The organism is Stenotrophomonas sp. C-A (assembly GCF_054030835.1).
This window is the reverse complement of record NZ_CM132916.1, coordinates 113,468-166,850: the sequence shown is the minus strand read 5'-3', so window position 1 is coordinate 166,850 and position 53,383 is coordinate 113,468. Positions and strand designations below refer to the sequence as shown.

Below are 53,383 nucleotides of genomic sequence, written 5' to 3'. Positions count from 1 at the left end.
GGCATGATCCGCCGCCGCCATCCCGACCTGCCGGTACTGATGCTCAGTGTCTCCAACAACCTGGCGATCCTGCGCATGGTGCTCGACAGCGGCGTGCTCGGCCTGGTCGACAAGAGTTCGTCGATGGACGAACTGCCGCAGGCCATCCAGTCGGTCTACCGGGGCCAGCCCTACATCAGCCGAAGCCTGCGCGAGCGGGTCGAGGCCGCCGGCAGCTGGCGCATGCGCGAGGGCGACGGCAAGCCGCTGTCGCCACGCGAAGTGGAGGTGCTGCGGCTGCTGGGCACCGGCATGACCGTGAAGGAAATCTCGCTGCAGCTGCACAAGAGCGTCAGCACCATCAGCCGGCAGAAGGGTGACGCCATGCTCAAATTGGGCCTGAAGGGCGACGCCGAGCTGTTCGATTACCTGCGCGACGGCAATATCTGAGAGCCAGATCACACAAGAAGGGCATCTGCCACCGCCCTCTTTGACCCGCCGCCGATCTGTGCCAAGATGGCCCGGCATGAGTTCTCAATGCGAGGTCGAAGGAATCGACCGGCTCATGTCCTCGCTCCCGTCCCTGGTGGATGGGGTGCGGTTTCCTGCCGACCTTCTGGCCCGGCAACGCTGACCATGGAGAGGCGCATGCATCATCCCCCCAAGCTACGTTGGACCCTGCCGGTGCGGCCCCTGCGCGCATTCGCGGCGTGCCTGCTCGTCTCTCTTTCCGCTGCCGCCTGCAGCGCCGCCGATCCGGCCCCCTCGTCCTCCCAGCCCGGCGCTCCTGCGCAGGCTGCCAATGCGCCCCGACAGGATGTTGCCCCGATGCAGACCCCCACCCCCGATGCCGCCGTCACCCCGCCCGACGCGCCGACCGTCATGTATTTCACCTACCAGGTGGATGGCGATGGCGCGACCTCCTATGAGGTCCAGAACGGCAGCGTGGCGACCTTCTGGTTCGGCCACACCTTCACCCTCGATGGCACCACGTACTACACGGGTTTCTCCTGGGATACCCGCGAGCACTACGGCAAGCCGGGCGAGCAGACGCCGGCCGGTCCGGATGACCGCGCCAACCTCGCCGAGGCCACCTTCGTGCTGGCCGGCACCGACGCCAGGAAGCCATGGAAGTTCCGTGGCCAGGAATGGACCATCGGCGCACTGGGCGCGTACGACAAGGCCGACGATGTCGATACCCGGCGCAAGCCGCTTGAGCATCGCACCGCCGACGGCCGCCTGCTGCTGGCGGTGCCGACCCGCAGCTTCGACCGCGGCATCAGCAGCACCGGCTATGCGCTGCTGCTGTTCAACCCCAAGCGCAGCGAAGACGACGTGGACAGCAAGGTCTGGCGCTATGTCGGCTCGGTGCGCACCGGTGAGGACAACAGTGCCGCCTGCGACGAAGGCAACGTAATGCCCTGCACCGGCAGCGACGGCGAACTGGCCTTCGCTGCCGACGGCAACGGCCTGCCGCGCCTGACCGTGACCTTCAAGGGCACCACCATCGAAGGCCCCGGCAAGACCCGCGCACTGGGTGCCAGCGACGCCGTGCACTACACCTTCGACAGCGCGACCCAGCAGTACGTCGCGCCCTGATAGCACCCGCCACGCGCGGGTTCCCTGTTGACCGACATGTTCTTGACTCACGGATGAGTCCGGTTGGCGATTCGCGGCATGCGCCGCTCCATCAACCCCGAGGAAAACGTCATGGCACAGCATGACTACAGCAGAAAGGAAGTCCTGGACATCGTCGAGCAGGTTGCCCGGCACAAGGGCATCCCGGTCGATGACTTCATGCGCTTCGCGCACATCGAGACCGGTGGCAGCTTCAACGAGCGTGCCCACAACACCTCGTCGGGTGCCAAGGGCCTGTTCCAGTTCGTGCCCGGCTCCGCGCGCCAGTACCACCTGACCGGCCACGAGTTCGACCCCACCCGCAACACCGAAGCGGCCGCGCAGATGTACCAGGACAACCTGGACTCGATGGCGCGCCGCAACGAGCGCACCGGCAACCCGTATCTGTCCGGGGGCAACACGCCCACCGGATTGGACCTGTACCTGGCCCACCAGCAGGGCAGCGCCGGCTATGGCTCGGTGCAGACCGCCATTGCCACCGGCACCTTCGGCGTGGTGCGCAACAGCCACGGCGAAGAGATCAACATGCGCCGCAACGTGCTGAACCAGATCGGTTCCGACGCGAAGGCGCTGACCGGCCACACCCTGGCCGAGATGCGCGGCATGAACGATGGCGACCTGGCGCGGACGTTCTCCAGCTACTACATCCACAAGTACGCGGCGATCAGCATTCCGGAAAAGAACATCGCGCCGCAGACGATAGCGTCGGGCCAGACCCAGACCCCGGCAGCGGCCAGCGCCGCCGTGGCGGCCGGTGCTGCCACGCTGGCGGCGACCGCAACGGCTGCTGCCGCGCCGAAGCCGGGCATCGAACTGCAGGCCGCCTACGACGCAGGCCTGAAGTACGACCACGTCAAGTACGCCATCAACATCCCGGGTCACGCGCTGTACGTGCCGGGCAAGACCGGCAAGAACGTGGAGCAGGGTTACATCGACTGTTCCGGTTGGGTCGGCACGCTGCAGAACCGGACCATGGACGAGATCAACCAGAAGGCCGGGCATGCGGTGTTCAGCAAGGCCGATCGCATCGACCTGGGCAACCTGGGTTCCGGTGGCATCGTGCGCAAGGCGTTTGACCAGTCCGGCGTGCTGCTGGACCGCGACGCGATCCTGAAGCCCGATGCGCTGAAGGAAGGCATGATCATCGGCCTGGATACGGCCAAGACCCGCCATGAGCACTGGAACGGCATCGACCACATCGTGATGGTGGTGCGCGACCCCAACACCGACAAGCTGCTGATCAGCCAGTCCACCGGCAGCAAGGGCGTGCACACCATGCCGGTCGAGGACTACCTCAAGCAGGTGAAGGAGCACCCGAACTGGAAGCTGTACGCCACCGATCCGCTGTCCAAGGCGCGCGACCTGCTGGAAAACCGCACCCAGTCGCATGAGCAGCCCCAGGGCAAGCCTGCCGCCGAGCACAAGGCCGCTGCCACCCCGCACGCCGAACTGTACAAGCAGGGCGCGCACAGCGAGGGCGTGCGCAAGGTGCAGGAGCAGCTGGGCCACCTCGGCTACGTCGGTGCCGACGGCAAGCCGCTGGTCGAGGATGGCCGCTTCGGGCGCAACACCGACGCGGCGGTGCGCCAGCTGCAGAAGGACAACGGGCTGGTGGCCGACGGCATTGTCGGGGTGAAGACGCTGGAGGCCATCAAGGAAGCCCGCGAACGGCCGTTGCTGAACGACGAGCGGCACCCGCGCAATCCATTGTTCATCCAGGCCAGCAAGGGTCTGGAACTGATGCCGGCAGGCACCTTCAAGGATCGCCACGCGCTGGAAAGCGCCGCTGCGGCCCTGACCAAGGAGGCGCATGCCGCCGGCCTGCAGCGCATCGACACGGTGGTGCCGAGCCCGAACGGTGAGCGCCTGTTTGCCGTGCAGGGCACGATCGGTGACCCCGCCGCCAGCCGCGTGGCGGTGGATACCCGTGCCGCCAGCGAGCAGAGCCTGGCACTCAGCAGCGGTGCCGTGCAGGGCGCGCCGAACGTGCTGCACCAGCAGCAGGATGCCCAGCAGGAGCAGGCCCGGCAGGCACAGAAGGCGATGGGCGTCTAAGCCCGCAGCGCCTTGGGAGAGAAGGGAGGGCCACGTCCGCGTGGCCTTTTCCCTTTCTGCCAGCTGAGCGGCCGAGGCCGCTTTCAGCCTTGCTTCATGCCGCCTGCCGCTAGATGAATGCGCAAGCCGCACGGTGGACCAGGCAATGTTCCGGCAATGTTGGAACGCCAGCGTGGACACCACGGCAGCCGGGGCGCCCCACGCCCTCCCTGCCCAGCGTGGCATGCACCTCACAGGAGAACGAACATGCTCAGTACTTCCGCACTCAGCTTCCGTGGTCTGGCGATGGCTCTGGCACTGGTGGCCGGTGTGGCCGTGGTCAGCGATGCCAGCGCGATGTCGAGGAAGGACAAGCGCACCCTGGTCGGCGCCGCGGTCGGTGGCGTGGCCGGCAACCTGCTCTCCAACGGCGATCCTGCGGCCACCGTGGGCGGCGCCGTGGCCGGCGGGGCGATCGGCAACCTGACCACCTCCGACCGCCGCGACCGCCGTTACTACGATAATCGTCGTTACGACGACCGCTACGATCGCCGTTACGACCGTGGCTACTACCGCAGCGGCTACTACGACCGCGGTGACGACCGTCGCTGGCAGCGCGAGCGCTACTACGACAACCGCTACTACCACGACCGCGGTCGCCATCGCGGCTGGTAAGCAGCGCGGCATCTCCCATGCCGATGCACGGACGGGCGGGTCGATGACCCGCCCGTTTGCGTTGGCCGCGTGCATGGCGTTGAATGCGCAGCCTTGGATGTGACTTTCCCCACCGGGGCTGCGGCATGACTTCTTCTTCCCACCGCGTGCAGGGCCTCAACAACGACGAGGTCGCTGCCGACTGGCCACCGATCAGCGCGGCGGACATCGCGTGGCTGCGCCGGCGTTACCCGCAGCTGGGCGAGCACAGCCAACCGCGCTGGCACAGCCCCCGACCGCTGTCGGCCGCCGCGATCGTCGACGGTGTGGACGGCGCGGTGTTCATCAAGCGCCACCACCACAACGTGCGCAGTGCGGCCTGCCTGGAAGAAGAACACCACTTCATCGCCCATCTCGCCGCCGCCGGCGTGCCGGTGGTACAGGTGCTGCCGGCCACCGATGGCCACAGCGCCGTCGAGCATGGCGAATGGACCTTCGAGCTGCATGCGGTTGGCGTCGGTGAGGACCTGTACCGCGACGCCGTGTCGTGGTCGCTGCTGACCGATGTCGCACAGGCCCGCGAAGCCGGGCGCGCACTCGCGCAGCTGCACCGCGCTGCGGCCAGCTATCACTCGGCGCAGCGCAGCACCCATGTGCTGGTCGCGCGCGACGATCTGATCCGCGCCGACGATCCGATCGCGGCCATCAAGGCAGGGCTGCACGAGCGCCCCGGGCTGGCCCGCTATCTCGCGCGCATTCCGTGGGAAGCGCAGCTGCAGCGTGACGTGTTGCCGTGGCATGCCGGCCTGGCCAAGCGCCTGCGCGACGAGCCGCGGCTGTGGGCCCACAACGACTGGCATGTTTCCAACCTGCTGTGGCGCGATGGGCAGATCAGTACCGTGCTGGATTTCGGCCTGGCCTCGCCCACCAGCGCACTGTTCGACCTCGCCACCGCGATCGAGCGCAACGCGGTGGCGTGGCTGGAGCTGGAGCGCGGCATGGAGGCGGTGCGCATCGATACCGCGCTGGCCCTGCTCGACGGCTACCGCCAGGTACTGCCGCTGTCGGCGGCACGCGTGCACCTGCTGGCCGACCTGCTGCCGATGGTCCATTTCGACTTCGCACTGTCCGAAGTGGAGTACTTCGAAGGTGTCACCGGCTCGACCGCGAATGCCGACGTGGCGTGGCAGCCCTTCATGCTGGGGCACCCGGCGTGGTTCCACAGCGCGCCGGGACAGGCACTGCTGCAGGCCCTGCACGCGGCAGCCTGAAGGGCGCCGGCTCGCAAATCCGTACCATTTGTAGTGAAATGGTCACCTGAAGCGGGGGTGCCTGGATCTGCCAGGCTGAGAGAGTCCCTTGGAACCTGATCCGGTTTGCACCGGCGTAGGGAGCTTTGAGCCGCAGCCACACCCCCATCATGGGCCGGTGCACCTGCGCGCCGTCGCTTCGTCTCCCTTGTTGTCCGAAGACGAATCGAATGAACCGCTGCCTGCGCCCCACCCTGCTCTCCCTCGCCCTCTGCGCCGCGCTGCCGCTGCACGCCAGCGAGGCCGAAGCGTCCCCCGATGCGGCTGCCACCGGCGCCGAGCGCTCGCCGACCGAACTGGCAGCGGTGCGCGTGCAGGCCGGCAAACCGAAGGCCGATACCTCGCGCGTGAACGCCTTCGGTGGCGGCAGCTGGAAGGACACGCCGGCCTCGGTGAACGTGCTCGAGCGCGATTACCTCGATCGCCGCCAGGTGCGTTCGCTGTCCGAGCTGGCCAGCAACGATGCCTCGCTGGGTGATGCGTATGCGCCGGTGGGCTACTACCAGAACATCGCGATCCGTGGCTTCGCCCTGGACGCCGCCACCGGCTATCGCTTCAACGGCCTGTCCATCGCCGGCGAACAGCGCCTGGCGCTGGAGAACGTGCAGTCGGTTGAGATCCTCAAGGGTGAAGCCGGTCTGGCCGCAGGCGTGATGGCGCCCGGCGGCATCATCAACTACATCGGCAAGCGCCCGGCCGAAGTGCGCACCGCCACGCTCGGTACCGACTCGGAAGGCTCGCGCTACGTCGCCGTCGATGTCGGCCACTGGATCACCCCGCGTTTCGGCCTGCGCCTGAATGCCGCATGGGATTCCAGCAATTCCTATGTCGAGCACGCCGATGGCCGCCGCAACTTCTACTCGCTGGCCGCCGACTGGCTGATCGGCGAACGCGGCAAGCTGGAAGTGGATGCCAACTACCAGACCAGCTCGCAGCGTTCGGTGTCCGGCTACCAGCTGCTGGGCGCACGCGACCTGCCGCGCGGCGTCGACCGCGAGCATCTGCTCGGCTACCAGCCGTGGCAGCGTCCGGTGGATATCGCCAGCACCAACATCACCGCCCTGCACACCTACGATTTCAACGACGCCTGGCAGTCGCGCGTCTCGGTCGGCCACAGCCGCTCGGTGATCGACGACAACGTCGCCTTCGCCTACGGCTGCTACTACGCCGTGCAATGCGCCGATGGCAGTGTGCCAGGCAACTACTTCGCACCCAACGGCGACTACGACATCTACGACTACCGCAGCCCGGACGACACCCGCCGCAACCAGCAGGCCCGTGCCGAGCTGCGCGGCCGTTTCGAGACCGGCAGCGTCGGCCATGAGCTGACCATCGGTGCCGACTACTTCCGCCGCACCGTGGACAAGCGCCCGAGCGTCAACGAATACGTTGGCACCACCAACATCCACGATGCGCAGGTGCCGGTGTTCGCACCGTCGCCGAAGATGCCGGGCCCGTCCGCACGTCGCCTGGACAGCCGCCAGACCGCGTTCTTCGCGCTGGACCGGATCAGCTTCGGCGATGACTGGCAATGGCTGGCCGGTGGTCGCTTCGTGCGCCTGGACGAGCGTGCCTACGACAAGCGTGGCGTCCCGCAGCGGCACAGCCGCCTGTCGCGCTTCCTGCCGCAGACCGCAGTGGTGTGGAAGGCCACCGACCAGCTCAACGCCTACGCCAGCTACGTGCGCGGCATATCGCTGGGCCAGGAAGCGCCGTTCTGGACCAGCAACGCCGACACCTTCCTGCCGTCGGTGCAGTCGCGGCAGCTGGAAGTGGGCGTGAAGTACGTGCCGGTCGAGGCGCTGACCCTCGGTGCGGCCGTGTTCCGCATTTCGCAGCCGTACCAGTACGCCAAGCCGGACAACAGCGACGTGGGCTACACCTTCGTCGAGGAAGGCACCCAGACCCACACCGGCCTGGAGCTGACCGCCAACGGCCGGCTGACCGATACATTGCAGATCGTGGCCAGTGCCAGCGTGCTGCAGGCGCGCGCGCGCGACACCGGTACCCCGGCCTATGAAGGTCATCAGCTGGTGAACGTGCCGAAGGTGCGCGCCAGCGTGCACGTGGCCTACGCGCTGCCGTTCGTGCCGGGCCTGGACGTGACCGGTGGCTGGCGCTATGCCGGTGCCAACGTGGCCCGTGCCGACGGCGGCGTGCGCGCCCCCGACTATTCGGTATTCGACGCCGGCCTGCGTTTCCAGCATCGCCTGCACGAACGTGCAGTGACCTGGAACCTGTCGGTGGACAACGTGTTCAACCGCTTCTACTGGCGCGATACCGGCAGCAGCGGTGGTGACTACTACCTGTTCCCCGGCGCACCGCGACAGGCCCGCCTGTCGGTGACGTTCGCGCTGTGAGCGGCGTGATGCTCGAGTGGACCGCCGCGCTGTGCAGCATCCTCGGCGTCTGGCTGATGGCCCGGCGCCGGCTGGCGGCGTGGCCGGTGGGCCTGCTGTCGGTGACGCTGTACGGGCTGGTGTTCGCCGAGGCCAAGCTGTATTCGGACACCCTGCTGCAGGTTGCCTTCGGCGGTTTCCTGATCTATGGCTGGCTCAACTGGCGCCAGCACGCCGCCGATGAGGGCAGCATCCGCATCGTGCCGCTGGCGCGCGGCAAGCTGTTGCGCGACCTGGCCATCGGCCTGTGCGGTGGCGTGGCGCTGGGTGCAGCCATGCACACCTTCACCGATGCCGCGTTGCCGTGGTTGGACGCGCTGCTGACCGGCCTGAGCCTGGTCGGGCAGTGGTGGCAGGCGCGGCGGCATGTGGCGTGCTGGTGGGTGTGGATTGCGGTGGACGTGGTCTACGTGGGCACGTATCTGTTCAAGTCACTACACGTGACCGCCGCGCTGTACGTGTTCTTCCTCGGCCTGGCCGTGTTCGGCCTGCGCGCATGGAGCGCGGCCGCGCGTGAACCACAGGTGGCAACGCAGTAGAGCCACGCCATGCGTGGCTGGGGGCCACCGGTAGTCGCCAACCTTGGTTGGCGTGCGTGCCGACCAAGGTCGGCATCTACCAGGCACATCCACACATGGCGTGGATCTACTGGGTTAGCACCAGGCCCAGCCGCAGCGGCTGGCGCATGTCCGCCGGCGGGGCTGCCTGCAACGGCGCGGCCTGCAGCGTCGCGCGCAGGTCGACGTCGACCTGGGCGTCACCCAGGCTGTCGAATTCCAGCTTCGAGATGCGACCATCCGCCGCGATCCACACGCTCACCGGCAGCGGCGTCGGTGCGTCCGGATGTGCCTGCAGCCATTCCAGCACGCGCTGCGCCTGCGGGTCCTGCTCCTGCTGCAGGCGCTGCTGCAGCTGGCCCCCCACGGCGGCGGCATAGGCCATCCAGTGTGCAGGAGCTTCCTGCGCAGACACCGCGGCGCTCCCCAGTGCCAGCGCACCGAACAACGCGGCCAGCGGCCGCCACCAGCGGCGTGCGCCGCTCCTGTTCCCTGCCATGGTCATCGCCCGTCTCCTGCGCTTCCATCCAGCGGACCATGGTCAGCGCCACAGATGACAGGCAGATGGCGGCACAGTAGAGCCACGCCATGCGTGGCTGCTGCGGGCAACGTGCGCACCATCCACGCATGGCGTGGATCTACTGGAACAGAGCGGCCAGCAGCCTGCGCAAGGACGAGAGGCGCGATCAATCGCCCAGATCGGCCAGCACTTTGCGCGAGGGCGCGAAGAAGGTCACGCCGGTGGTTGCGGTGGAGAAATCGAGGATGCGGTCGTGCAGCGGCGCGGGATTGCCGATGAACATACGCTCCAGCATCTTCTCGATCACCCACAGGCGGCGGGTGTAGCCAATGAAGTAGGTGCCGTACTCGCCACGGCCCGGGTTGGCGAACGGCATGTTGTCGCGCAGGATCTCGTGCTCGCCGTCGGCGTCTTCGATGGTGCACAGCGTCTTGTGCGACTTCTGCGCATCGGCCGGCGCATCGTCCAGCTCGATGTTGTCGTGCTTGGTGCGGCCGATGATCGCTTCCTGCGCTTCAGTCTTCTGCGCGCGCCAGGCATCAAGATTGTGCAGGTACTTCTGCACCACCACGTAACTGCCACCAGCATGCTCCGGGTCTTCCTCGCCCACGATCGTGGCTTCCGGCAGCGACAGCCCTTCCGGATTGGCGGTGCCGTCGACGAAATCGAGCAGGTCGCGGCCATCGAAGTAGCGGAAGCCGGCCACGTCATCGACCGTCTCTACCGCATCGCCAAAGGCCATCAGCAGGTTGCGCTCGAACGCCACGATCAGATCCATGGTGCGTGCGCGGATGTGATACAGCAGGTCGCCGGGCGTGGACACCGCCGTGTGGGTAGCGCCCTTGATCTCGCGGAACGGCTGCAGCTCACGCGGCGGCGTGGTGCCGACCAGCGGCTGCCACACGCGGTGGCCGATGGCCACGTTGCAGGTGAAGGTGCGCTCGATCTCGCGGATGGCGGTGTTCTTGATCAGGTCATCGGTGCTGGCCAGTACCTCGCGCGCCTTTGCGATCGACGCCTCATCATCCTTCACCTTCAGCACCAGGAATGCCGCCGAATGGGTCAGTGGCGCGGTGATCTGCTGCGGCTCGTTGTCGAGCGTGTGGTTGAGGGCGGTGATCGGTGCGGGCTGGGAGTTCACGGCGGTTCCTGCTGGCTTGAGGCGGGCGCATCGCGTGTGGCGATGTGCGGGCGATCATAGCCGAAGCCCCTGATCGGCGACGGAGCGGTTCTCAGGTCGCGGCGGATGCCGCGTGCGTTTGAGACAGCGCCATGACACTGCTAGCCTGCGCCATGAGGCCGGCAACACGTGGCCATCCCTGCACTTCACGGAGGAAGACGCTGATGTCCCATACATCGATGCAGTGGCTGCGCGCATCCGCCACAACCGTGGCCCTCGCTCTGGCGTTGGGCACACCGCTTGGCGCGCACGCCGCTGCCGAGGATCCCTTCTTCACCGCCCTAGATCGCTACGGCGCCGATGACTTCAGCGGATGCGCGCGACTGCTCGGCGAGCTGTTGCAGCGTGGTGGCCGCTTCGCCGACGGCGGCGAGCTGCTGCTGGTTGAATGCACGGCCGCTGCCGGCGACCGCAGCCAGGCAATGGACTACGTGAACCAACTGCTGCCCCGCGGGCGCCTGTCATTCGATGATCTGCTGCACAAGGATCGGCCGGGGCTGAACGCCCTGCGCGCCGATCCGGCGTGGCCGGACATGCAGCGGCGCGTGGAAGCCGCCGAGCAGCAACGCCTCGCGCAGCTGGACGCACCGTTGCGCAAAGAGCTGCTGGAACGCGCCGGACGTGACCAGGCCGCCCAGCATGTGGCCATCGACGCGGGGGGTGGCGATGCGTTCAAGGGCGTAGCACCGGTGGCCCAGGCCAATGCCGATTGGTTGAAGACCGTGATTGCCGACAAGGGCTGGCCGACCTATTCGCGGGTCGGCCATGACGGAGCCAAGGCGGCTTGGCTGATCGTCCAGCACGCCGATCACGATCCCGCGTTCCAGGCACAGGTACTGCCGCTGATCGAACATGCGGCGAAGGCCGGCGAGGCCGATCTTCCCGATCTGGCGTTGCTGACCGATCGCGTACTGCTCGCGCAGGGCAAGCCGCAGCGTTACGGCAGCCAGTTCACCACCGCCGGCGACGGCACGATGGAGCTGCGGCCCACCGAAGACATGGACGGACTGGAAGCACGGCGCCAGGCCATGGGGCTGCAACCGCTGGCGCAGTACAAGGCCACGCTGTCGGAGGCGTATCGCAAGCCGGTCCGCTAGGGCCGTATCAGCCTGGACGCATCACGGCTCGATGCAGACAGCGTACTGCTGTGGGTCGTTCCAGGCGATGCGCAGATACGGACCTTCGAGCAGACCGCGGTCGCGAAGCCAGGCAAAGACCTCGGCCGGGCTCCATTCGCGACCGGCCAAGAACGCTACGCCCCGGTCACGCAGGGCAGCGAACAAGCGGGCTTTGCCGATGTCGTCGTCCATTTCGGCGCACAATGTCGCCGCCTGCCCCGCCACGCCGAGTGCCTGCAACGCCGCACGCGCGTCTGCGTCCAGCACCACCACCTGCACGGTATTGCCGTCGGCCTGCTGCACATACGCGGAAATGGGGATCAGCATGCGCTGGACTCTGCCTGGCTCGGCCCAGTATGCATGCTCCGCGGCGGGCATCAGCAGGTTCAGGTCGCATCACTCCAGACCGCCAGCTCATAGCCGTCCAGATCGCGGAAGTGGAAGCGGCGACCACCGGGGAACGCGAACACCGCCTGCACCACCTCGCCACCGGCGGCAACTACGCGTTGCTGCGTCTCGGCCAGGTCCGCGCAGTACAGGATCACCAGCGGCCCCCCGTGTGCACGCACCGGTGCGTCAGACACGAAGCCGCCTTTCAGACGGCCGTCGTAGAACTCGGTGTAGGCCGGCCCGTAGTCGGTGAAGTGCCAACCGAACACCTCGCCGTAGAAGCGTTTGCTGCGGGCAATGTCGGCGACGTTGAATTCGATGTTGTCGATGCGGCATTCGGCATCGTGGGGTGCGACGTGGCTCATGGCGTGGCTCCGTGGTGGGAGCCCCAGCTTCAATCAGCGCGGCATCGAGGTCTTGAACGAAACGGCCATCATTGGCCCCATTCGAGGCGCAGTTCGCGTGCGGTCATGCCACCCAGCTCACGCGCCTCGCGACTGAGATGGGCCTGGTCGGCATAGCCGGCCTCGGCGGCCAGCATTGCCAGCGAGTGCTGCGGCAGCGCGCGGCTGTGGCGCAGGAAACGTTGCAGGCGCAGGATCCGCTCCAGCGTCTTCGCCCCATAGCCGAACTGCGACTGGCTGAAGCGCCGCAGGCTGCGCGGGCTCAGGCTCAAGTGCGCCGCCAGCGTATCCAGCGTGGCGTGACCAGCGGCGAGCGCCTGGAACAGGACATGGGCGCGCCGCGCCGGGGTATCGAGCGCGGCCGCACTCATATGCTGGTGCAGGCAGTGCGCCATTCGCTGCAGGCGCTGTGCAGGCGCGGTGTCACCAATGGAGGCTGCAGCCCTGCTCGCCCACGCGCCCTTCAGATCGGCCAGTGGCACGGCCTGGCCGATGATCTCGGCCAAAGGCAGGCCCAGTGCCGCCAACGCCTGGCCGGGACGGAAGCGTGCCCCCAACACCTGCGCACCGGGTGCCAGCGCCGGGTGCGCGGCCACGCGGTCCGGGCCGACGACGAACAACGCACCGTCGCGCCAGAGGATATCCACGCAGCCATCGGGCAGTACGGTGATGTGCCCATCGGCATCGGCAGGAAGCTGGCTCTGCCACAGCTGGCCAAAGTGGCCGCGCAGCGGCGCAGGCGCCAGATGCTCCTGGTAGGCCGTGCCGGTACCTGCGAGGGAGGAAGGGTCGCCCATGCCGCATTGTGGCGCCACAGGGCCCATAAAAGTGAAGCCCGGCGCGAGGCCGGGCTTCGGTTGGCGTGTGGGAGAGAGAGAGAGTCACACGCCAGCACAACACGCACTAACGACAGGCGTTTGTTACCAGGTGAAGCGCGGGCCCACGAACCACTCGCGGTCGCCGGCCTTGGCCAGCTTCACTTCGCCGCTCAGGCCCCAGTTCTGGTTGAACTTGGCGGTGGCGCCCACACGGCCGTAGAACTCGCCGTCCGGGTTGTAACCGTGCTTCTTGCTGAAATCTTCGTAGCCGGCCATCACGTAGCCTTCCACGTACGGGTTGAACGCGGTGCGCACGCCCACTTCGGTGGAATAGCCGTTGAAGTCCAGGCCGCGCTTCTCGTCGTACTTCTGGTACGCAACACGGGCCACCAGATCGGTGTTCGGTGCGATGCCGTAGTTGTAGCCGACACCCAGGCGCCACTGGTCGACGTCATTCTTGAACTTGTCGGTTTCCTGGGCGCTGTAGTCGCCAAAGACGTGGAAGTTCGGGTGCACCGCCACGGAACCCTTCACCTTCCAGCCATCGGCGTCGCCGCCCTTGGCATCGGTGTTCACGTAGCCGCCTTCAACGTAGTTGTACGACAGGCCATCGGTCGCCGATGCAGCGAACGGCAGAGCAGCCAGAAGACCTAGGGCGAGCAGCGAATTCTTGTTCATCGGGACACACCTTTAATTATTTTGGTTTCGTCGACCGCCTCCCGGGAGGGGGAGAGAGAGGAGGCGGTCGACAGGTGTGAATTATCCGTTAGGGGGTCTAATCGACCCTGAATATTGAACTGACTGGTGTATAAATAAGGCTCCCGTTCAGGGAACTCCAACTGCGCTGCGTACGCATAAATCCAACCCAGGGTCGCGAGATGAAGAGACTGGCTTGCCTGCTTCTGCTGCTCACGATGCCGATGCTTGCGCACGGTGCGCATGCAGCCGCCTCTGCGGCGGGGGTCAATGCGGGCACGCTGGATGACTTCCTCGATCAGGTCGAGAAAAGCAACGCAGGCGTCGGCAGCGTGTCCATCTTCAGGAATGGCCACGAGGTCTACAACAGAAGCTTCGGGCAGAACAGCCTGCCGCCCGTCGCGCACGACGACAGCACCCGCTACCAGATCGCCTCGGTGACCAAGATGGTCACCGCCATCCTGGCGTTCAAGCTGATCGAAGAAGGCCGGTTGAGCCTGGACGATCACCTGTCGGACTTCTTCCCCGACATGCCGTCGGCGCAGCAGATCACCGTTGGCCATCTGCTGGCGCATTCCAGTGGCCTGGGCAACTTCGCGATAAAGGACGGCGCGGTCTGGGTGGTGGACGAGGTTAGCCAGGCACGGATCCTCGACGAGATACGAAGGCAGGGCACTGCGTTCGAGCCGGGGACGCGCGTGGCCTACTCCAACTCTGCCTACCTGCTGCTGCGGATGATCCTGGAACAGCGCTACGGCACCGACTACCAGCACATCGTCGAACAGCAGATTGCAGAACCGCTGGCGTTGCAGCACTTCGCTGCAGCACCGTCGCACACCGCCAACACCTTCAAGTCCTATGCATACGCAGGGCAGTGGAACGAGATCAAGGACATCGCGTACACCAACGTCATCGGCGTGGGCGACATCGCCGGCACCACGCGCGAACTGAACGTGCTGATCAACGCGCTGTTCCACAACCGGTTGCTGCGCAGGGAAAGCCTCGACCGGATGACGCCGGTTGCCGGCGCGGGCTGGGGAAAAGGACTGGCCGAGTTCCCGTTCGGTGAGCAGCGCTTCCTGGGCCACGCTGGCGATGTACTGGGCTCTCATTCGCGCGTCATCTACAACCCTGCCGATGATGTGTCGATCGCGTACTCCACCAATGGCGAGCGCATTCCAACCTCTGACTTCCTGCAGACCCTCGTTGGCATTGTCTACGGCAGTGGCTTCACGCTGCCGGCCTTGAAGTAGCCATACGCGCCGATCTACCGGGCAACGGGCAATCCGCGTTTGCAGCCTGTATGAACACGCGAAAGCCTCACAGGGTGATATCGGCTTCATACAGATGAATTGGCTGTTCTGAACAGGCACAAGGCGATCGGCCGGCGTACATCAGCTCGCCTGATCCCGCTTGTTAATGCTGGGTCAGAAGCGGACTTCACAACCCATCCACGTATTCAAATTTCAGCTGAAAGCGCTTGTCAGCAGCGGGAACAAACGCCGCTATATTCCAGCTTCCCCAGACGAAGGAGGGAGTGCAATGAACCTGAACCCGCAACACATGAAGACGGCCCGCGCACTTGCTGTAGCGCTCATCGCCACCGTCAGCCTTGGCGCCTGCGCCTCTTACAAGAACGAGTTTGCAACCATCAACTCGCGTCTCGACCAGCTCGACGTCAAGGTGCAGGGTGCTGCGCAGAGCGCGGAGTCCGCCAACCAGTCCGCGCAGCAGGCCAACCAGCGTCTGGACCAGATCGAAGGTCGCGTGCAGCAGCTTGAAAGGGCACCGGCCGGCCGCAAGCCGCGCGGGTAATCGCTCCCTCACTGCTTGAATTGATCCATCTCTGTATCGGGAACCAGTGGCCTTCGCCGGCCACTGGCGTCCTTCCACCCAAGACTGCATTGCAAGGAGCCGTCCCATTCGTACCTACTCCTCCCCTGCACGCCGCGCCCTCCATGCCGCACTGGCCATGGCACTGGTCGTTGCGTGCAGCGGCGTAGCCAACGCCAGGGACAAGGACGCACCTGCACCATCGGTAGCCGCCATTGATGAACTTCCGGCTGACCAGAGCGTGTCCGAAACGGTGATCGAGCTGGCCGGCTGGGTCGTCGCCAGCAAGGACAACCAGGGCTATCCGTTTGCGGTCATGGACAAGGCGGCGGCGCAGGTCCTGGTGTTCGGCGGTGACGGCAAGTTGCGCGGCGCGGCCCCGGCGCTGTTCGGTTCGGCCATCGGTGATCACTCCGCACCCGGCGTGGCCAAGCTCGCACTGAGCGCGATTCCCGGCCACGACCGCACCACGCCTGCCGGCCGCTTCATCGGCGGCTACGGCCCCTCTGATGATGCCGGGCGCGTGTTGTGGGTGGACTACGATTCGGCGGTCTCGCTGCATCCACTGCCACCCGGCACACCGAAAGAGAAGCGCGCCGAACGGCTGGCATCGCCCTCGCCCGACGACAACCGCGTCACCCACGGCTGCATCAATGTTTCCGCCGCGTTCTACGAACAGATCGTGGCGTCCACGTTCCAGAAGGGCGGCGTCTTCTACATCCTGCCGGACAAGGATTCGATCGCGAAGACGTTCCCGGAATTCGCGCAGAGCCGCGGGGATGCGAAGGACGAAGACGAGAAGGGCGCGCGGCGCGCAAGCAAGTAACACGCTCGTCGGCAGATTGGAATTCAGGAAGCCGCAGCCCCTGCGGCCCGCGCCAATGCCGCGGCGTGCGCGTCGCCCTTCCGCTCGCTGTAGCGGTCCACCAGGTAATCCGACCGCCCTCGCGTCAGCAGCGTGAACTTCACCAGCTCTTCCATCACATCCACCACCCGGTCGTAGTACGGCGAGGGCCTCATGCGCCCCTCTTCATCGAATTCCTGCCAGGCCTTGGCCACCGACGACTGGTTGGGGATGGTCAGCATGCGCATCCAACGTCCAAGCACGCGCAGCGTGTTGACCGTGTTGAACGACTGCGAGCCGCCGCTCACCTGCATCACCGCCAGCGTCCTGCCTTGCGTGGGCCGCACGCTGCCATCCTCCAATGGCAGCCAGTCGATCTGGTTCTTGAACACGCCGGTGACCGTGCCGTGCCGCTCGGGGCTGACCCAGACCTGGCCTTCCGACCACTGCGACCACGCGCGCAGCCGCTGCACTTCGGGATGACTCGTGTCCACGCTGTCCAGCATCGGCAGCGCATGCGGGTCGAACACGCGGGTCTCGCACCCCAGGTGACGCAGCAGCCGTTCGGCTTCCAGCGCCAGCTTGCGACTGAACGACTGCGGCCGCAGCGAGCCGTAGAGCAGGAGGATGCGTGGCGGCCCCAGATCTGCCGCGGCGAGCTGGTGATGATCGGGCTGAGGCAATGACGATTCCACCAGGTTGGGCAGGTGGGTACTTGTGATCGGCTTATTCATTCGACTATTCTAGAAATATGGAAACGTTGAATGCAATCGCCGCCCTCACCGCCCTCGGCCATGCCACCCGCCTGGCTGCCTTCCGCCTGCTGGTGGAGGCTGGCCCGGCAGGGCGCATGGCGGGCGACATCGCCACGGCCCTGCAGGTGCCCCCAGCCACGCTCAGCTTCCACCTGAAGGAGCTGGTGCAGGCCGGGCTGGTGGAGAGCGAAAGCCAGGGCCGCCATGTCTGCTATCGGGCCAACTTCGGCGCCATGAACGGCTTGATCGAGTACCTGACGCACAACTGCTGCGCGGGCTCGCCGGACGCTGAGTGCGCACCCGCAGCACCTGCGTGCAAGTGCTGACACCGCATACGACCTTCCCCATCGAAGCGATTGCCCCATGACCCGTTCTGTCCTGTTCCTCTGTACCGGCAACAGTGCCCGCAGCGTGCTTGCCGAAGCCACCCTGCGCGCCTGGGACGGCGATCGCTTCACCGCCTTCAGTGCCGGCAGCCAGCCCACCGGCCAGGTCAATCCGTTCGCACTGGCGCAGCTGCAGGCCGAAGGGATGCCCATTGAAGGGCTGCGCAGCAAGTCGTGGGATGAGTTCGTGGATGCAGCCCCGATGGACCTGGTCATCACCGTATGCGACTCAGCCGCAGCGGAGGCCTGCCCGGTGGTGTTCGGTGATTTCATCCGCGGCCACTGGGGCCTGCCCGATCCGGCGGCCGTAGCGGGTAGCGATGCCGACAAGGCCGCAGCATTCGCGCAGGCCCATGCCATCGTGAAGCTGCGACTGCGTGCATTGCTCGCGCTGCCCGAATCGGTGTGGTCCGACCGCTCGGCGCTGCAGCAGGCGCTGGACCGGATCGGCCGGCTGCTGCCGACCGACGGCGCGCAGTGACGGTGCCACTGCCATGAGCCTGTTCGAGCGACACCTGACCCTGTGGGTTGTGCTGTGCATTGCGGCTGGCACCCTGCTGGGCCACGTCCTGCCCGGCGCTTTTGCCGCGCTGGCATCCGCAGAGATCGCCAAGGTCAACCTGCCGGTTGCGGTACTGATCTGGCTGATGATCATCCCGATGCTGCTGAAGGTCGACTTCACTGCGATGCGCCAGTTGCAGCAGCACTGGAAGGGCATCGGCGTAACGCTGTTCATCAACTGGGCGGTCAAGCCATTCTCGATGGCACTGCTGGGCTGGCTGTTCCTGCGCCATGCCTTCGCCGACTGGTTGCCCGCAGCACAGATCGACAGCTACATCGCCGGGCTGATCCTGCTGGCGGCCGCGCCCTGCACCGCCATGGTGTTCGTGTGGAGCAACCTGTGCCGTGGCGATGCCAACTTCACCCTGAGCCAGGTGGCGTTGAACGACGCGATCATGGTGGTTGCCTACGCGCCGGTGGTTGCACTGCTGCTGGGCCTGTCGGCGATCACCGTGCCGTGGGATACGCTGCTGCTGTCGGTGGGCCTCTACATCGTGGCGCCGGTGCTGGTGGCTGCGTTGCTGCGGCGCTGGATCCTGATGCGTCGTGGCGAGGCAGCGTTGCAGCGGGTGCTTCGCAAGCTTGGGCCCGTCTCGCTGTGTGCGCTGCTGCTCACACTGGTCCTGCTGTTCGGCTTCCAGGGCCAGCAGATCGTGAAGCAGCCGCTGGTGATCGCACTGATTGCGGTGCCGATCCTGATCCAGGTCTATTTCACCTCGGGCCTGGCCTATCTGCTCAACCGTCGCCTGGGCGTGGCACATTGCGTGGCCGGCCCTTCAGCACTGATTGGCGCCAGCAATTTCTTCGAACTGGCGGTGGCGACAGCGGTGGGGCTATTCGGCGTGCAGTCGGGGGCTGCGCTGGCCACAGTCGTCGGCGTGCTGATCGAAGTGCCAGTGATGCTGTCTGTGGTGCGGATCGTGAATCGTACCCAGGGCTGGTATGAGAGGCGCGGGGAGCGCTGACAGACCAGGCGCGCGGCCAGCGTGGTCCTGCGGTGTCGATGTCCGATCCGACGTGCCGCTGTCGTTATTGCCTTGGTGATGCAGCCCCACGCCACACCCTCAACTTCGATCCGTGTCGCATATTGCCAAAGCCGCTGCGGCCATTGCGGCGCCTCGATCTGCGGCTACTTAACAACATGCAAGAATGCTGAAAGCGTCTTCGATCGAACGCTGTTTGCAACTTGTCTGATTGGCGTTGCGCAGCGACGGCGGTACAGATGACGTGCCACCGGAAAAGGGTGGCCGGGACTCGAAAACCCGTCAGATCACGAACGTTGTTTTGCGCTTGCCGGCCGGCGTCACCTTGTGTGGCGCCGGTCGGTAATCCGTCTGCCGGCCATGGCGGGCGGAGCGTGGAGGCCTTGCGCCTGCCGGTCTTGTTCGTGATCTCCCGGTTTTCGAGCCACGTCTCCGCCCGCCACCTTTGCGTGGCGGCTGCCGTCTGTCCTGCACGGAGCCCTTGCCATGAGCACACCCGAATCCTCCCGCCTGCGCGCGCAGTACGTGCCCGCCAACGCGGACGCGCCCTCGGAAACACCGCACCCGCACGATCCGCACGGTTTCATCGCCACGCTCGACCGCATCGGCAAGGGCGCGGCCGCCGACGGCCAGCCCTGGCCCGAACGTCATCAGATGCCAGGGCGCCGCATGGCGCTGGCCGACGCGGACTGTGCGTTGGCCGGGCTGCGCGTGGCGCTGGAAATGCTGCTGGCTGCCGAGCGCGTGCGCCAGAACGGACCCGACGAGGAGTACGTGGGCGACCGCGTGATGGAGGGCCTGATGATGGCCAGCCTGTCGCTGGCCGCACAGGTCAGCGCGCGCATGCGGCCGGAAGGGTAATACGGGGAGCAACGCTCACTGCAGCACCGGGCACGGCCCGGCGCTGCGGAGCGCGCCACATCACTCGCAGAGCGCGCTGTCTTCCTTCAACGCGGCATCCTGCAGTGGCTGGCGCTGTTCGATCTGCGCACGCTGTTCCGCCGTCGGCTCGCCCAGCCACCACACACGGCAGCGCGCGGTAAGACGGCCGACCAGCTTCGACTGATCGGGCGAGTACAACATCGCCAACGCGGTGCCGGGGCAATCGTGGGCCTGGCAGGCGGTGTAGAACCACCACGGCTCGCCCTGCAGCACCAGCAGCTCGCCAGGGCCGCTGGGTCCGCTCAACAGGCGCTTGCGCAGCGACGGAATGTCCTTGTCGGTGGATTCGGCGTCCTGCGTGCCCTTCATCAGCGCATCGAACGCGGCCAGCACCTTCGGGTCCTTGCGGCCGCAGTCGTCCACGGTGTTGCCGCCGACCAGGGTGAAGAAATGGGTCGCCAGCGGGTTGTCCTTGCAGGTGAGTTCGCCGCCAGCACTCGGGTCTTCCGGTTCGCCTTCGTTGTCCCACACAGCGGGATCCACGCCTTCTTCGATGGACGGTTCCTTCTCGACCACGGTGGCCGTGGCGGCCGGTGCTTCGGTGGTCGGCGCTGTCGCCGCAGCAGGTGCAGTCTCACCAGTCTTCTCCGGTGCCTGTCCGCAGGCTGCCAGCAGCGCGGCCATCATCGCCATCCCTGTGATTCGCATCTTCATCGCGTGTCCTTGTCTGATCTGCGCTGCATCCGCCGAATTGGCGGCCGCGTGATTCTAACCAGCACCGCGCTAGGATGCGTTCGTAGCTTCCCGTCATCGCCTGGAGCCGGACGCATGCGCCGTACACCACTCGCCATGATCTTCTGCAGTGCCCTGCTGCTGGCAACGCCCGCAATGGCGTTCGGAGCTGAAGGCTCGACGCCTGCGCGCCTGCCCGATACCCCCCTGCCCGCACCGCTGGATCGCGTACTGCGCGACTACGAGCAGGCGTGGCGCACCGGTGATGCCAAGGCACTGGCTGCGCTGTTCGCCGAAGATGGCTTTGTGCTGCAGAGCAACCAGCCGCCGGTGCGCGGCCGCAGCGCGATCGAGGCCGCGTATGCCGGCCAGGGCAGCAGTCCGTTACGGCTGCGTGCGTTGGCGTATGCGGTGGAGGGGAATACGGGCTACATCATCGGTGCGTACAGCTACGGCAACAACGTGGGCGATACCGGCAAGTTCACGCTCACGCTGAAGCGTGAGGGGAATGGGCCGTGGATGATCTTCTCGGACATGGACAACAGCAACGCGCGGCCGCGCGCGCGGTGATGAATGCCGCCGGGCATGGCCCGGCGCTACCGGGCGCCAACCAAGGTTGGCAGCTACCAGAAGCGGGTTCCGTCCTAGATCCACGCTATGCGTGGATGGGGCGCGCACAAAAAACCCCGGCGCGTGGCCGGGGTTTTTCGATTCACTTGAACAGCGTGTCCGGGTACTCCGGTTTCTGTTCCCGCGCCAGCAGCGCGCGCAGTCCTTCTTCCGGTGTCTGCTCGCCGTGCAGCACGGCACGCACGCGGTCGGAGATCGGCAGGTCGATGCCATGGCGGCGTGCCTGTCGCATCACTTCGTCGGCGGTCTGCACCGACTCGACCACCTGGCCGATTTCGCGCACGGCATCCTGCAGCGTCTGGCCACGGCCCAGGGCCAGGCCCAGGCGGCGGTTGCGCGACAGGTCGCCGGTGCAGGTCAGCACCAGGTCGCCCAGGCCCGCCAGGCCCATCAGCGTTTCCGGCTTGGCACCGATGGCAGCGGCCAGGCGCAGCATCTCGTTGAGGCCACGGGTGATCAGGCCGGCACGGGCGTTCAGGCCCAACTGCATGCCATCGGCCACGCCGGTGGCCACGGCCAGCACGTTCTTCATCGCACCGCCCAGCTCGGCACCGACCATGTCGTCGCCGGTGTAGGCGCGGAACGCTGGGCCATGCATCGCTTCGGCCACCGTCTGCGCGAACTCGGGCACGTCGCCGTGCACGGTGATCGCGGTCGGCAGGCCCTGGGTCACTTCCTTGGCGAACGACGGTCCGGTGACGACGGCCAGCGGCACGTCCTCGCCCAGCACTTCGCGCGCCACTTCATGCAGGAAGCGGCCCGAACCGGGCTCGAAGCCCTTGGTGGCCCAAGCCACGCCGGCACCGGCCGGACGCAGCGGCGCCAGCGCACGCACGGTTTCACCGAAGGCGTGCGACGGGGTCACCACCAGGATCCAGGCCGCGCCCTCCACCGCCGACGCCAGGTCGGTGGTGGCACGCAGGCTGTCCGGCAGCGGGATGCCCGGCAGGTAACGCGGGTTCTCGTGGCGCTGGTCGATGGCTTCGACCACGGCAGCGTCGCGCCCCCACAGCACGGTCGGGTGACCGTGCCGTGCGAGCAGGCTGGCCAGCGCGGTTCCCCAGGAACCGGCGCCAAGCACGGCGATCTTGTCAGCGGGAGTGCTCATCCGTGACGTCGCGGCAGGAATCAGGCGTTGCCAGCCGGCTCGGAGTCAGCCAGCGACGGTGCGTCGCCCTGCTCCTGGCGCTGGCGCAGGGTTTCTGCGTACAGGCCTTCGAAGTTGATCGGCTGCAGGAAGAACGGCGGGAAGCCGCCGGCCTGGATCAGGTCGCTGACCAGCTGGCGCACGTACGGGAACAGGATGTTCGGGCACTGGGTGCCGAGCAGCACGTCGATCGACTGCGGGTCCAGGCCGACCAGGCCGAACACGCCGGCCTGCTTCACTTCGGCCACGTAGGCGGTGCGCTCACCGGCCTGGCAGGTCAGGGTCACGGCCAGCACGACTTCGAAGGCGTTCTCACCCAGGCGCTGCACCTGCTGGTTCAGGTTCAGCTGCAGCTCCGGCTGCACCTGGTCATTGAAGATGGTCGGAGCGTTCGGCGACTCGAAGGAGACGTCCTTGACGTAGATCTTCTCGACGGTGAAAGCGGGGCCGGTGGCGGCATCGACCGGCGCAGCGGCGCCGTTGGTGATCTCTTCGGACATTTCCAGTAACTCCAATGAATGCAATGAAAACGATGGTCGAACCACTGCGATGGGGGCGGGATCAGGCCCATACAAGGCCGGATCCGCCACCTGCGGCAATCAGTTGCGGCCCTTGACCAGCGGCAGCTCGGCCTGCTGCCAGGCGGGAATGCCGCCGTCGAGCACGTAGACCTTCTCGAAACCGGCCTTCTTCAGCGCCTTGGCGGCGGTTTCCGAAGCGTTGCCGCTGCGGCACACCAGCACCACCGACGACTGCTTGGCGTTGGCCACCAGCTTGTTGTCCGGGCCGAAGGCACTGGCCTGGGCGTTGCGGCTGCCGGCAATGTGGCCCTTCTCGAAGTCACCGCTGGCCGACAGGTCGACCACCACCGTGCCGCCCGCGTTCATCAGCTGGGTCAGTTCGGCGGGCTTGATGCCCTTGAAGCCCCGGAACAGGCGGCGGATCTCGGTGACGATGATGGCCACGGTCAGGCCGACCAGGGCCGCGGACAGCATCGGGTTTCGGCCTGCAAAGGCCAGCAACTCTTCGTAATTCACTCAGGTCACGGGTCGATTAAGCGGGCGCCGATTGTCGCACAAGCCGGACGCGGCCCGTCACTGCCCCTTCCACAGGTCCGGCAGGCCGGCCGTCTGCCACCAGCGCTTGGCCTCGGCATCCCAGCGCCAGCGCTCGACCACCACCACGGTGCGTTCGGCCTGGGTGTTCTGGTTGATCACCCCGATTTCGACCCGGCGCTCGACCAGGCCACCGTCCAGCGAGGCGCTGCTGCGCTCGCGGTAGGACGACACGCGCAGCTGCGCGTAGCGGTTGAGCTCGAACTCGGTGGGCGGCTTTTCCTTGCGCAGCTTGGGGTCCAGATAGCCGATCGCATCGTCCATGCTGCCCCAGCGGATGGTGGCGCCGTAGGCGATCTGGGTCTCTTCCAGCAGCTTGCGCTGCTTGCGGCTGAGGTCGTCGGCCGACGCTACGGCGCTGACCAGCAGCAGGGAACACATCAGGAACTGGATGAGGCGGCGCATCGGTGGTTTCCCCAGAACGTCAGCCTGCCATCCTACCCTTTGGCGAAGGCAACGAAGCGACCGCTGAACTCGGCGGCGGGCTTGCCATCGGCACCGGGCTGGGTGGCGATGATGCTGATGCGGGCTTTGCGGCGCTGCCGGAAGGTGTTCAGGAAAGCGTCCCAGCCGGTGGCTTCGGCCGCTTCGGCGTGGGCGTGCAGGTCTTCGTAGACCGGCGCCAGGTAGTGCAGGTTGCTGTCGGCCACGTAGACCTCGGCATCGTGGCCGGCCAGGCGCAGGCGCAGGCTGACCAGTGCCCAGCCCGACAGGGTCAGCACCGAGGCCAGGCTGCCACCGAAGGCGTTGCCCTTGTCGTTGACGTTGGCGGCCAGCGGCGCGGTGATGCGCAGCACGCCATCGGCATAGCCGTCGAGCTGGATCTGCATGGCGCGGACCGCCGGCATGCAGTCCAGCACGTCCTGCAGGGCGGCCAGCGAGGAAGTCAGAGCATCAACGGACATCGGAGCAGAGACCACGACAACGAAGGGCCCGCATAATGCAGGCAATGGCCGACCATACGATACCCACTGGCGCCGCCGGTTCCGAGCCGGGCTGGACCTTCATTTCGCTGCGACCGCAGGGCCAGAATTCCGCGCTGCGCCGCGCCGTTGCTGGGCTGGGCGGGCATGTGGTGGCCCTGCCGCCCTGGCGCCTGCAGCGCCTGAACGGCACGCCAGTGGTGCGTCAGCTGCAACGCGCGCTGAACTGCGATCGGGTGGTGTTCACCAGCCCGGCCGCCGTTACCGCGGCCGCCACCCTGCTGCCACTGGCCGAGGCGCAACGCAGCCCGTGGCTGACCGTGGGCGAAGGCACCGCGCGCGCGCTGCGGGCGCAGGGCGTCGCCGAGGTACATGCACCGCAGCGGATGGACAGCGAGGGCCTGCTGGCGCTGCCGGTGCTGGCCGAGGTGCAGGGCCTGCGCATCGGACTGGTCACCGCCCCCGGCGGGCGCGGCCTGATTGCTGCACACCTGCAGGCCGCCGGCGCCACGATCGAACGTGCCGATGTCTATCAGCGCTACCTGCTGCGCCTGTCGCCCCGCACGCTGGCTCGATTGGCGTATTCAGCGCAGCCGTGGGTGCTGGCGGTCAGCAGTGGTGAGGCGTTGCTGCATTTCTGGCAGCAGCTTCCGCCGGCATTGCAGCAACGCTTTCAGGCACACGCCACCGTGGTCGTGGCCAGCGAACGGCTCGGCGAACAGGCGCACGCATTGGGGCTGCAACGCGTGGTGCGCGCGGCCGGGCCCACCACGGCACAACTGGTGGCCGCTGCACACGCCACGCTCACCGTCCCGGCAGCGACCTGAACAGGGACGTGAGTCACGCTTGCCGCTGTGGTCGGCAACAGTGATGCTGTGCACAACGCGGCCTGCCGGAACCTGACCGGCGACGTTGCCGACAAGGAAGCCCCATGAACGAGACTCCGCCCGTTTCCCCGCCCCGTCGACCCGTGCGCTGGCTGTTGCCGCTGGCCGGGGTGGTCGTGCTTGGCGTGGGCGGCTATGCCGGCTGGTACGTCTGGCAACAGCAACAGCACGAACAGGAAGCGCAGGCACAGACCACGGCCGTGCAGCTGCAGGGCCTACAGGCGACGCTGGATGCATTGCGCCGCGACCAGCGCGCGACCAGCCAGCGCCTGCAGGATGCGGCGACCACCAACCGCGTGCTGCGCGACGAGATGCTGGGCCTTTCGCAGCGCAGTGCATTGCTGGAAGAGAACCTGGCCAAGCTGGCCGACAGCGCCAACCAGGGCCGCCAGGCGGTACAGCGCGATGAGGCCGAGCTGCTGTTGACCCAGGCGGCACAGCGACTGAACTACGCCGACGACGTGGAAGGCGCACGCCGCCTGTATGCACAGGCCGCTACCGCGTTGGCCGATCTGCCCGACAGTGACGGACTGAATCTGCGCCAGGCCCTGGTGCAGGAGCGCGATGCACTGGATTCCCTTGGTGCCGGCCCGCGCGCGCAATCGCTGCAGCGCCTGGATGGCCTGGCCAAAGCCCTGCAGGGCCTGCCCTCGCAGGTAGCAGGCGGCAGCGCGCCCGGCGCCGGCAAGCCCTGGTGGCAGGCCACGCTGGCCCCGTTCGTGGACATCAGCCCCAGCCGCCAGAACGGTCCGCTGACGGCCGCCGAGCGCCGCAATGCAGACGATGCACTGCAACTGGAACTGACCCTGGCGCGCGCCGCGATCGAACGTGGCGACCGCACCGGCCGCGATACTGCGCTGGCACGCGTGGAGCATTGGGCGCAACGGCGCTGGCCGGATTCACCGGCCCTGCGCGCGCAACGTGCTGAACTGAAAGCCTTGCGCGAACTTCCGCTGCAGGCCAGCAACGCCGTTCTTGGCAGCACCCTGCAGCAACTGCGCACCCAGACCGACCGGAGGTAACCCCGCATGAAACCCCTGCAATCCCTGGTCGTGCTGTTGCTGGCCGTGGCCATCGGCGTGGTTGCCGCGCAATGGCTCGGCGCCGATGACCTCAACCGCTTCGGCGAAGTGACCCTGCGCTACGGCGGCTACGACTACCACAGCAACCTGCCCAAGGTGGCGCTGCTGTCGGTGATCGCGGTGCTGGTACTGTGGCTGCTGTGGAGCCTGATCGCTGCACCGTTCCGCGCCTGGGGCCGCTACCGCCGCAAGCAGGGCCGGGTGCGCCTGATCGACGGCCTGCAGGCCTATGAGCACGGCCAGTGGCAGCGTGCCGAGAAGCTGCTGGACGGCGCCGCCAAGGATCCGGAAGTGAGCGCGGTGGCGCTGGCCAACGCCGTGCGCAGTGCGCAGGCGCGTGCCGACGGCCCCGCCGGTGAAGCGCTGCTGCAGCGCCTGGGCGAAAGCGATGCCACCCTGCAGGCGCTGCTGCGCGCCGAACAGCTGCTGGCGCGCGATCTGCCGGTGGATGCGATCAACGCATTGGACGTGGCGGCGATCCAGCCGCTGCCGCCGCGCGGCCTGTGGCTGCGCACCGAAGCACTGGCACAGGCCGGCCGCGCCCACGAGGCGTACGGCCAGCTGGGTGCACTGCGGCAGAGCAAGGTGCTGCCGGCCGACGCCAACAGCGAACTGGAAGCACGCCTGGCCGCACAGGCGCTGCTGGAAGCGGCCGACGTCAACGCGCTGGCCGCGCAATGGGAAGCCACGCCGAAGGCGCTGCGCCCCACCCCGGACGTGGTTGGCGCCTATGCCAGCCGCGCGGTAGCCCTGAACTGGGACGAGCCGGCGCTGCTGGCGCTGGAACAGGCCCTGGACCATCGCTGGGACGACGAACTGGTGGCGCTGTATGGCCGCCTGCCGGCCGAGCGCCTGGCCACCCGCCAGAGCAACCTGGCGCGCTGGCGCAACGTGCATGACGAGTCGGCCGCGCTGCGCCTGGCACAGGGCCGCGTGGCCCTGGCCCAGCAGCAGTGGGATGCCGCCGATGCGTTCCTGCATGAGGCCATCGCCGTCGGCGCCGGTGCCCAGGCGTGGGAGGCACTGGGTGAGCTGTTCGCGCAGCGTGGCGAGCACGCGCTGGCCGCGCAGTGCCTGGCCAATGCGCTGCGACTGCAGCGCGGCGAGGACAGCGTGGAGCTGGTGCGCGGCATTGAGGCACCTGCACGTGCCACGGTGGAGGAGCAGCCGATCGCAGTGCAGCCGCCGGTGTATGACGCCAACGAAGAACGCGACGAATTCGGTAATCCGCGGTTGCCGTAAGCATGGCTGAGGTGTGCCGACCAACGGTCGGCACCCACCGGAGCAACCAACGAAAACGCCGCCCATCGGGCGGCGTTTTCAGTTCCAGGAGTGTCGGCCGGATCGTGCCGACCAACGGTCGGCACCCACCGATGGATGCGATCAGCGTTCGACGATCGCCACCACGCCCATGCCGCCGGCGGTGCAGATCGACACCAGCGCGCGGCCGCCGCCGCGTTCGGCCAGCTGCTTGGCGGCCGTAGCAATCACGCGGGCGCCGGTGGCGGCAAACGGATGGCCGGTGGCCAGCGACGAACCCAGCAGGTTGATCTTGTCCGGGTCGATGCGCCCCATCGGTGCATCCAGACCCAGGCGGTTGCGGCAGTAGTCCTCGCTCTCCCACGCACGCAGGGTGCACAGCACCTGCGCGGCGAAGGCTTCGTGGATCTCGTAGATGTCGAAGTCCTGCAGGGTCAGGCCATTGCGCTTGAGCATCTCCGGTACAGCCACGGTCGGTGCCATCAGCAGGCCCTCGCCATGCACGAAGTCCACCGCAGAGACATGCGCATCGCGCAGATAGGCCTGCGGCTCATGGCCGTGCGCACGTGCCCACTCTTCGCTGGCCAGCAGCACGGCGGCGGCGCCGTCGGTCAGCGGGGTGGAGTTGGCGGCGGTGAGCGTGCCACGGCCGGAGACCTTGTCGAAGGCCGGCTTCAGCGTGGCCAGCTTTTCCAGCGAGGTATCCGGGCGCAGGATGTTGTCGCGCTCGACGCCGCGGAACGGTGCGATCAGGTCGTTGAAGAAGCCACGCTCATAAGCGGCAGCCAGCTTCTTGTGCGACGACACCGCCCACTCGTCCTGCGAGTCGCGCGAGATGTTCCACTCCTTGGCCATGTCCTCGCAATGGTCACCCATGCTCTTGCCGGTGCGCGGCTCGGCCACGCCCGGGAACTCGGGCTTCAGTTCGGAGAACTTGAAGCCGGCGGTCAACGCGCGGATCTTGTCGCCGGTGCTCTTGGCACGGTTGGCAGCCAGCAGGCGCGCACGCAGCTTCTTGCCGTAGACGATCGGCACGTCGGACGTGGTATCGGAACCGCCGCCGATGCCCGATTCGATCTGGCCCAGCGCGATCTTGTTGGCAACGGTGATGATGCTGTCCAGCGAAGTACCACAGGCGCGCTGCAGGGTGATGCCCGGGGTCAGCGGCGACAGGCCGGAGGACAGCGTGGCTTCGCGGCCCAGGTTCCAGTCGCTGGAGTGCTTGATCACCGCACCCATCGCCACTTCACCGAGCTGCTGGCCGTGCAGGCCGAACCGTTCGACCAGCGCGCCCAGCGTACGGACCGACATGCCGAGGTTGCCGACATCCGAATACGCGGTGTTCTGGCGGCAGAACGGAATGCGGACGCCACCGAGGATGGCGACGGGACGAGCGTTGGGCATGGAGATACCTGGCATGGATGAGGGTGTCTGCAACATGGCCTGCACGACGGAGCAGGCATAATGGAGCCAAGTGTAGCTGCCGCCCTGTGATGGGCCAACCGTGGAACCATGAGCAAACCCGACCCCGCGATGAATGCCCTTGGCGTGCTGGCCCTGGAACTGGCCGGCGGCGAAATCCCCCGCCAGGCGGTACTCAGCGCCGAACAGGCCGGTGAACTGGCCGATCGCGTCGGCCGCGACCTGTCCAAGCTGGTGCCGCAGGTGGCCGAGCTGGATCTGGTGTTCGCCGCCGCCCATTTCGACCCGGCCGAAGTGCTGCGCCCGGGCTGGCCGATCCATCGCCGGCTGGAAGAACTGCAGATGCGTGCACCGGGCCGCAACCAGGGCCCGCGCCTGCTGGCCTTCGGTACCGACGCCCAGGGTGACGTGCCACTGCCGTTCCAGGCCGATGCCAGCCTGGTGGGCGGCGGCCTGCGTGTGGTGCCGTTCCTGCTGACCGGCAGTGACGTGGCCACCACCAATGCGGTGGCCGAGGCGCTGGAAGAGACGCTGCTGGCCAACGGCATGGCGCATGCCGACACCGCGTTGATGGCGCAGAACACCTTCGGTGCGCGCATCGAGCACGCGCGCTATTTCACCGTGAACGACCTGGCCGCGATGATGTCGATGCAGTACGACAACCAGGGCCTGGCCGCGCTGTGGCCGCTGATCGAGACCGCGATCATGGCGCCGGGTGAGGACGAGTGGCTCAACGCCGCACCCGAGCCGCTGCTGCGCTATACCCATGGCGAAGCACGCATGGCGCTGTTCGACCCGGCCGGCTGGTGCGCGCACTACGATCATGGCAAGAACGACTGCGACCGCCTGAAGGGCATCTACGAGCAGTTCCTGATGCGCCAGCGGCAGATGGCCGCCGTGCTGGAAGCACATGGCGTGCCGGTGTTGTTCGTGCACTGCGAGGCCGGGCAGGACGCGCGCGAGCTGCTGGCGCGCTGATCTGCGGATGCGCGCCGCCGGGTATGGCCCGGCGCTACCGTGCAATTGCGTTTCGCCGGGGCGCGACCGCCGTGCGTATTGCTGTAGAGCCGAGCCCATGCTCGGCTCAGGCCGCCGGAAGCACAGCCGAGCATGGGCTCGGCTCTACAGAAAGCGATGCAAATAAAAACGCCGGCTTGCGCCGGCGTTTTCCGTTTCCAGCAAAAGCGCCCTTACGGGGCCTTCTGGATCACCGCACATGCCAGGCGCGCGCCGGCGTTGCCGGTCGGCTGGGTCGTGTAGTCGTCCGCGTCGGCGTGGACGATCAGGCCGCGGCCGATGATGTCGAAGTCATCACCCTTGCCGATGTTGACGTTGCTCGACACCGGGCCGTCGATGGTGGCCACGCCCTTGTCGTCGGCCTTGATGTTGGGCATGTCGCCACCGTGATGCGGATCAGCGGACACACTGCCGTGATCCTGCTTGCCCGGGTTGAAGTGGCCACCGGCGCTCATGCCGTCCGGGGCGCTGCAGTCGCCCTTCTCGTGGATGTGGAAGCCGTGCTCGCTGCCCGGCTTCAGGCCGCTGATCTGGCCGGTCACGTGGACCTTGCCGTCAACCACCTTGAAGGTGACGCTGCCCTTGGTCTCGTTGCCCTGGGTCGGTGCCAGTTCGGCGGTGGCGGTGGCATCGGTGGCCGCTGCAGCGGCCGGCGCCGGCGTTGCGGCCGGTTCGGTGGTGGCGCCGTCGGCCGGTGCGGCCGGCGGGGTTTCAGCCTGCGGCGCGGCCGGCTGCTGGTTGCAGGCCGCCAGGCCCAGTGCAGCAATGGCTGCGAACAGCGACGTGTGGATCAAACGCATGGAATCTCTCCCTGGATGATGCCTGCAGTGATCAGCGGACAACCCGGATCACGCCACAGGCGATGCGGACGCCGGCATTGCCGGCGGGCTGGCTGCGATAGTCGTCGGCGTTGGCATGCACGACCAGTGCACGTCCGGCGATATCGGTGGCGGCGCCTCCGCCAAGGGTAACGCCCTTGAGGTGGATATCGACGTTGGCGCGGCCCTGGGCGTCGGCACGCAGATTGTCCATGTCGCCCAGGTGGTGCTTGCCGGTGCCGGCGCGGCCATGCGCAGCGCCACCGGGATTGAAGTGATTGCCGGCACTGCTGGCATCCACCGCGCTGCAGTCGCCGCGCTCATGGATGTGGAAGCCGGCCTGCTGCATCGGCTGCAGGCCACCGATCAGGCCGGTGATGTGGAGGCCACCGGGCTCCACCATCAGCGCGATGCGGCCACTGACGATACTGGCCGAGGCCGGCGAGAGATTGGCCTCACCCTGTTTCGCGGCGCTGACCACGGTCGGTGGCGGCGGGGTGGGCTCGGCCTTCTTCGGCGCACTGCCACAGGCAGACAGCAGCACGGCGGCGGACAACGGCAGGATGGCAAAGGACAGACGCATCGAAGACTCCTTGCAGGTGACACTACGGACGGCATCGTCCATGAACGATCAACGGTTCGGCAAGCGGGCGCGAGGATCGCGTGCAGGGACCGTTCAATGGCCCCCGCGGCGGCGGCCAGCGCCCAGTTTGCGGGTAAGGGTATTGCGGCCCAGGCCCAGGCGGGCAGCGGCTTCGGCACGACGGCCATGGGTGATCTGCAGCGCGGCCTCCAGCAGGGCATGGTCGACCCGCTCGCGCACCTGCGCGTGCAGCCCTTCCACGCCTTCGGCCAGCTGACGGCGTGCCCATTCGGCCAGCAGCGCTTCCCACTGGCCTGGATCGGCACCGCTGGTGCTGCTGCGACGGCCGCGCGTGCGGTTGAGCGCGGTATCGACGTCGGCCACGCCGATGGTGTCGGCGGCGGCCAACGCCGCCATCCGCCAGCACACGTTTTCCAGTTCGCGCACGTTGCCCGGCCAGTCGTGTTCGCGCAGCGCCTGCAGTGCGGCAGCGGTCAGGCGCTTCGGCGGCGTATCCAGCTTGCGTGCGGCGGCGGCCAGGAAGGTGCTGGCCAGTTGCGCGATGTCCTCGCGGCGCTCGCGCAGCGGCGGCAGCTGCAGGCGCACCACATCCAGGCGGTGCAGCAGGTCGGCACGGAACTTCCCCTGTGCAACCAGCCCTTCCAGATCCTGATGGGTGGCGGCAACCACGCGCACGTCGACGCGGATCAGTTCACGGCCACCCACGCGGAAGAACTCGCCCTGCGCCAGCACGCGCAGCAGGCGCGTCTGCAACGGCAACGGCATGTCGCCGATTTCATCAAGGAACAGGGTGCCGCCGTTGGCCTGCTCGAAGCGGCCGATATGGCGGCGCTGCGCGCCGGTGAAGGCACCAGCCTCGTGGCCGAACAACTCGCTTTCCAGCAGCTCTGACGGGATTGCAGCGGTATTGAGCGCGACGAACGGCCCCTGCGCGCGCGGCGATTCGCGATGCAGCGCATTGGCCACCAGTTCCTTGCCGGTGCCGGTCTCGCCGGTGATCAGCACCGCCAACGGCGCCTGTGCCAGGCGACCGATGGCGCGGAACAGCGCGCGCATCGGCGGGGTATCGCCCACCAGTTGCGGCGGCTGGTCGCTGTGCGTTTCGGCGGCAGGCGTGGGCGCGGCCAGTGCCGGTGCCACAGCCGGCAGCACGCGCTGTGCCAGCGCCACCGCATCGTCCAAATCAAACGGCTTGGACAGGAACTCATGCGCGCCACCGCGGAATGCCCCCGCCGTGCTGGCCACATCGGTGTAGGCGGACATCACCACCACCGGCAGCTGCGGCAGCGCGGCCTTGAGCTTGTCCAGCAGCACCAGGCCGTCGTCGCCGGGCATGCGTACATCGGTGAACAGCAACGCTGGCGGCGGGCCTTCGTTCAATGCCTGCAACGCGGGCGCAGCGCTGTCGAAATCGACGACCTGGTAGCCCGCCTCGCGCAGCGCGGTGCACAGCACGAAGCGCACGGCACGATCGTCATCGACCACCCAGATGCGCTGCGGGGACGAAGAAGACTCAGACATCGCGCGGGGCCTCCTCGGCCGGGGCGGCGCCACTGACGATCGGCAGCAGCAGGGTGAACACGGTATGGCCCGGGCGCGAGCGGTAGGTCAGCGTGCCACGATGCTCGCGCGCGACCTGCTGGGCCAGCGCCAGGCCCAGCCCGGTGCCTTCGGCGCGGCCACTCACCAAAGGCAGGAACAGGTGTTCGGCCAGTTCCTCGGGCACCCCACGGCCGTCGTCGGCGATCTCCAGGCGCAGCGCCAGCGTATGCAGCTGCTCGGCGATGCGCACGCCATGCTCCACGCGGGTGCGCAGGGTGATGCTGCCGGCACCGGCCTGGATCGCGTTGCGCACCAGGTTCCACACCGCCTGGGTGAGGCGGTCGGCGTCGCCATGGAATTCGGGAATGCTGGGGTCGTAGTCGCGCTGCAGGCGTACCGCCCAGCCGGCCTCGTTCTCGGCCAGGCGCAGCACGCGCTCCAGCGCGGCATGGATGTTCAGTTCGGCGTGCGGCGCCGCCGGGGCCGGCGACAGCAGCTGGTCGAGCAGGCCATTGAGGCGTTCGATCTCCGAGCCGATCAGTTCGATCAGCTCGCGTTCGCTGGCGTCGCGCTGGGCCGCGCGGCGGGCCAGCAGCTGGGCCGCGCCCTTCAGCCCGGCCAGCGGGTTGCGCAGCTCGTGGGCCAGCCCCTTCAGCGCTGCACTGAGCGCGCTGGGCAGGGCCTGGGTCGGGTCCAGCCCGGGGAATTCATCGACCGGATGCGCCTCCAGCAGCCAGCCGCCATCGTCGCGGCGGCTCATCCAGCCCTCGGCAAAGCGCGGGGCCTCGCCGGGCACCGCCAGCGCCAGCCGGTTCAGGCGCAGGCTGTCGCGCTCATCGCGGGCCAGGAAATGGGCCAGTGCCTCGCCCTGCACTTCCAGTGCGGCCAGCGGCCGGCCCAGCAGTCGCCGGACACTGACACCCAGCCAGCGGGCAAAGGCCGGATTGCAGCCGGCAATGCAGCCATCGGCCCCGGCCCAGGCCAGCGGCGTGCCGAGGGCATCGAGGGACGGCGGGGGTGCGGGGTCGGACATTGCACCAATGTAGTGCAAAACGCGGGTCCAGCATCAGATCGCATCGAATGCGTCGCCGTCGCGCCCGGGAATTACGCGCCACGCTTGCCGAGGGAATACTAACGCCTTACGATACTATCGCCACACGTTATCAATATGCCGATCCAATCATTTGCCTGCAAACGTACGCAGGCACTGTTTGAAGGTCATCGCGTGCAGAGATGGCACCACATTGAAGCTGCCGCGCTGCGAAAGCTGGCCATGCTCAATGTGGCAGCTGATCTGCGGGATCTGCGTTTGCCGCCAGCGAACAGACTGGAATCGCTGCATGGGGACCGGCGCGGCCAGTACAGCATCCGCATCAATGACCAGTTCCGGCTGTGCTTTGTCTGGTCTCGGGAAGGTCCTGCCGAGGTCGAAATTGTCGATTACCACTGAAGGAGTCGCGCGAGTGCGAACCGCCCCCTATCCCGCTCCCGGCGAGATCCTGTTGCATGAATTCCTGGAACCTCTGGGCATCACCCAATACCGGCTGGCCAAGGCAATTGGCGTCTCACAACGCCGTATCGGCGAGATCGTCTCCGGCGATCGCGCAGTCACTGCGGACACCGGGCTGCGCCTGTCCCGCTACTTCGGCGTTTCCGACAAGTTCTGGATCGGCCTGCAGGCCGACTTCGATGCCGCGATGACCAAGGAAAAGCTGGCCGACGTGCTTGCCCGGATTGAACCCTACAACACGGCTGCCTGAGCCTTGGCCCCGGGGTCAGAGCCCTTTCCCTGCGGAAAGGGATCCGAGCCCGGGCAGCCGGCGTTACACCGGGTAGCCGGTGGCTTCCCTGGCCTTCTTCCAGGCGCTTTCGAATTCGCGCGCGGAGATTTCGTCGTCCTCGTCGAAATCCAGGAACGACACCGGCTGGTCGGCCAGCAGGAAGCGGTCGTCGCTGTGGGCATGCTCGTCGGCCCAGACCATCTTGGTGCCGTAGATTTCCACCTGGCGCACGATCTTCTCGCCACGCGCTTCCATCAGCACGTTGCCCTTGCCCAGGCCCGATTCGGCCCAGTGCTTGTAGTACTTCTTTGCGGCGGATTTCGCGCCGGATTTTGCGTTGTGCTTTGCGTAGGTCATTGCAGAGGTCCTGGCCGCAGACGCGGCCGGAAAGTTCGGAATGGCGCCATTATCGCCCGACCTCGCAGCGCGCAGGTGAGCGCTTCATTGGGCCGGCGCCGGCAACGCCACGCCCTTCGGCCACAACATCCAGATGTTGCCCTTCTGCTTCATGTCGCCGGCCAGCTTGCCGGCGGCATCGCCGCTGCCCCAGTACAGGTCGGCGCGCACTTCACCGGCGATGGCACCGCCGGTGTCCTGCGCGGCCACCGGGCGCACCACCGGGCTGCCGTCCGGGCGCGTGGTGGACAGCCACAGCAGGCTGCCCAGCGGCACCACGCTGCGATCCACCGCCACGCTGTAGCCGGCGGTGAGCGGCACATTCAGTGAACCGCGTGGACCTTCCGGGCTGTCCGGGTTGCGCACGAAAAACACGTAGCTGGGATTGCTGCGCAGCAGTTCCGGCACGCGTGCGGGATTGGCTCGGGCCCAGGTGCGGATGGCGTCCATGGTGACGTCTTCCTTCTTCAGCTGGCCCTGGTCCACCAGCCAGCGACCGATGGCGCGGTACGGGTGGCCATTCTGTTCTGCATAGGCCAGCCGCACCTGCGTGCCATCGCCCAGTCGCACCCGGCCGGATCCCTGGATCTGCAGCAGCTGCAGGTCCATCGGATCAGTCAGCCAGGCCAGCACCGGCGCCTTGGCGCCCTTGGCCGCGATGGTACCGGCGTCGTCATAGGGCTTGAGCACCTTGCCTTCGACGCGCCCGCGCAAACGCTTGCCCTTCAGTTCCGGGTAGAGGCTCTCCAGCTGCACCACCACCAGATCATCGGGCGTGCCGTACACCGGCACCGTGGCAGTGGCCGTGCGGGTGAGGCTGCCGGGATAGATCGGTTCGTAGTAGCCGGTAATGAGCCCGTCGGCCTGGTGGCCGCCGGCACGCAGTGCATAGACATCCAAATCGCGCTGCAGGAACTGGCGGATCGCGGCAGGGTCCTTGTCCGCCACCGTCGCGGCGGTGGCGCAGGGTCTGGCCCAGACTGCATCGTTCTTCAGGCGGGTGCAGCTGCTGCGCCAGGCAACGAAGCCGGCCTGCAGATCGCTGTCGGAGACCGGCGGCAGTGCGCTCCATGCGACCTTGGCGTAGGTGGCCGCCGGCGGTGTGACTGCCGTCGGCACTTCGGATCCGGTACGGGGAGCGGTGGTGGAACAACCAGCAAGCACGGCAAGCGCAAGAAGACTCCAGCACGTGCGGTTGAAGGGGGCGATGAGGTCAGTCATTGCCCCAATGTAGTGCAATCGGGCGTGGCGCAGGACCGGGATCGCATCCTGCGCCACACGACGGCCTTATCGCTTGCCGCCCAGCGACTCACTGCTGTGGGTGGCGAACACCGGCGGCGGCACGTCCAGCACGGTGTCGCTCACGGCGCGGCCAGCGAGGAAGTCGACGATGTTGCGGGCGATGGCGGGGTTGCCGGTCCACAGCTCGTTGTGGTGGCTTGCATTGCGCACCAGCAGCGCGTGGCCGTTGCTGAACCCCGGCAGCAGTGCAGCGGCATTGGCCGGGGGCGTGCGTCCATCCAGCGTGCCGCTGATGAACAGCACCGGCACCTCACTGTGTAGCGGCCGGCGGAAGCCCTCACCCAGATCGGCCAGGCCGAGGCCTTCGCCGATGGCCGGGAAGGGGAAGTTCAGCCCGTCGCCGAACAGGCTCTGGCGTGCCTGTGCTTCGGCCAGCGCCCGGCGCTGCGGGCTCTGCCCGGAAGCAACGTCCATCGCCAGGCCCATGGCCGGGAACTGTGCGAACTGGGCGCGCCCGATCAGCACCAGATCTGCCAGCGGATCGTAGTTGCCGCGCTCGGCCTCGCGCAGCACCAACGGCAGCCATTGCTGGGTGATGCGCTGCCCCAGCATGTTGGCGATGACGATCTGCGCGTCGTACAGGCCGATGGTGACCTGCTTGCCCGCATGCATGTGGCTGCGGCCCTGCCGCGGCTGCTCACGCAGCGCTTGCAGCACGCGGGTGACCGATCCGGCGAGATCGTCGAAGCCGTCTTTGCGCGCAAGCACTGTCAGCTCCTGCAGCAGCGCGTCGCTGCTCAGCGGCAGCTTCAGCGTATCGTCGGGCCCTTCGGACCCCATCAGCACCACGCGCTCCAGACCGGCACCATGCAGGCGTACCGTGGCCAAGGCCAGATGGGTGCCGTAGCTCATGCCCCACAGGCTGATCTTCGGCACGTCCAGCGCGCGCCGCAGGTCGTCGAGGTCACCGGCACTCTCGGCCGTGGTGTAAGCGCCGAGATCGACGCCGGCCTGACGCCAGAACGCTACACACTTCGCCGCCGTGGCCTGCACTGCGGCCAGGGCCGTATCGCGCTGCAGGGGTTGGGCGTCGTCGAAACGTGTTTCATGCGGACATTCCGGCGGCGGCTCGGACTGGCCGGCGCCGCGCTGGTCGAGCAGCAGCACGTCGGATTCGCGCCGCACCTGGTCGAACACAGGCCAGCGCGGACCCCGTGCAGTGTCGATACCGGAACCACCCGGACCACCCGCCAGGTAGACCACCGGTGCCGCGCGGCCATTGCCGGCCGTCGCGCGCAGGCGCACCACCTTCAGGTGCAGGCGCGGACCGTCCGGCTCGCTGTGCCGACGCGGCACCTCCAGCGTGGCGATCTCGGCGGGAATATCGCCATGGCCCTTGGTCTGCAGTGTGTAGGGCTCGAATGTCAGCGCCGCCGGACTGGCCTGCGCGGGAAGGGCCGCGGCCAGGGCCAGGCAGAGCACGGCGAGGGTGGCAGCCACGACAGGGCGACGAACCTGGAAACGGCCGGCGGAGGTAGAGGCGCTGCGGGTCATGTTGGGCTCCGATGGAAGGATGTGCACCGCCAGCATCTGCTCCCTCGCCGCGCTGCGGGCGCGTCCATCTGCCGAACGTCTCCAGACGGCAGCCCAATGTCTCCGCGCAGCCGATACGATGGCCGCCATGCAGATCCTACGAACCCTGGCTGTCCTCGTTGTATTGCTTGCGGCCGTCGCCGCGTGGCTGATCGCGACGACGCCCCCGCCCGGAATGGTGCAGCTGCGCGGGGCGGAGATGGCACCTGCGAACCTCGGAGCATCCGGCCCCCTGCCGACGCGACCGCCGCAGGACCTGGCTTGGCAGCCACTGGACCAACGCGCGCTGGCGCGCTGGCGCGGCCCGTACTGGCTGCGCTGGCATGTGCCTGCGCCGGCTGTCGCCGGTGATCACGGCCGCGCCCTGCGACTGTCGCTGCGCGCGGCCAGCCAGCTGTACTGGAATGGCACACCGTGGATCAGCAATGGCGTGGTCGGCCGTACCGCCGAAGAAGAGCGGCCGGGACGCATCGACATCGTCCGCGTGCTGCCGCCTCCTTCGGCCAACGCCAGCGATGAGCTGGTGGCGCTTGCGTCCAGCCAACAGCAACGCTTTGCTCTGCATGGTGCCGATGCGATGGTACTGATCGCGCCTGCCGCCGTGCTGTACGGCCAGGTGATCCTGCCGTGGCTGATCGCCGCGTTCGCCACCGGTGCGCTGGCGGCAGCGTGCCTGTACTTCCTGGCCGTGCTGCGGGGACAGGCGCACAAACCCGGCGCGCGGCTGCTGCTGGCGCTGGGGGTGGTGGGACTTGCACTGCCCGCGGTCGAGGCGTGGCGATCACTGCTGGGCTACACCTACCCGTGGCACGGCGTTCGCCTGGTCGCGCTGCTTGCACTGCATGTCATCGCGGCCGTGCTGCTGCCAGCCTATCTTGTGCGTCGCTTCGAGGTGGTCGTGCCCAAGGCAAGTGGTTTCATCTATCTGGCGCTGATCATGGCCGCGGCCATCGCATTGCCCGGCTTCGACACCCGCTCAGCGGCGGTGCTGCTGTTGAGCCTGCTCGCCTCGGTGTGGGTGCTGCTGCGCACGCCTGCGGGGCAGGAAGACCGATGGCCGATCCTGGCGCTGCTGTCTGCCGGCCTGCTCGCGCTGCTGGTCGCACGCGGCGCCTTCCTTGATGGCCCTTACTTCCTGCTGCTGGCGGTGCTGATGGTGTTCCTGCTACTGCGCCACGCTGCCCAGTTGCAGGCGCTAGACCGGCACAACGCCCGGCTGCGCGAAGAACGCGCGCAGCTGTCGTTGCAGTTGTTGCAACGGGGTATCCAGCCGCATTGGCTGATGAACACGCTGACCTGCCTGCAGGAGCTGATCGAACAGTCGCCGATGCGCGCCAGCCGCCTGGTGGAGTCATTGGCTGATCAGTTCGATCGCCTGCGCGACAGCAGCAGCCGCCAGAGCGTACCCCTGCAGGACGAGTTGGCGTTGTGCCGCAGCCATCTGGATATCGTCGGTCTTGCTCTGGACCGGCGCATGATGCTGGACGTCGAGGGCGAGGATGCGGCGATTTCGTTGCCGCCCGGCATCCTGCATGCGCAGGTGGAAAATGCACTGACCCATGCCGGTGCTGTCGCCTGTGCACTGCACCCTTTCCGCCTGCGCGTGCAGCGCGACAACGCGCGCTGGATACTGGAACTGCACAGTGCGCGAGGCTCGGCCCCGCATCGCGGACGTGGCACCGGCACGCGCTACATCGAGGCCAGTCTGGCGGCAGCCAGCCCCGCCGGCTGGAGCTTCGTGCAGGGCATCGACGGTGACCACTGGTGCGGCCGGATCGAGCTGACATGCGCATCCTGATCGTCGAGGACGAGCCGCTGGTGCGACAGCGCCTCCTGCGCCTGTGCGGCGAGGTGGCCGGTGCACGGGCGCGTTTCGATGCGGTGGCCGATCTGGAAGCGGCCGGCGACCGCTTGCAGCGCAGCGTCTACGACGGCCTGCTGCTGGACCTCAACCTTGGCGGCGACGATGGCTTCGAGCTGCTGCGCCGCGCCGTGGCCGGGCGCTACCAGTGCGTGGTGGTGTCGGCACACCGCGAGCGCGCATTGCAGGCGTTCGAACACGGCGTACTCGACTTCGTACCCAAGCCCTTCTCACGCGAGCGCCTTGCCCAGGCGCTGGAACGCCTGCTCGATACCGGTGGCGTCCGCGCCGGTCGCGCGCGGTATCTGGGCATCTGGCGTGCGCAGGGTACAGCGACCGTCGAACTGGCGGACGTGCTGTGGATACGCGCCGACGGCGACTACAGCCAGGTGCGCCTGCGCGACGGTGGCAGTGAACTGCATGACAAATCCCTGGCCGCGCTGGCCAGCGTGCTGCCTGCGGATTTCGTCCGCTGCCATCGTTCCTACCTGGTCAACCTGCGCCAGGTGCGTACCCTGCATGCGGCCTCGGGCAGCCGCTACTGGCTGGTGCTGAGCGACGGCAGCGAGTTGCCTGTTGGGCGCGCGCATGTGGCGGCACTGCGCAGCGAGCTGGGGATGGAGTGAGGCTGCCAGCCATGGGCTGGCACTACTGGCTCATGGGGTCTGCAGCAGCAGTGAATGCAGGATGCGGGCGTCCTCGGCATCCAGCGTCTTCGGCAAGTCGTCGCGGCCACGGAAACGGCGGTGGAAGGCGGCGACGGTGGCTTCGCGGTTGTCCAGCGGATAGCCGAAGCGGGCCAGTGCATTCCACGCATCGAAGCCTTCCGGCGCAGCACCATCCGCAGCGCGCGGCCAGACCCCGAACCCGGCCTCGGCCAGCTGCTGCCAGGGGAAGAAGCGGCTCGGATCCTGCTTGCGCGTTGGCGCCAGGTCAGCATGGCCGATCACCTGGCGCGGCGGAATGTTCAGGCGCGTAGTGAGATCGCGAAGCAGCACGATCAGCGATTCGATCTGCGCCGCACTGAACGGGCTGCGGCCATCGTTGTCGAGCTCGATGCCGATCGAGGCCGAATTGAGATCGGTGATGGTGCCCCAGCGCCCGGCCCCGGCGTGCCAGGCACGGCGCTCATCGGCGACCAGCTGGTAGCGATGGCCATCAGCACCGATCAGGTAGTGCGCACTGACCGGTCCACCACTGTTGGCCGTGCGCAGCGTGTGCAGGCTCTGCTGCACCGATTTCTGCTCGGTGTGGTGGATGACGATGATGACCGGCGTGCGCGCGTTCTGGTTGGGCGACGGCACCCAGGTGGCGAGCGGGTTGCGGGTTTCCTGCGGCGTGGAGGCGCAGGCGGCCAGCAGCAGGCAGGCCGAGAGCATCAGGGACGTGCGGATCGGGTGCATGGCCTGATTGTGCGCGATCAGCCGCGATGATGCATGCCGCCGTGCCGAGCAAGCTTGGCACCCACCAGAGAGGATGTGGTAGATCCACGCCATGCGTGGATGGGCTACCAGCTGTGCCGACCAACGGTCGGCACCCACCAGAGCAGTCCCAGACCCTGTGCCAAGCAAGCCTGGCACCCACCAGAGCAGGAGCAGTGCCAGGCTTGCCTGGCAGCCACCAAACGCAAAGGCGGCCCCGCAGGGCCGCCCGTCATGCATCAGGCCTCGTAGGCCGATTCGCCGTGCGAGGTCACATCCAGGCCGGTGCGTTCGGCCTCTTCGGTCACGCGCAGGCCGACCACGCTGCGCACCACCAGCAGGATCAGCGTGGTCACCACCGCCGACCACACCACGGTGAGGCCGACGCTGACCACCTGCACCCAGACCTGGTGCGCGATATCCAGATCGGCCTTGGTGCCGCCCAGCGACTGTGCACTGAACACGCCGGTAAGGATCGCGCCGACGATGCCGCCGACACCATGCACACCGAACACGTCGGCGGTGTCGTCCACCTTCAGCAGGCGCTTCAGGCCGGTCACGCCCCACACGCAGACCACGCCGGCGACGAAGCCGATGACGATCGCGCCGAGCGGGCCGACGGTGCCGCAGGCCGGGGTGATGCCGACCAGGCCGGCCACCGCACCCGAGGCCGCGCCCAGCGCCGACGGCTTGCCCTTGCCGATGGCTTCCACCAGGGTCCAGCCCAGCACCGCTGCGGCAGTGGCCAGCACGGTGTTGAGGAAAGCCAGCGAAGCCACGGTATCGGCCGCGGCGGCGGAGCCAGCGTTGAAGCCGAACCAACCCACCCACAGCAGCATCGCGCCGATATAGGTGAACGGCACGTTGTGCGGCTTCAGCGCGGTCTGGCCATAGCCCAGGCGCTTGCCAACGAACCATGCGGCCACCAGACCAGCCACGCCCGCATTGATGTGGACCACGGTGCCACCGGCGAAATCGATCGCGCCCATCTCACCCAGATAGCCACCGCCCCAGACGATGTGCGCCATCGGGATGTAGCTGAGGGTGAACCACAGCGCCGAGAACAGCAGCACCGCTCGGAACTTGATGCGTTCGGCGAAGGCACCAACGATCAGCGCGGTGGTGATGCCCGCGAAGGTCGACTGGAAGGCCACGAACAAGTAATCCGGCAAGCCCTTGATCGGCGTGTTGCCCACCGACTCGGGAGTGAAGCCCTTGAGGAAGGCGAATTCAGTGAACGAGCCGAAGAACGGATTGCCCGCGCTGAACACCGCGCTGTAGCCATAGGCCACCCACAGCAGCAGCACCAGCGAGAACACCACCAGGATCTGGCTGAGCACCGACAGCACGTTCTTCGAACGCACCAGGCCGCCGTAGAACAGGGCCAGGCCCGGCACCACCATCAACAGCACCAGCAGGGTGGAGGTGAGCATCCAGGCCACATCGCCGCGATCATAGGCGGCCGCCGCTTCGGCCACGGCCGGCGCAGCGGCTGTGGCAACCGGATCCTGCAGCGGTTCAACGGCCACGCTTTCGCTAGGCAGCGGCGACACCTGCACCTGGGCATGGGCACTGCCCGGCCAGGCACCGGCAGCCAGCGCGCTGAGCAGCATCAACAGGCACACCAGGTGGAACCGGGCTTGCCACCCGGTGAGAAGGCGCATCTTCATGGGGGAGTCTCCGGAAGGGGGTTACAGCGCGTCGGCACCGATTTCGCCGGTGCGGATGCGGATGACCTGTTCGACGGCGGTGACGAAGATCTTGCCGTCACCGATCTTGCCGGTGCCTGCAGACGACTGGATCGCTTCGATCACCGCGTCGGCACGCTCGTCGGTGACCACGGTTTCGATCTTGATCTTGGGCAGGAAATCGACGACGTACTCGGCGCCGCGATACAGCTCGGTGTGGCCCTTCTGGCGACCGAAGCCTTTCACTTCGGTCACGGTGATGCCCGACACGCCCGCGTCGGACAAGGCCTCGCGGACCTCGTCGAGCTTGAACGGCCGGATGATGGCGGAGATCAGTTTCATGCGCATGTCCCGATGGTGGATGGGGCCAGCGCGCCAGCGCGCGTTGGCATCAGGCAACCAGCGGCCATCAGGGTGATGGCCGTGGCTGTTGCACCGGACACGTACAGGGCCGGGACGGCCGTGCCTCTCTCCTTGCACGACCGACGCGGGAGGGAGGGCGGCCCTGGTCGCGTATCCGGTCTTTCTCTTGCCCCTGGATCTGGGGTCCGAGCCCATTCGTAGACGAATGGGATCCGACCCCGATCTGACCGCGGCTCCCCAGCCGCGAAAACGGAAGCGATGGCGGCGGGTGGGAGGGGGAAGCCCACCGCCATCGCATCCGGTCAGCTGGCGTAGTACAGCTGGTATTCCAGCGGGTGGGTGGCCGCGCGGAACTTGGTCACTTCCTGCATCTTCAGCGCGATGTAGCCGTCGATGAAGTCATCGCTCATCACGCCACCGGCCTTCAGGAACTCGCGGTCCTTGTCCAGCGCTTCCAGGGCCTGGTCCAGCGAGGAGCAGACCTGCGGGATCAGCTTCTCTTCTTCCGGCGGCAGGTCGTACAGGTCCTTGTCGCTCGGTGCGCCCGGGTCGATCTGGTTCTTGATGCCGTCCAGGCCGGCCATCATCAGCGCGGTGAAGGTGAGGTAGCCGGACTGGATCGGGTCCGGGAAGCGCATTTCGATGCGGCGTGCCTTCGGGTTGGAGACCCACGGAATGCGGCACGAGGCCGAACGGTTGCGGGCCGAGTAGGCCAGCATCACCGGCGCTTCGAAGCCCGGCACCAGGCGCTTGTAGCTGTTGGTGCCCGAGTTGGCGAAGGCATTGATGGCCTTGGCGTGCTTGAAGATGCCGCCGATGTACCACAGCGCCAGCTGGCTCAGGCCGCCGTAGCCGTCACCGGAGAACAGGTTGGTGCCGCCCTTGGACAGCGACTGGTGCACGTGCATGCCGCTGCCGTTGTCGCCGACGATCGGCTTGGGCATGAAGGTGACGGTCTTGCCATTGCGGTGCGCGACGTTCTTGATCACGTACTTCATGCGCAGCAGTTCGTCGGCCTTCTGCACCAGGGTGCTGAACTTGGTGCCGATCTCGCACTGGCCGGCGGTGGCCACTTCGTGGTGCTGCACTTCCACTTCGATGCCGACCTGTTCCAGGGTCTTGCACATCTCGGCGCGCAGGTCGTGCAGGGTGTCGGTCGGCGGCACGGGGAAGTAACCGCCCTTCACGCCCGGACGGTAGCCGCTGTTGGCACCGTCGTACTTGGCGCCGCTGTTCCAGGCGGCTTCTTCGGAATCGACCTTGAAGAAGGTGTTGCCCATTTCATTGGCGAAACGGACCGAATCGAAGATGAAGAATTCCGGCTCCGGGCCGAAGAACGCGGTTTCGGCGATGCCGGAGGACTTCAGGTAGGCCTCGGCGCGCTTGGCGATGCCGCGCGGGCAACGGCCATACGGCTGCATGGTGGCCGGGTCGAGGATGTCGCAGCTGATCACGATGGTCGGATCGGCGTAGAACGGGTCGACGTAGGCGCTGGCGGTATCCGGCAGCAGCACCATGTCCGACTCGTTGATGCCCTTCCAGCCGGCGATCGAGCTGCCATCGAACATCTTGCCTTCTTCAAACAGCGACGGCTCGACGATGCTGACCGGGAAGGTCACGTGCTGCTCGACACCACGCATGTCGACAAAGCGCAGGTCGACGAACTCGATCTGGTTGTCCTTGATCAGCTTCTCAACGTTTTCCACGGACATCGGTACGACCTCGGATGGGGATGAATGCCTGCTGAGGTAGAGCAACGACCGTGCCAACTTTTCGCAGCCTGCAAGTCATTGATTTCAAAAAGGGTGCCCTGGATCGGTGCAAATCGGTGCGCACCAATTGGGTGCACCCGGCACCAGACGCACCCGTTTGGTGCAGCGGGGATCGTCTATCCTCTCGACCTTCTTCCTTCCTGCCGCGCGTGCCCGCACCGTCCATGTCCGACCTGCTCTCCGCCCTGCTGCTGGGCATCCTCGAAGGCTTGACCGAATTCCTGCCGATCTCCAGCACCGGCCACCTGCTCATCGCCCAGCACTGGCTGGGTGCCCGCTCGGACTTCTTCAACATCGTCATCCAGGCCGGCGCGATCGTGGCCGTGGTGCTGGTGTTCCGCCAGCGCCTGCTGCAGCTGGCCACCGGCTTGAACCAGCGCGAGAACCGCGAGTACGTGTTCAAGCTGGGCGCGGCCTTCCTGGTCACCGCCGTGGTCGGCCTGGTGGTGCGCAAGGCCGGCTGGTCGCTGCCGGAGACGGTCAGCCCGGTGGCCTGGGCACTGATCATCGGTGGCGTCTGGATGCTGCTGGTGGAGGCCTATACCGCGCGCCTGCCCGACCGCGACCAGGTGACCTGGACAGTGGCGATCGGTGTGGGCCTGGCGCAGGTGGTGGCCGGCGTGTTCCCCGGCACCTCGCGCTCGGCCTCGGCGATCTTCCTGGCCATGCTGCTGGGCCTGAGCCGCCGCGCCGCCGCCGCTGAGTTCGTGTTCCTGGTCGGCATCCCGACCATGTTCGCCGCCAGCGCCTACACCTTCCTGGAGATGGCCAAGGCCGGGCAGCTGGGCAGCGAAGACTGGGCCGACGTGGGCGTGGCATTCCTTGCCGCGGCCGTCACTGGCTTCGTCGTAGTGAAGTGGCTGATGGGCTACATCAAGTCGCACCGTTTCACGGCCTTCGCGATTTACCGCATCGCCCTGGGCGCTGCGTTGCTGCTGTGGTTGCCGTCCGGCAGCTGAACAGCGCCAGGGCACGGTAACCCCGATGCCGGCCCCGATCCGTTTCCCCCTCGGTTCCCCAAGGAGAATCACCATGAACCGCAAGCTCACCCTGCTCCTCCCGCTGGCCCTGCTGGCCGCCTGCAGCCAGACCCCCGCCCCGGCCGGTACCGGTGGTGACGACCTGGCCCCGGCGGCAGCCAAGGCCGGCGACCAGAAGGCGCTGGCACACCTGGATGCGCAGCGCCTGCAGAGCCAGCACTGGCTGCTGCAGCAGGCTACCGCGGCCGACGGCAAGCGCATCGATGCGCTGTTCGCCCGCGAAGACAAGCCGGTCACCCTGGACTTCGCTGATGGCCGCCTGTCGGTCAGCAACACCTGCAACCGCATGGGCGGCGGCTACACCCTGGCCGACGGCAAGCTGAGCGTCAGCGCGATGGCCTCGACCATGATGGCCTGCACCGACAAGGCGCTGATGGCGCTGGACGAAGCCGTCTCCAGCCGTCTGCAGGGCGAACTGAAGGCCGAACAGGACGCCAACGGCGTGCTGACCCTGACCACCGCCAAGGGCGACGTGCTGGTGTTCAACCCGGAACCGACCGCTGAAACCCGCTACGGCGGCGCCGGCGAAACCGTGTTCCTGGAGGTGGCTGCGAAGACCCAGAAGTGCTCGCACCCGATGATCCCGGACTACCAGTGCCTGCAGGTGCGCGAAGTGAAGTTCGACGACAAGGGCCTGAAGCAGGGCGAGCCAGGCAAGTTCGAGAACTTCTACGGCAACATCGAGGGTTACACCCACGAAGATGGCGTGCGCAACGTGGTGCGTGTGAAGCGCTACGAAGTGAAGAACCCGCCGGCCGATGCGCCGTCGCAGGCGTACGTGCTGGACATGGTGGTCGAGTCGGCCATCGAGAAGAAGTAGGAAAACAGAAGGGCGGCCGCGAGGTCGCCCTTCTTCCATGGGACACCTTGAAGTCGAGCCATGCTCGGCTGGGCAGAAGGCAGTCCAGCATGGCTCGACTCTACATGCCCAACCGCCAAGGAGACAGGCATGATTCTTTCCCGCATTTTCGCGCTCCTGCTGGCCACAACGCCTGCCGGCCTCGCGGCAGCCAGTGATGCCAGCGATCTGCAACGCCTACAGGCATACGAGTGGCATCTCACCCACGCAGTCGACGGCAACGGCAAGCGCCTGGATGCACTGTTCATCGCCAGTGATCCGCCCGTCGGTCTGTTGTTCCGCGGCACCAGTGCCAACATGCTGAACCTGTGCAACGGCATGGGCGGCCCATACACGTTGAAAGACAGCCAGCTCACGTTGGGCAGCATGGAACAGAACCTGAAGGGATGCTTCGGTGCCAAAGGCGAACAGGAAACCGAAGCCAAGCGCAGGATTCTGGGGACCTCCACACTGATCATGGGTCGCGCGGGGCCGTTGACCCTGCATACCGCACGTGGCGACACGCTGGTGTTCGCGCCGGGGCCACTGAAAAACAGATGAGAAGTGCAGCCGGCAAGGTCGAGCCGGCTCGATCGGGGCTTTGTAGAGGCCAGCCATGCTCGACTGGGCGAAAAGCAGGCGAGCATGGCTACAGAAAGCAAAGTCGGGTTTGGCCCGGCCCTGCAGACGCGCTCAACCCAGCGCAGGATTCAACGTGTAGGTGCCGTGCAACGCCGCTTCGGCCAGTACGTGGCCGTGCATGGCACGGTACGCATCGGCGGCGGTGAAGCGCTCGGGCAGCGGCAGCGCGGCCACGTCCAGCGCGAACACGCGGAAGAAGTAGCGATGCACGCGCTCGTCGTTGAACGGTGGGTACGGGCCGTCGTAGCCGAGGTAGTCACCGGCCATGTCCGGATTGCCGGCGAACCAGCCGGTGAAATCGTTCAGGCCCTGGCGGCTGCCGGCCGGGCCTGCCGGCGCGGTCTTGCCCTTCACCACGAAGCCATCGCTGCAGCTGCCCGCGGCGATCTCCTGCACCGAGGCCGGGATGTCAGCCATCACCCAGTGCACGAAATCGCCGCGCGGCTGATCGCGCGGCACGCTCATGTCATCGCGGCCGACCGTCTCCGGCACCGTCGGTACGTCCGGGTCCACGCACACCAGCAGGAATGAACGCGTGCCCTCGGGCACACCACTCCAGGCCAGGTGCGGGTTGCGGTCGGGGGCGAAGCCGGCGGCATCGCCGGCGGCGAACTCACGGTCGATCGGCGCGCCGTTGGTCAGGCTGTGGCTGCTCAGTTGCATCGGCTTCTCCTTACTCTTCCGGGTAACCCAGGCGCACCGCAATCGGGGTGAGCTTGGCAAAGGCGGCGCTCATCACGTCGCGATAGTTGCGCCAGTGGCCCGGCGGGAAGCGCGGTGCGCCCAGCTGTGCGGCCGGCGGCATCTGCCGCTCGAACAGGCGTCCCAGCAGCTCGGCCATCGCATGCGGATCGTTGCCGATCTGGTCGATGCGCAGCAGCACGTGCGGGTACAGATCTTCCTCGTGCAGGGTGGCAACCTGCGCCAGCGCGCGCGCCAGCCATTCGCTGGCTTCAGCCAGCGAGGTCATCGCCAGCGGTGCGGCGGCGCCGTAGGCCACCCAGTCCAGCAGCATGTCGCGCGGATCACGCAGCACCAGCACCAAGCGCCCCTGCGGCAGCTGCGGGCGCAGCGCCCACAGCAGTGCGTTGTCCCACCACAGCAGCCAGTCGATGACGGCATCGCCCTGCACGCCGCGCGCGGGCAGCTGCTCGCGCCAGCGCTGCACCAGACGCTCCGGGGTCAACACGCCGGAGGCGAGGTCCTGCAGCGTGTGGTAGTTCTGGAAGGCATCATCCGGCGGATTGCTGGTGTAGCGGTCGCTGCGCAGCACCGGGCTGGCGGCGGCCAGGCCGGTCGCAACCCGCTCCACGCCCGAACCCGGCGCGCCCCACAGGAAGATCGGCGCGGAGTTGGCGTCAGCGTCGATCTCGCCCTTGTCCGGCCAGCTCGGCGGTGCCTTGGCCTGCGGCGGCAGCGGCAGGCGCTGCGGCGCCTGGTCGGCCTGCAGCGCCATCCACGTCTGCAGCGCCTGTTCCGGCTGGCCAGCGCGATCCTGGATTTCACCCAGCCAGGTACGCAGGTCGGCGCGATGGCCGTCCGGCGCCCTGTCGATCAGCGCCTGCACGCGGGCGATCGCGGCGACCGGATCACGCTGCAACAGGCCTTCGACCAGGCGGGTTTCGCCGCTGACGCGGCCCGGTTCGAGGCTGACGATACGCTCGGCGATGGCTTCAGCCTGTTCGTGTTCGCCCACCATGTCATGCAGGCGCAGGCGCGCTTCCAGGGCCGGCAGATGACCTGGCATCGCATCCATCCAGCGTTCCACGGTCGCGGCGGCGGTCGGGCTGCCCACTTCTTCCACGGCCAGGCGCGCCAGCCACAGGTCGTGCAGCTGCGGGTGCTGCTCCAGGGCGGCGTCCAGGCGCGCGCGCGCCTCGTCTTCGCGGCCCAGGCGCTGCCAGGACATCAGCAGCAGCTGCAGCACCTGGCGGTCGTCGGGGATCGATTCCAGCAACGGCAGCAGGTGGTCCAGCGCCTGCAGCGGCTGGCCACCACGCAGCGACAGTTCACCGGCCAGGCGGCGCATCGACGGCGTATCCATGCCTTCCTGCTGCAGGGCGATCTGCATCGCTTCGGCAGCCGCCTCCAGGTTGCCCTGGCGCAGCGCCAGCTGCACCACCAGGCCATGCAGCGAGCTGATGGCCGGGTTCAGTTCCAGCACGCGGCGGAACGCCTGCTCGGCGAAGGCCAGCATGTCCTTGCCCAGATAGGCGAAGCCCAGTGCGTACAGCACGCGGGTGTCGTTGGGCTGCGCCTGGTTGGCCGCCGACAGCAGCGTCAGCGCACGATCCGGATCGTCACGGCGCAGCGCGATCATGCCGTCGATGGTCAGCAGTTCCGGGTGATCCGGCTCAACGCGCGAGGCCAGCGTGGACAGGCGCTGGGCTTCATCGAAGTCGTTGCGGCCGATCGCCAGGTGCGCCTGCATCAGGTAGGCGGAGAAGGAGTTCGGGTCGAGCCCGGTGGTGCGCGCCAGCGCTTCGTCGGCGCCTTCGTACTGGCGCAGGGCCAGCAGCAGGCCAGCATGCTGCAGGTGCAGCTGGGCGTCGTCCGGTGCCAGCTGCAACGCCTGCTGCAGGGCTTCCATGGCATCTTCGGCCTTGCCCTGCTGCTGCAGCGCAAGCGCCAGCCAGCGGTGGGCGCCGGCCTGGCCGGGTTCATCACGGGTCCATGCCTGGGCCAGCTGCACGGCCTGGTCAGCCTGGTTCTGGCGCAACGCTTGGATGATCTGGTCTTGCATGGCGGTCCGGTTCAAGTGCAAACCCGCATTGTAGCGGTCCACGCACCGGTGCCGGTTCAGCCCGCCAGCACCCGCTGCAGGCGCTGCGCCACCCAGCGCTCGGAGAAGCCGTCACCCCGCCAGTTTTCCAGGAAGCCGCAGTGGCCTCCCCAGCAGGCGGTTTCCAGGCGCGCCTGGCGCGGCAGCTGCCAATCACTGAAGGTCGCGTACGGGATCACCGGGTCGTCCTGCGCCATCAGGATGTCGGCCGGCACCTGCAGGGTGGACAGGCGGTCACCGGCAATCGAATAGCCATCGAAGTAGGCCTGCAGCGAGCCGAAGGTGGTGTGCCGTTCGACCAGCCAGGCGGTCAGTGCACGGATGTCCAGCTTCAGCACGCGGTCGTCGCAGTCGCTCAACTCCGGGAACAGATCGCGCTTGCGGCGCAGCGAACCGGCCCACTTGCGGCGGAAGTACCAGTCGTACATCGCCGGGCCGTTCTCGATGTTCTCCATGGTCAGCGCCGGATCCAGCACCGGGCACACCGAGGCCACGCGCAGCAGCGGCACGCCGGCGGCCGGTGCACGCAGGGCCAGGCGCAGCACGAAGTTGCCACCCAGCGAATAGCCGGCGGCCACCAGCGGCAGCTGCGGCCAGCGCTGGGCGATGTCGCCTGCGGCGTGCACCACTTCATCGATGAGATTGGAGTGGAAGATGCCGGGATTGAGATGATGGGTGTTGCCGTGGTCGCGGAAGTTCAGCCGCACCACGTCGAAACCCTGCTCGATCATGCGCGCGGCGGCCATGCGCATGTAACTGGATTCGGCACTGCCTTCCCAGCCATGCAGCAGCAGCGCGACACCCTTCGGCTCGCGGCCTTCGACATGACTGTGCCAGCCCTGCAGGCGCACGCCATCACCGCCATCGAGGATCAGCTCTTCGCTGACTGCACCGGTGGCCGCCAGCAGCAGCAGGCCGCGCTGCAGGCGCATGCGGCTGGAACTGAGCATCGACTGCAGGTGCGGATTGCGCAGCCAACGCGGCGGCTGATAGTCAGCCGCATGCAGCGTCGGCGTACCGGCGTCCAGGACAGGTGGCGGTATCAGGGCCACCGCACCCTCACTGCGTGCTCATGGCCGCCACGATGCGCGCGCGCGAGGTTTCCGCGATGCGTCGACGGCCTTCCAGGTCCTGGGTACCGATCGGCTCCAGGAAATGCACTTCGGTATGCCGCGCCGGCTCACCCAGCAGGCGCAGGAAATTGGCGGCGAAACTCTCGCCCGGGCCGAACGCGACGATGGTCTGTGCGTCGCCCTTCATCCCGTACACCAGCGCCACCGGCTGCACCGGCACGCCGGTTTCAACCGCGGCCTGGAAGATGCGGGCATGGAACGGCCCCACTTCGTGGCCACCGCGGGTGCGCCCTTCCGGGAACACGCCGACCGCCTTGCCGGCACGCAGGCGATCAGCCATCACCTGCATCACCCCACCGAGCGATTCGGTGTTGCCACGCTGATGGAAAATGGTCTGGCCACGCGCGGCCAGCCACCCGACCAGCGGCCAGCTGGCGATCTCGCGCTTGGCAACGAAGCCCATCATGCGCTGGCTGTGCAGGATGGAGATGTCGACCCAGCTGACGTGGTTGGCGACGAACAGAACGGCACCGGGCAAGGGCTGGCCCACCCGTGACAGGCGGAAGCCGAAGATCCACATCAGCCCGCCCTGCCACCAGTTCACCACCTTCGCGCCGAAGGTATCCTCGCCCACGCGCAGCTCGCCCCACGGCGGAAGCATGCCGATCAGGATCAGCGGCAGGAACACGGTGATGTGGACCAACAGCAGCGGTACGCGGTACAGGTAACGGCACACACGCGCCACGCCGCCACGGGGGGCCGGAGTGGGGGAAGTCATCCGCGCACGATACCGGAGCGCCGCGGCAGCTGCCAGCCGATTTAGGCCATAACCGCCATTGACCGGGGCAATCGGCGGGGAACGCTGGGTTCTGCCGCCGTCAACACGCCCGACGGGGGCTCAACCGTGGCCGGCGGCCACCACCGCCAGGGTCAGCCGCGAGATGCACACCAGCCGGCCCTGCTCGTCTTCGATGCGGATTTCCCACAACTGGGTACTGCGGCCCACGTGCAGCGCGCGCGCGGTGCCGGTGACAGTCCCCGAGCGCACCGCACGCACATGGTTGGCGTTGATTTCCAGGCCCACGCAGATCTGCTTTGCGGTATCCACGCACAGGTTGCCGGCGCTGCTGCCGAGGGTCTCGGCCAGCACCACCGAGGCACCGCCGTGCAGGATGCCGTAGGGCTGCCGGGTGCGCTCGTCCACCGGCATGGTGGCCTGCAGCCAGTCTTCGCCCGCGGCGCTGAAGACGATGCCCAGCGACTCGATCGCCGTGTTGCGGCTGAGCGCATTGAGCTGCTCGATGGAAACAGCTTCGCGGAACACCTGGGTCATGCGGGCACCTTCAGAGAATGGGAACGAGGCCGGCACCGAATGCGGTCAGCATGCGCACCAGCAGCCACTTCGGGCCGACGTTGACTTCGGGGAAGTCGCCGACGGCCACGTAGCAGCGATGGAAATCCGGGTCCTGCCGTGGCAGCGGCTGCGGGCAGTCCGGGCCGGGCTTGAACTCGTAGTCGGTGGCGTAACGCCACGGCCAGAAGTCGAGAATCGGCAGCGCTTCGGAGGCCTTGCCGACGCTGTAGTTCAGGCCCGACAGCACCGGCGGCTTGGCCCGCGGCGCCACCGTCCACGAGTTCTGCGGATGGGTATCGCGCAGGATGCTCTCGGCCAGCTGCTCGGCGAAGACCGGATCGTCGATGATCACCGCGCCTTCGGTGTTGTAGTTCTCGCTGCGCGGATCGAAGTTGTGGGTGCCGACCACGCCGATGC

At 67.3% G+C, this 53,383-nt stretch carries 58 protein-coding genes and 1 riboswitch (2 of these 59 cut by a window edge); of the genes, 27 read left to right on the top strand and 31 right to left on the bottom strand.

All coding sequences use genetic code 11. From position 1 onward, the window contains the following. From ACW5IY_RS00760 to pnuC, 7 genes are all read left to right on the top strand, one after another. Window positions 1-429, top strand: partial view of a response regulator gene (locus tag ACW5IY_RS00760; RefSeq protein ID WP_010487129.1) — the 3' portion only. The gene continues 210 nt to the left of window position 1, outside the view; only the last 429 of its 639 coding nucleotides appear in the window; its start codon lies off the left edge, out of view; the stop codon is at window positions 427-429. A 378-nt stretch (window positions 430-807) separates the two neighbouring features. Next, window positions 808-1,578: a hypothetical protein gene (locus ACW5IY_RS00755; protein ID WP_049435441.1), complete on the top strand. Its 771-nt coding sequence runs from the start codon at window positions 808-810 to the stop codon at window positions 1,576-1,578. Between the two features lie 111 nt (window positions 1,579-1,689). Beyond that, a complete protein-coding gene (locus ACW5IY_RS00750; RefSeq protein ID WP_049435546.1) occupies window positions 1,690-3,672 on the top strand; it encodes a peptidoglycan-binding protein in 1,983 nt (660 codons plus the stop codon). A gap of 246 nt (window positions 3,673-3,918) precedes the next feature. Then, a complete protein-coding gene (locus tag ACW5IY_RS00745; RefSeq protein ID WP_049435440.1) occupies window positions 3,919-4,326 on the top strand; it encodes a glycine zipper 2TM domain-containing protein in 408 nt (135 codons plus the stop codon). Between the two features lie 125 nt (window positions 4,327-4,451). Further along, the gene (locus ACW5IY_RS00740) at window positions 4,452-5,576 is read left to right on the top strand and encodes a phosphotransferase (protein ID WP_049435439.1); all 1,125 of its coding nucleotides are present in this window, start codon (window positions 4,452-4,454) and stop codon (window positions 5,574-5,576) included. 43 nt (window positions 5,577-5,619) lie between these two features. Continuing rightward, window positions 5,620-5,715, top strand: a riboswitch (TPP riboswitch). 70 nt (window positions 5,716-5,785) lie between these two features. After that, window positions 5,786-7,975: a TonB-dependent siderophore receptor gene (locus ACW5IY_RS00735; RefSeq protein WP_049435437.1), complete on the top strand. Its 2,190-nt coding sequence runs from the start codon at window positions 5,786-5,788 to the stop codon at window positions 7,973-7,975. Window positions 7,976-7,983: 8 nt separating this feature from the next. Continuing rightward, window positions 7,984-8,553, top strand: a complete 570-nt coding sequence (gene pnuC, locus ACW5IY_RS00730; protein WP_049435545.1) for a nicotinamide riboside transporter PnuC — start codon at window positions 7,984-7,986, stop codon at window positions 8,551-8,553. A 106-nt stretch (window positions 8,554-8,659) separates the two neighbouring features. Here pnuC and ACW5IY_RS00725 read toward each other — a convergent pair whose 3' ends face one another. Continuing rightward, on the bottom strand, window positions 8,660-9,076 hold the full coding sequence (locus ACW5IY_RS00725) for a hypothetical protein (protein WP_049435435.1): 417 nt from the start codon (window positions 9,074-9,076) through the stop codon (window positions 8,660-8,662). Window positions 9,077-9,257: 181 nt separating this feature from the next. After that, on the bottom strand, window positions 9,258-10,232 hold the full coding sequence (locus ACW5IY_RS00720) for a Dyp-type peroxidase (protein WP_049435434.1): 975 nt from the start codon (window positions 10,230-10,232) through the stop codon (window positions 9,258-9,260). Between the two features lie 203 nt (window positions 10,233-10,435). Here ACW5IY_RS00720 and ACW5IY_RS00715 point away from each other — a divergent pair, with 203 nt between their 5' ends. Then, window positions 10,436-11,368 carry a DUF6624 domain-containing protein gene (locus tag ACW5IY_RS00715; RefSeq protein WP_049435433.1) on the top strand — a complete coding sequence of 311 codons (933 nt, stop codon included), beginning with the start codon at window positions 10,436-10,438 and terminating at the stop codon, window positions 11,366-11,368. A gap of 21 nt (window positions 11,369-11,389) precedes the next feature. Here ACW5IY_RS00715 and ACW5IY_RS00710 read toward each other — a convergent pair whose 3' ends face one another. The 4 genes from ACW5IY_RS00710 to ACW5IY_RS00695 form a co-directional block, all read right to left on the bottom strand. Further along, window positions 11,390-11,716: a hypothetical protein gene (locus ACW5IY_RS00710; RefSeq protein ID WP_049435432.1), complete on the bottom strand. Its 327-nt coding sequence runs from the start codon at window positions 11,714-11,716 to the stop codon at window positions 11,390-11,392. A gap of 59 nt (window positions 11,717-11,775) precedes the next feature. Further along, a complete protein-coding gene (locus ACW5IY_RS00705; protein WP_049435431.1) occupies window positions 11,776-12,144 on the bottom strand; it encodes a VOC family protein in 369 nt (122 codons plus the stop codon). A gap of 68 nt (window positions 12,145-12,212) precedes the next feature. Then, window positions 12,213-12,980 carry a helix-turn-helix transcriptional regulator gene (locus ACW5IY_RS00700; protein ID WP_049435430.1) on the bottom strand — a complete coding sequence of 256 codons (768 nt, stop codon included), beginning with the start codon at window positions 12,978-12,980 and terminating at the stop codon, window positions 12,213-12,215. A gap of 123 nt (window positions 12,981-13,103) precedes the next feature. Further along, the gene (locus ACW5IY_RS00695; RefSeq protein WP_004134798.1) at window positions 13,104-13,679 is read right to left on the bottom strand and encodes an OmpO family porin; all 576 of its coding nucleotides are present in this window, start codon (window positions 13,677-13,679) and stop codon (window positions 13,104-13,106) included. A 200-nt stretch (window positions 13,680-13,879) separates the two neighbouring features. Here ACW5IY_RS00695 and ACW5IY_RS00690 point away from each other — a divergent pair, with 200 nt between their 5' ends. The 3 genes from ACW5IY_RS00690 to ACW5IY_RS00680 all read left to right on the top strand — a co-directional run bounded on the left by ACW5IY_RS00690 (window position 13,880) and on the right by ACW5IY_RS00680 (window position 16,356). After that, window positions 13,880-14,950, top strand: coding sequence for a serine hydrolase domain-containing protein (locus ACW5IY_RS00690; protein ID WP_230080522.1), 1,071 nt, complete (start codon window positions 13,880-13,882; stop codon window positions 14,948-14,950). A gap of 289 nt (window positions 14,951-15,239) precedes the next feature. Next, window positions 15,240-15,512: a hypothetical protein gene (locus ACW5IY_RS00685; protein WP_010487149.1), complete on the top strand. Its 273-nt coding sequence runs from the start codon at window positions 15,240-15,242 to the stop codon at window positions 15,510-15,512. Window positions 15,513-15,669: 157 nt separating this feature from the next. Then, window positions 15,670-16,356, top strand: a complete 687-nt coding sequence (locus ACW5IY_RS00680; RefSeq protein WP_049435429.1) for a L,D-transpeptidase — start codon at window positions 15,670-15,672, stop codon at window positions 16,354-16,356. Between the two features lie 23 nt (window positions 16,357-16,379). Here the strand turns inward: ACW5IY_RS00680 and arsH are convergent, their stop codons facing one another. Next, on the bottom strand, window positions 16,380-17,108 hold the full coding sequence (gene arsH, locus ACW5IY_RS00675; protein ID WP_049435428.1) for an arsenical resistance protein ArsH: 729 nt from the start codon (window positions 17,106-17,108) through the stop codon (window positions 16,380-16,382). Between the two features lie 17 nt (window positions 17,109-17,125). Between arsH and ACW5IY_RS00670 the strand changes: the two genes are divergently transcribed. The 4 genes from ACW5IY_RS00670 (at window position 17,126) to ACW5IY_RS00655 (ending at window position 19,920) form a co-directional block, all read left to right on the top strand. Next, entirely contained in the window at window positions 17,126-17,455 is a 330-nt protein-coding gene (locus ACW5IY_RS00670) for an ArsR/SmtB family transcription factor (RefSeq protein ID WP_049435427.1), read from the top strand. Between the two features lie 37 nt (window positions 17,456-17,492). Further along, window positions 17,493-17,996: an arsenate reductase ArsC gene (locus ACW5IY_RS00665; RefSeq protein ID WP_049435425.1), complete on the top strand. Its 504-nt coding sequence runs from the start codon at window positions 17,493-17,495 to the stop codon at window positions 17,994-17,996. Between the two features lie 13 nt (window positions 17,997-18,009). Next, a complete protein-coding gene (gene arsB, locus ACW5IY_RS00660) occupies window positions 18,010-19,041 on the top strand; it encodes an ACR3 family arsenite efflux transporter (RefSeq protein WP_049435424.1) in 1,032 nt (343 codons plus the stop codon). Between the two features lie 504 nt (window positions 19,042-19,545). Beyond that, window positions 19,546-19,920: a hypothetical protein gene (locus ACW5IY_RS00655; protein ID WP_100049975.1), complete on the top strand. Its 375-nt coding sequence runs from the start codon at window positions 19,546-19,548 to the stop codon at window positions 19,918-19,920. A 60-nt stretch (window positions 19,921-19,980) separates the two neighbouring features. Here ACW5IY_RS00655 and ACW5IY_RS00650 read toward each other — a convergent pair whose 3' ends face one another. Next, on the bottom strand, window positions 19,981-20,655 hold the full coding sequence (locus ACW5IY_RS00650; RefSeq protein WP_049435423.1) for an Ivy family c-type lysozyme inhibitor: 675 nt from the start codon (window positions 20,653-20,655) through the stop codon (window positions 19,981-19,983). Between the two features lie 135 nt (window positions 20,656-20,790). On the opposite strand from ACW5IY_RS00650, the gene ACW5IY_RS00645 reads away from it, so the two are divergent. Next, window positions 20,791-21,243, top strand: a complete 453-nt coding sequence (locus ACW5IY_RS00645) for a nuclear transport factor 2 family protein (protein WP_049435422.1) — start codon at window positions 20,791-20,793, stop codon at window positions 21,241-21,243. A gap of 142 nt (window positions 21,244-21,385) precedes the next feature. On the opposite strand, the gene ACW5IY_RS00640 is transcribed toward ACW5IY_RS00645, so the two are convergent. The 5 genes from ACW5IY_RS00640 to ACW5IY_RS00620 form a co-directional block, all read right to left on the bottom strand. Then, on the bottom strand, window positions 21,386-22,411 hold the full coding sequence (locus ACW5IY_RS00640) for an NAD(P)H-dependent glycerol-3-phosphate dehydrogenase (protein WP_010487166.1): 1,026 nt from the start codon (window positions 22,409-22,411) through the stop codon (window positions 21,386-21,388). 20 nt (window positions 22,412-22,431) lie between these two features. Further along, on the bottom strand, window positions 22,432-22,950 hold the full coding sequence (gene secB, locus ACW5IY_RS00635) for a protein-export chaperone SecB (protein ID WP_004153553.1): 519 nt from the start codon (window positions 22,948-22,950) through the stop codon (window positions 22,432-22,434). 99 nt (window positions 22,951-23,049) lie between these two features. Then, window positions 23,050-23,487: a rhodanese-like domain-containing protein gene (locus ACW5IY_RS00630; RefSeq protein ID WP_049435420.1), complete on the bottom strand. Its 438-nt coding sequence runs from the start codon at window positions 23,485-23,487 to the stop codon at window positions 23,050-23,052. Window positions 23,488-23,544: 57 nt separating this feature from the next. After that, window positions 23,545-23,970, bottom strand: coding sequence for a hypothetical protein (locus ACW5IY_RS00625; RefSeq protein ID WP_019338209.1), 426 nt, complete (start codon window positions 23,968-23,970; stop codon window positions 23,545-23,547). A gap of 32 nt (window positions 23,971-24,002) precedes the next feature. Next, entirely contained in the window at window positions 24,003-24,470 is a 468-nt protein-coding gene (locus tag ACW5IY_RS00620; protein ID WP_049435418.1) for a YiiD C-terminal domain-containing protein, read from the bottom strand. Window positions 24,471-24,505: 35 nt separating this feature from the next. Here ACW5IY_RS00620 and ACW5IY_RS00615 point away from each other — a divergent pair, with 35 nt between their 5' ends. From ACW5IY_RS00615 to ACW5IY_RS00605, 3 genes are all read left to right on the top strand, one after another. After that, window positions 24,506-25,315 (top strand): uroporphyrinogen-III synthase, encoded by an 810-nt coding sequence (locus tag ACW5IY_RS00615; RefSeq protein WP_049435416.1) that lies wholly within the window; start codon window positions 24,506-24,508, stop codon window positions 25,313-25,315. 104 nt (window positions 25,316-25,419) lie between these two features. Next, complete coding sequence (locus tag ACW5IY_RS00610) at window positions 25,420-26,397, top strand: uroporphyrinogen-III C-methyltransferase (RefSeq protein WP_049435414.1); 978 nt, start codon at window positions 25,420-25,422, stop codon at window positions 26,395-26,397. Window positions 26,398-26,403: 6 nt separating this feature from the next. Then, window positions 26,404-27,699, top strand: coding sequence for a heme biosynthesis HemY N-terminal domain-containing protein (locus ACW5IY_RS00605; protein WP_049435412.1), 1,296 nt, complete (start codon window positions 26,404-26,406; stop codon window positions 27,697-27,699). 141 nt (window positions 27,700-27,840) lie between these two features. Here the strand turns inward: ACW5IY_RS00605 and ACW5IY_RS00600 are convergent, their stop codons facing one another. After that, window positions 27,841-29,136 (bottom strand): acetyl-CoA C-acetyltransferase, encoded by a 1,296-nt coding sequence (locus ACW5IY_RS00600; protein WP_029550824.1) that lies wholly within the window; start codon window positions 29,134-29,136, stop codon window positions 27,841-27,843. 93 nt (window positions 29,137-29,229) lie between these two features. Between ACW5IY_RS00600 and ACW5IY_RS00595 the strand changes: the two genes are divergently transcribed. After that, entirely contained in the window at window positions 29,230-30,117 is an 888-nt protein-coding gene (locus ACW5IY_RS00595; protein WP_049435410.1) for a hypothetical protein, read from the top strand. Window positions 30,118-30,329: 212 nt separating this feature from the next. Here ACW5IY_RS00595 and ACW5IY_RS00590 read toward each other — a convergent pair whose 3' ends face one another. From ACW5IY_RS00590 to ACW5IY_RS00575, 4 genes are all read right to left on the bottom strand, one after another. After that, window positions 30,330-30,956 carry a superoxide dismutase family protein gene (locus ACW5IY_RS00590; protein ID WP_049435408.1) on the bottom strand — a complete coding sequence of 209 codons (627 nt, stop codon included), beginning with the start codon at window positions 30,954-30,956 and terminating at the stop codon, window positions 30,330-30,332. 31 nt (window positions 30,957-30,987) lie between these two features. Further along, a complete protein-coding gene (locus ACW5IY_RS00585) occupies window positions 30,988-31,557 on the bottom strand; it encodes a superoxide dismutase family protein (protein WP_049435407.1) in 570 nt (189 codons plus the stop codon). A 93-nt stretch (window positions 31,558-31,650) separates the two neighbouring features. Continuing rightward, entirely contained in the window at window positions 31,651-33,099 is a 1,449-nt protein-coding gene (ntrC, locus tag ACW5IY_RS00580) for a nitrogen regulation protein NR(I) (protein WP_049435406.1), read from the bottom strand. Then, window positions 33,092-34,153, bottom strand: coding sequence for a two-component system sensor histidine kinase NtrB (locus ACW5IY_RS00575; protein WP_049435405.1), 1,062 nt, complete (start codon window positions 34,151-34,153; stop codon window positions 33,092-33,094). Before ACW5IY_RS00575 ends, ntrC begins: the two co-directional genes overlap by 8 nt. Before the next feature lie 135 nt (window positions 34,154-34,288). Between ACW5IY_RS00575 and ACW5IY_RS00570 the strand changes: the two genes are divergently transcribed. After that, the gene (locus ACW5IY_RS00570; protein WP_088023182.1) at window positions 34,289-34,570 is read left to right on the top strand and encodes a type II toxin-antitoxin system RelE/ParE family toxin; all 282 of its coding nucleotides are present in this window, start codon (window positions 34,289-34,291) and stop codon (window positions 34,568-34,570) included. 13 nt (window positions 34,571-34,583) lie between these two features. Further along, window positions 34,584-34,880: a HigA family addiction module antitoxin gene (locus ACW5IY_RS00565; protein ID WP_049435404.1), complete on the top strand. Its 297-nt coding sequence runs from the start codon at window positions 34,584-34,586 to the stop codon at window positions 34,878-34,880. Between the two features lie 63 nt (window positions 34,881-34,943). On the opposite strand, the gene ACW5IY_RS00560 is transcribed toward ACW5IY_RS00565, so the two are convergent. The 3 genes from ACW5IY_RS00560 to ACW5IY_RS00550 form a co-directional block, all read right to left on the bottom strand. Next, on the bottom strand, window positions 34,944-35,258 hold the full coding sequence (locus tag ACW5IY_RS00560; RefSeq protein ID WP_049435403.1) for a hypothetical protein: 315 nt from the start codon (window positions 35,256-35,258) through the stop codon (window positions 34,944-34,946). An 84-nt stretch (window positions 35,259-35,342) separates the two neighbouring features. Continuing rightward, window positions 35,343-36,518 carry an MltA domain-containing protein gene (gene mltA, locus ACW5IY_RS00555; RefSeq protein ID WP_049435402.1) on the bottom strand — a complete coding sequence of 392 codons (1,176 nt, stop codon included), beginning with the start codon at window positions 36,516-36,518 and terminating at the stop codon, window positions 35,343-35,345. A gap of 66 nt (window positions 36,519-36,584) precedes the next feature. Then, window positions 36,585-38,093, bottom strand: coding sequence for an alpha/beta hydrolase (locus tag ACW5IY_RS00550; protein ID WP_029550661.1), 1,509 nt, complete (start codon window positions 38,091-38,093; stop codon window positions 36,585-36,587). A 127-nt stretch (window positions 38,094-38,220) separates the two neighbouring features. Here ACW5IY_RS00550 and ACW5IY_RS00545 point away from each other — a divergent pair, with 127 nt between their 5' ends. Further along, window positions 38,221-39,930, top strand: coding sequence for a histidine kinase (locus tag ACW5IY_RS00545; RefSeq protein ID WP_049435540.1), 1,710 nt, complete (start codon window positions 38,221-38,223; stop codon window positions 39,928-39,930). Further along, window positions 39,918-40,619, top strand: coding sequence for a LytR/AlgR family response regulator transcription factor (locus ACW5IY_RS00540; RefSeq protein WP_043400767.1), 702 nt, complete (start codon window positions 39,918-39,920; stop codon window positions 40,617-40,619). The genes ACW5IY_RS00545 and ACW5IY_RS00540 overlap by 13 nt, the downstream gene beginning before the upstream one ends. Before the next feature lie 30 nt (window positions 40,620-40,649). On the opposite strand, the gene ACW5IY_RS00535 is transcribed toward ACW5IY_RS00540, so the two are convergent. The 4 genes from ACW5IY_RS00535 to glnA form a co-directional block, all read right to left on the bottom strand. Continuing rightward, the gene (locus ACW5IY_RS00535) at window positions 40,650-41,396 is read right to left on the bottom strand and encodes an N-acetylmuramoyl-L-alanine amidase (protein WP_049435400.1); all 747 of its coding nucleotides are present in this window, start codon (window positions 41,394-41,396) and stop codon (window positions 40,650-40,652) included. 257 nt (window positions 41,397-41,653) lie between these two features. Next, window positions 41,654-43,084 (bottom strand): ammonium transporter, encoded by a 1,431-nt coding sequence (locus ACW5IY_RS00530; protein WP_049435399.1) that lies wholly within the window; start codon window positions 43,082-43,084, stop codon window positions 41,654-41,656. A gap of 21 nt (window positions 43,085-43,105) precedes the next feature. Beyond that, a complete protein-coding gene (locus ACW5IY_RS00525) occupies window positions 43,106-43,444 on the bottom strand; it encodes a P-II family nitrogen regulator (RefSeq protein WP_004134334.1) in 339 nt (112 codons plus the stop codon). 323 nt (window positions 43,445-43,767) lie between these two features. Then, window positions 43,768-45,177 (bottom strand): type I glutamate--ammonia ligase, encoded by a 1,410-nt coding sequence (gene glnA / locus ACW5IY_RS00520; protein WP_005407550.1) that lies wholly within the window; start codon window positions 45,175-45,177, stop codon window positions 43,768-43,770. 224 nt (window positions 45,178-45,401) lie between these two features. Between glnA and ACW5IY_RS00515 the strand changes: the two genes are divergently transcribed. From ACW5IY_RS00515 to ACW5IY_RS00505, 3 genes are all read left to right on the top strand, one after another. Beyond that, window positions 45,402-46,196, top strand: a complete 795-nt coding sequence (locus tag ACW5IY_RS00515) for an undecaprenyl-diphosphate phosphatase (protein ID WP_049435397.1) — start codon at window positions 45,402-45,404, stop codon at window positions 46,194-46,196. A gap of 73 nt (window positions 46,197-46,269) precedes the next feature. Next, complete coding sequence (locus tag ACW5IY_RS00510; protein WP_049435395.1) at window positions 46,270-47,097, top strand: META and DUF4377 domain-containing protein; 828 nt, start codon at window positions 46,270-46,272, stop codon at window positions 47,095-47,097. A 60-nt stretch (window positions 47,098-47,157) separates the two neighbouring features. Then, window positions 47,158-47,676 (top strand): META domain-containing protein, encoded by a 519-nt coding sequence (locus ACW5IY_RS00505; RefSeq protein WP_100049976.1) that lies wholly within the window; start codon window positions 47,158-47,160, stop codon window positions 47,674-47,676. A 132-nt stretch (window positions 47,677-47,808) separates the two neighbouring features. Here ACW5IY_RS00505 and ACW5IY_RS00500 read toward each other — a convergent pair whose 3' ends face one another. The 6 genes from ACW5IY_RS00500 to ACW5IY_RS00475 form a co-directional block, all read right to left on the bottom strand. Then, window positions 47,809-48,420 (bottom strand): YbhB/YbcL family Raf kinase inhibitor-like protein, encoded by a 612-nt coding sequence (locus ACW5IY_RS00500; RefSeq protein ID WP_049435393.1) that lies wholly within the window; start codon window positions 48,418-48,420, stop codon window positions 47,809-47,811. A gap of 10 nt (window positions 48,421-48,430) precedes the next feature. Beyond that, window positions 48,431-50,500, bottom strand: coding sequence for a tetratricopeptide repeat protein (locus ACW5IY_RS00495; protein WP_049435391.1), 2,070 nt, complete (start codon window positions 50,498-50,500; stop codon window positions 48,431-48,433). A 56-nt stretch (window positions 50,501-50,556) separates the two neighbouring features. Then, window positions 50,557-51,546, bottom strand: a complete 990-nt coding sequence (locus tag ACW5IY_RS00490; protein WP_049435539.1) for a YheT family hydrolase — start codon at window positions 51,544-51,546, stop codon at window positions 50,557-50,559. Between the two features lie 52 nt (window positions 51,547-51,598). Beyond that, complete coding sequence (locus tag ACW5IY_RS00485; RefSeq protein WP_019337597.1) at window positions 51,599-52,390, bottom strand: lysophospholipid acyltransferase family protein; 792 nt, start codon at window positions 52,388-52,390, stop codon at window positions 51,599-51,601. Window positions 52,391-52,510: 120 nt separating this feature from the next. After that, the gene (locus ACW5IY_RS00480; protein ID WP_010487227.1) at window positions 52,511-52,945 is read right to left on the bottom strand and encodes a hotdog fold thioesterase; all 435 of its coding nucleotides are present in this window, start codon (window positions 52,943-52,945) and stop codon (window positions 52,511-52,513) included. A 10-nt stretch (window positions 52,946-52,955) separates the two neighbouring features. Further along, on the bottom strand, window positions 52,956-53,383 hold the 3' end of the coding sequence (locus ACW5IY_RS00475; protein ID WP_049435389.1) for a phospholipase D family protein. It continues 1,624 nt past the right edge of the window; 428 of the gene's 2,052 nt are visible here — the last part of the coding sequence; its start codon lies off the right edge, out of view; its stop codon occupies window positions 52,956-52,958.

What these genes read in the sequence shown, in the direction of transcription:
- ACW5IY_RS00755 (WP_049435441.1), top strand. Translation starts at nt 808, where the DNA reads ATGCAGACCCCCACCCCCGATGCCGCCGTCACCCCGCCCGACGCGCCG.
- ACW5IY_RS00750 (WP_049435546.1), top strand. Translation starts at nt 1,690, where the DNA reads ATGGCACAGCATGACTACAGCAGAAAGGAAGTCCTGGACATCGTCGAG.
- ACW5IY_RS00745 (WP_049435440.1), top strand. Translation starts at nt 3,919, where the DNA reads ATGCTCAGTACTTCCGCACTCAGCTTCCGTGGTCTGGCGATGGCTCTG.
- ACW5IY_RS00740 (WP_049435439.1), top strand. Translation starts at nt 4,452, where the DNA reads ATGACTTCTTCTTCCCACCGCGTGCAGGGCCTCAACAACGACGAGGTC.
- ACW5IY_RS00735 (WP_049435437.1), top strand. Translation starts at nt 5,786, where the DNA reads ATGAACCGCTGCCTGCGCCCCACCCTGCTCTCCCTCGCCCTCTGCGCC.
- pnuC (WP_049435545.1), top strand. Translation starts at nt 7,984, where the DNA reads ATGCTCGAGTGGACCGCCGCGCTGTGCAGCATCCTCGGCGTCTGGCTG.
- ACW5IY_RS00725 (WP_049435435.1), bottom strand. Translation starts at nt 9,076, where the DNA reads ATGACCATGGCAGGGAACAGGAGCGGCGCACGCCGCTGGTGGCGGCCG.
- ACW5IY_RS00715 (WP_049435433.1), top strand. Translation starts at nt 10,436, where the DNA reads ATGTCCCATACATCGATGCAGTGGCTGCGCGCATCCGCCACAACCGTG.
- ACW5IY_RS00710 (WP_049435432.1), bottom strand. Translation starts at nt 11,716, where the DNA reads ATGCTGATCCCCATTTCCGCGTATGTGCAGCAGGCCGACGGCAATACC.
- ACW5IY_RS00705 (WP_049435431.1), bottom strand. Translation starts at nt 12,144, where the DNA reads ATGAGCCACGTCGCACCCCACGATGCCGAATGCCGCATCGACAACATC.
- ACW5IY_RS00700 (WP_049435430.1), bottom strand. Translation starts at nt 12,980, where the DNA reads ATGGGCGACCCTTCCTCCCTCGCAGGTACCGGCACGGCCTACCAGGAG.
- ACW5IY_RS00695 (WP_004134798.1), bottom strand. Translation starts at nt 13,679, where the DNA reads ATGAACAAGAATTCGCTGCTCGCCCTAGGTCTTCTGGCTGCTCTGCCG.
- ACW5IY_RS00690 (WP_230080522.1), top strand. Translation starts at nt 13,880, where the DNA reads ATGAAGAGACTGGCTTGCCTGCTTCTGCTGCTCACGATGCCGATGCTT.
- ACW5IY_RS00685 (WP_010487149.1), top strand. Translation starts at nt 15,240, where the DNA reads ATGAACCTGAACCCGCAACACATGAAGACGGCCCGCGCACTTGCTGTA.
- ACW5IY_RS00680 (WP_049435429.1), top strand. Translation starts at nt 15,670, where the DNA reads ATGGCACTGGTCGTTGCGTGCAGCGGCGTAGCCAACGCCAGGGACAAG.
- arsH (WP_049435428.1), bottom strand. Translation starts at nt 17,108, where the DNA reads ATGAATAAGCCGATCACAAGTACCCACCTGCCCAACCTGGTGGAATCG.
- ACW5IY_RS00670 (WP_049435427.1), top strand. Translation starts at nt 17,126, where the DNA reads ATGGAAACGTTGAATGCAATCGCCGCCCTCACCGCCCTCGGCCATGCC.
- ACW5IY_RS00665 (WP_049435425.1), top strand. Translation starts at nt 17,493, where the DNA reads ATGACCCGTTCTGTCCTGTTCCTCTGTACCGGCAACAGTGCCCGCAGC.
- arsB (WP_049435424.1), top strand. Translation starts at nt 18,010, where the DNA reads ATGAGCCTGTTCGAGCGACACCTGACCCTGTGGGTTGTGCTGTGCATT.
- ACW5IY_RS00655 (WP_100049975.1), top strand. Translation starts at nt 19,546, where the DNA reads ATGAGCACACCCGAATCCTCCCGCCTGCGCGCGCAGTACGTGCCCGCC.
- ACW5IY_RS00650 (WP_049435423.1), bottom strand. Translation starts at nt 20,655, where the DNA reads ATGAAGATGCGAATCACAGGGATGGCGATGATGGCCGCGCTGCTGGCA.
- ACW5IY_RS00645 (WP_049435422.1), top strand. Translation starts at nt 20,791, where the DNA reads ATGATCTTCTGCAGTGCCCTGCTGCTGGCAACGCCCGCAATGGCGTTC.
- ACW5IY_RS00640 (WP_010487166.1), bottom strand. Translation starts at nt 22,411, where the DNA reads ATGAGCACTCCCGCTGACAAGATCGCCGTGCTTGGCGCCGGTTCCTGG.
- secB (WP_004153553.1), bottom strand. Translation starts at nt 22,950, where the DNA reads ATGTCCGAAGAGATCACCAACGGCGCCGCTGCGCCGGTCGATGCCGCC.
- ACW5IY_RS00625 (WP_019338209.1), bottom strand. Translation starts at nt 23,970, where the DNA reads ATGCGCCGCCTCATCCAGTTCCTGATGTGTTCCCTGCTGCTGGTCAGC.
- ACW5IY_RS00620 (WP_049435418.1), bottom strand. Translation starts at nt 24,470, where the DNA reads ATGTCCGTTGATGCTCTGACTTCCTCGCTGGCCGCCCTGCAGGACGTG.
- ACW5IY_RS00615 (WP_049435416.1), top strand. Translation starts at nt 24,506, where the DNA reads ATGCAGGCAATGGCCGACCATACGATACCCACTGGCGCCGCCGGTTCC.
- ACW5IY_RS00610 (WP_049435414.1), top strand. Translation starts at nt 25,420, where the DNA reads ATGAACGAGACTCCGCCCGTTTCCCCGCCCCGTCGACCCGTGCGCTGG.
- ACW5IY_RS00605 (WP_049435412.1), top strand. Translation starts at nt 26,404, where the DNA reads ATGAAACCCCTGCAATCCCTGGTCGTGCTGTTGCTGGCCGTGGCCATC.
- ACW5IY_RS00600 (WP_029550824.1), bottom strand. Translation starts at nt 29,136, where the DNA reads ATGCCAGGTATCTCCATGCCCAACGCTCGTCCCGTCGCCATCCTCGGT.
- ACW5IY_RS00595 (WP_049435410.1), top strand. Translation starts at nt 29,230, where the DNA reads ATGAGCAAACCCGACCCCGCGATGAATGCCCTTGGCGTGCTGGCCCTG.
- ACW5IY_RS00590 (WP_049435408.1), bottom strand. Translation starts at nt 30,956, where the DNA reads ATGCGTTTGATCCACACGTCGCTGTTCGCAGCCATTGCTGCACTGGGC.
- ACW5IY_RS00585 (WP_049435407.1), bottom strand. Translation starts at nt 31,557, where the DNA reads ATGCGTCTGTCCTTTGCCATCCTGCCGTTGTCCGCCGCCGTGCTGCTG.
- ntrC (WP_049435406.1), bottom strand. Translation starts at nt 33,099, where the DNA reads ATGTCTGAGTCTTCTTCGTCCCCGCAGCGCATCTGGGTGGTCGATGAC.
- ACW5IY_RS00575 (WP_049435405.1), bottom strand. Translation starts at nt 34,153, where the DNA reads ATGTCCGACCCCGCACCCCCGCCGTCCCTCGATGCCCTCGGCACGCCG.
- ACW5IY_RS00570 (WP_088023182.1), top strand. Translation starts at nt 34,289, where the DNA reads ATGCCGATCCAATCATTTGCCTGCAAACGTACGCAGGCACTGTTTGAA.
- ACW5IY_RS00560 (WP_049435403.1), bottom strand. Translation starts at nt 35,258, where the DNA reads ATGACCTACGCAAAGCACAACGCAAAATCCGGCGCGAAATCCGCCGCA.
- mltA (WP_049435402.1), bottom strand. Translation starts at nt 36,518, where the DNA reads ATGACTGACCTCATCGCCCCCTTCAACCGCACGTGCTGGAGTCTTCTT.
- ACW5IY_RS00550 (WP_029550661.1), bottom strand. Translation starts at nt 38,093, where the DNA reads ATGACCCGCAGCGCCTCTACCTCCGCCGGCCGTTTCCAGGTTCGTCGC.
- ACW5IY_RS00545 (WP_049435540.1), top strand. Translation starts at nt 38,221, where the DNA reads ATGCAGATCCTACGAACCCTGGCTGTCCTCGTTGTATTGCTTGCGGCC.
- ACW5IY_RS00540 (WP_043400767.1), top strand. Translation starts at nt 39,918, where the DNA reads ATGCGCATCCTGATCGTCGAGGACGAGCCGCTGGTGCGACAGCGCCTC.
- ACW5IY_RS00535 (WP_049435400.1), bottom strand. Translation starts at nt 41,396, where the DNA reads ATGCACCCGATCCGCACGTCCCTGATGCTCTCGGCCTGCCTGCTGCTG.
- ACW5IY_RS00530 (WP_049435399.1), bottom strand. Translation starts at nt 43,084, where the DNA reads ATGAAGATGCGCCTTCTCACCGGGTGGCAAGCCCGGTTCCACCTGGTG.
- ACW5IY_RS00525 (WP_004134334.1), bottom strand. Translation starts at nt 43,444, where the DNA reads ATGAAACTGATCTCCGCCATCATCCGGCCGTTCAAGCTCGACGAGGTC.
- glnA (WP_005407550.1), bottom strand. Translation starts at nt 45,177, where the DNA reads ATGTCCGTGGAAAACGTTGAGAAGCTGATCAAGGACAACCAGATCGAG.
- ACW5IY_RS00515 (WP_049435397.1), top strand. Translation starts at nt 45,402, where the DNA reads ATGTCCGACCTGCTCTCCGCCCTGCTGCTGGGCATCCTCGAAGGCTTG.
- ACW5IY_RS00510 (WP_049435395.1), top strand. Translation starts at nt 46,270, where the DNA reads ATGAACCGCAAGCTCACCCTGCTCCTCCCGCTGGCCCTGCTGGCCGCC.
- ACW5IY_RS00505 (WP_100049976.1), top strand. Translation starts at nt 47,158, where the DNA reads ATGCTCGGCTGGGCAGAAGGCAGTCCAGCATGGCTCGACTCTACATGC.
- ACW5IY_RS00500 (WP_049435393.1), bottom strand. Translation starts at nt 48,420, where the DNA reads ATGCAACTGAGCAGCCACAGCCTGACCAACGGCGCGCCGATCGACCGT.
- ACW5IY_RS00495 (WP_049435391.1), bottom strand. Translation starts at nt 50,500, where the DNA reads ATGCAAGACCAGATCATCCAAGCGTTGCGCCAGAACCAGGCTGACCAG.
- ACW5IY_RS00485 (WP_019337597.1), bottom strand. Translation starts at nt 52,390, where the DNA reads ATGACTTCCCCCACTCCGGCCCCCCGTGGCGGCGTGGCGCGTGTGTGC.
- ACW5IY_RS00480 (WP_010487227.1), bottom strand. Translation starts at nt 52,945, where the DNA reads ATGACCCAGGTGTTCCGCGAAGCTGTTTCCATCGAGCAGCTCAATGCG.